The sequence below is a fragment of the Rhizobium gallicum bv. gallicum R602sp genome (assembly GCF_000816845.1).
Taxonomy (GTDB): domain Bacteria; phylum Pseudomonadota; class Alphaproteobacteria; order Rhizobiales; family Rhizobiaceae; genus Rhizobium; species Rhizobium gallicum.
The window spans coordinates 2,226,442-2,283,532 of record NZ_CP006880.1 but is presented as its reverse complement, the minus strand read 5'-3'; the positions used below and the strand labels follow the sequence as shown (position 1 = coordinate 2,283,532).

Annotated in this window: 51 protein-coding genes and 8 pseudogenes (2 of these 59 running past the window's edge); 37 read left to right on the top strand and 22 right to left on the bottom strand. The window is 58.9% G+C overall.

Going from position 1 to position 57,091, the window contains the following annotated elements:
• The 7 genes from RGR602_RS33930 to RGR602_RS33900 all read left to right on the top strand — a co-directional run.
• Positions 1-326 carry the 3' portion of a TRAP transporter small permease gene (locus RGR602_RS33930; RefSeq protein ID WP_040116267.1) on the top strand. Its footprint begins 235 nt before the window's first position, so 326 of the gene's 561 nt are visible here — the last part of the coding sequence; the start codon falls outside the window, past its left edge; its stop codon occupies positions 324-326.
• Between the two features lie 10 nt (positions 327-336).
• Complete coding sequence (locus RGR602_RS33925; RefSeq protein WP_040116266.1) at positions 337-1,617, top strand: TRAP transporter large permease; 1,281 nt, start codon at positions 337-339, stop codon at positions 1,615-1,617.
• Between the two features lie 77 nt (positions 1,618-1,694).
• Positions 1,695-2,711, top strand: coding sequence for a TRAP transporter substrate-binding protein (locus RGR602_RS33920; RefSeq protein WP_040116725.1), 1,017 nt, complete (start codon positions 1,695-1,697; stop codon positions 2,709-2,711).
• Positions 2,712-2,774: 63 nt separating this feature from the next.
• Entirely contained in the window at positions 2,775-3,635 is an 861-nt protein-coding gene (locus tag RGR602_RS33915; RefSeq protein WP_040116265.1) for a shikimate dehydrogenase, read from the top strand.
• A 28-nt stretch (positions 3,636-3,663) separates the two neighbouring features.
• Positions 3,664-5,553, top strand: coding sequence for a bifunctional sugar phosphate isomerase/epimerase/4-hydroxyphenylpyruvate dioxygenase family protein (locus tag RGR602_RS33910; protein WP_040116264.1), 1,890 nt, complete (start codon positions 3,664-3,666; stop codon positions 5,551-5,553).
• Positions 5,554-5,916: 363 nt separating this feature from the next.
• Positions 5,917-6,417, top strand: coding sequence for a GFA family protein (locus RGR602_RS33905; protein ID WP_040116263.1), 501 nt, complete (start codon positions 5,917-5,919; stop codon positions 6,415-6,417).
• 535 nt (positions 6,418-6,952) lie between these two features.
• A complete protein-coding gene (locus RGR602_RS33900; protein ID WP_022712945.1) occupies positions 6,953-7,138 on the top strand; it encodes a hypothetical protein in 186 nt (61 codons plus the stop codon).
• Between the two features lie 79 nt (positions 7,139-7,217).
• Here RGR602_RS33900 and queE read toward each other — a convergent pair whose 3' ends face one another.
• From queE to queC, 3 genes are read right to left on the bottom strand one after another with little or no spacing between them, the layout of a single operon-like run.
• Positions 7,218-7,955: a 7-carboxy-7-deazaguanine synthase QueE gene (gene queE, locus RGR602_RS33895; RefSeq protein WP_040116262.1), complete on the bottom strand. Its 738-nt coding sequence runs from the start codon at positions 7,953-7,955 to the stop codon at positions 7,218-7,220.
• Positions 7,952-8,308, bottom strand: a complete 357-nt coding sequence (gene queD, locus RGR602_RS33890) for a 6-carboxytetrahydropterin synthase QueD (protein ID WP_040116261.1) — start codon at positions 8,306-8,308, stop codon at positions 7,952-7,954. The genes queE and queD overlap by 4 nt, the downstream gene beginning before the upstream one ends.
• The gene (queC, locus tag RGR602_RS33885; RefSeq protein WP_040116260.1) at positions 8,308-9,018 is read right to left on the bottom strand and encodes a 7-cyano-7-deazaguanine synthase QueC; all 711 of its coding nucleotides are present in this window, start codon (positions 9,016-9,018) and stop codon (positions 8,308-8,310) included. The genes queD and queC overlap by 1 nt, the downstream gene beginning before the upstream one ends.
• Positions 9,019-9,205: 187 nt before the next feature.
• Between queC and RGR602_RS33880 the strand changes: the two genes are divergently transcribed.
• Together RGR602_RS33880 and RGR602_RS37915 are read left to right on the top strand one after the other, a co-directional pair.
• Positions 9,206-10,648, top strand: a complete 1,443-nt coding sequence (locus RGR602_RS33880; RefSeq protein ID WP_040116259.1) for an FAD-binding oxidoreductase — start codon at positions 9,206-9,208, stop codon at positions 10,646-10,648.
• Positions 10,649-10,663: 15 nt separating this feature from the next.
• Positions 10,664-10,840, top strand: coding sequence for a hypothetical protein (locus RGR602_RS37915; RefSeq protein WP_170250867.1), 177 nt, complete (start codon positions 10,664-10,666; stop codon positions 10,838-10,840).
• 2 nt (positions 10,841-10,842) lie between these two features.
• Here RGR602_RS37915 and RGR602_RS37910 read toward each other — a convergent pair whose 3' ends face one another.
• Entirely contained in the window at positions 10,843-11,199 is a 357-nt protein-coding gene (locus RGR602_RS37910) for a hypothetical protein (protein WP_203226224.1), read from the bottom strand.
• A 323-nt stretch (positions 11,200-11,522) separates the two neighbouring features.
• On the opposite strand from RGR602_RS37910, the gene RGR602_RS33870 reads away from it, so the two are divergent.
• Entirely contained in the window at positions 11,523-11,927 is a 405-nt protein-coding gene (locus tag RGR602_RS33870) for a hypothetical protein (RefSeq protein WP_223844103.1), read from the top strand.
• Positions 11,928-11,965: 38 nt separating this feature from the next.
• Here the strand turns inward: RGR602_RS33870 and RGR602_RS33865 are convergent, their stop codons facing one another.
• Positions 11,966-12,898, bottom strand: coding sequence for a LysR family transcriptional regulator (locus tag RGR602_RS33865; RefSeq protein ID WP_040116257.1), 933 nt, complete (start codon positions 12,896-12,898; stop codon positions 11,966-11,968).
• Positions 12,899-12,981: 83 nt separating this feature from the next.
• On the opposite strand from RGR602_RS33865, the gene RGR602_RS33860 reads away from it, so the two are divergent.
• On the top strand, positions 12,982-13,875 hold the full coding sequence (locus RGR602_RS33860; protein ID WP_040116256.1) for an NmrA family NAD(P)-binding protein: 894 nt from the start codon (positions 12,982-12,984) through the stop codon (positions 13,873-13,875).
• A gap of 384 nt (positions 13,876-14,259) precedes the next feature.
• Here RGR602_RS33860 and RGR602_RS33855 read toward each other — a convergent pair whose 3' ends face one another.
• Both RGR602_RS33855 and RGR602_RS33850 read right to left on the bottom strand, forming a co-directional pair.
• Positions 14,260-15,294 carry an IS110 family RNA-guided transposase gene (locus RGR602_RS33855; RefSeq protein ID WP_039844522.1) on the bottom strand — a complete coding sequence of 345 codons (1,035 nt, stop codon included), beginning with the start codon at positions 15,292-15,294 and terminating at the stop codon, positions 14,260-14,262.
• Between the two features lie 187 nt (positions 15,295-15,481).
• Complete coding sequence (locus RGR602_RS33850) at positions 15,482-16,174, bottom strand: winged helix-turn-helix transcriptional regulator (protein ID WP_040116255.1); 693 nt, start codon at positions 16,172-16,174, stop codon at positions 15,482-15,484.
• Between the two features lie 165 nt (positions 16,175-16,339).
• Here RGR602_RS33850 and RGR602_RS33845 point away from each other — a divergent pair, with 165 nt between their 5' ends.
• The 3 genes and pseudogenes from RGR602_RS33845 (at position 16,340) to aac(6') (RGR602_RS33840) (ending at position 18,222) form a co-directional block, all read left to right on the top strand.
• Positions 16,340-17,497, top strand: a complete 1,158-nt coding sequence (locus RGR602_RS33845; RefSeq protein WP_040116254.1) for an acyl-CoA dehydrogenase family protein — start codon at positions 16,340-16,342, stop codon at positions 17,495-17,497.
• 3 nt (positions 17,498-17,500) lie between these two features.
• Positions 17,501-17,701 (top strand): annotated as a pseudogene (locus RGR602_RS36775) (DUF3427 domain-containing protein); the annotation flags it as partial.
• Between the two features lie 84 nt (positions 17,702-17,785).
• Positions 17,786-18,222 (top strand): annotated as a pseudogene (aac(6'), locus tag RGR602_RS33840) (aminoglycoside 6'-N-acetyltransferase).
• A 955-nt stretch (positions 18,223-19,177) separates the two neighbouring features.
• Here aac(6') (RGR602_RS33840) and RGR602_RS33835 read toward each other — a convergent pair.
• Positions 19,178-19,957, bottom strand: coding sequence for a thermonuclease family protein (locus tag RGR602_RS33835; RefSeq protein WP_052451889.1), 780 nt, complete (start codon positions 19,955-19,957; stop codon positions 19,178-19,180).
• A gap of 191 nt (positions 19,958-20,148) precedes the next feature.
• On the opposite strand from RGR602_RS33835, the pseudogene RGR602_RS36770 reads away from it, so the two are divergent.
• From RGR602_RS36770 to RGR602_RS33820, 3 genes and pseudogenes are all read left to right on the top strand, one after another.
• A pseudogene (locus tag RGR602_RS36770) lies at positions 20,149-20,292 on the top strand (SOS response-associated peptidase); the annotation flags it as partial.
• A 192-nt stretch (positions 20,293-20,484) separates the two neighbouring features.
• A complete protein-coding gene (locus RGR602_RS33825; RefSeq protein WP_052451887.1) occupies positions 20,485-20,949 on the top strand; it encodes a GNAT family N-acetyltransferase in 465 nt (154 codons plus the stop codon).
• Positions 20,950-21,007: 58 nt separating this feature from the next.
• Positions 21,008-21,627, top strand: a pseudogene (locus RGR602_RS33820) (tyrosine-type recombinase/integrase).
• A 123-nt stretch (positions 21,628-21,750) separates the two neighbouring features.
• On the opposite strand, the gene RGR602_RS33815 reads toward RGR602_RS33820, so the two are convergent.
• The 6 genes and pseudogenes from RGR602_RS33815 to RGR602_RS33790 all read right to left on the bottom strand — a co-directional run.
• A complete protein-coding gene (locus RGR602_RS33815) occupies positions 21,751-22,392 on the bottom strand; it encodes a hypothetical protein (protein ID WP_040116253.1) in 642 nt (213 codons plus the stop codon).
• 1 nt (position 22,393) lies between these two features.
• Positions 22,394-24,550: a xanthine dehydrogenase family protein molybdopterin-binding subunit gene (locus RGR602_RS33810; protein WP_040116252.1), complete on the bottom strand. Its 2,157-nt coding sequence runs from the start codon at positions 24,548-24,550 to the stop codon at positions 22,394-22,396.
• A 4-nt stretch (positions 24,551-24,554) separates the two neighbouring features.
• Positions 24,555-25,013 (bottom strand): (2Fe-2S)-binding protein, encoded by a 459-nt coding sequence (locus RGR602_RS33805; protein WP_040116251.1) that lies wholly within the window; start codon positions 25,011-25,013, stop codon positions 24,555-24,557.
• A gap of 436 nt (positions 25,014-25,449) precedes the next feature.
• Positions 25,450-25,998, bottom strand: a pseudogene (locus tag RGR602_RS33800) (transposase); the annotation flags it as partial.
• Positions 25,999-26,337: 339 nt separating this feature from the next.
• A complete protein-coding gene (locus tag RGR602_RS33795) occupies positions 26,338-27,369 on the bottom strand; it encodes an IS110 family RNA-guided transposase (protein ID WP_040114983.1) in 1,032 nt (343 codons plus the stop codon).
• A gap of 136 nt (positions 27,370-27,505) precedes the next feature.
• Positions 27,506-28,339 (bottom strand): annotated as a pseudogene (locus RGR602_RS33790) (transposase); the annotation flags it as partial.
• 192 nt (positions 28,340-28,531) lie between these two features.
• Here RGR602_RS33790 and aac(6') (RGR602_RS33785) point away from each other — a divergent pair.
• The 3 genes and pseudogenes from aac(6') (RGR602_RS33785) to RGR602_RS33775 form a co-directional block, all read left to right on the top strand.
• A complete protein-coding gene (aac(6'), locus tag RGR602_RS33785; protein ID WP_040116250.1) occupies positions 28,532-28,969 on the top strand; it encodes an aminoglycoside 6'-N-acetyltransferase in 438 nt (145 codons plus the stop codon).
• 130 nt (positions 28,970-29,099) lie between these two features.
• On the top strand, positions 29,100-29,492 hold the full coding sequence (locus RGR602_RS36765) for a GNAT family N-acetyltransferase (RefSeq protein ID WP_082046780.1): 393 nt from the start codon (positions 29,100-29,102) through the stop codon (positions 29,490-29,492).
• A gap of 56 nt (positions 29,493-29,548) precedes the next feature.
• Positions 29,549-30,267 (top strand): annotated as a pseudogene (locus RGR602_RS33775) (transposase); the annotation flags it as partial.
• A 294-nt stretch (positions 30,268-30,561) separates the two neighbouring features.
• On the opposite strand, the gene RGR602_RS33770 reads toward RGR602_RS33775, so the two are convergent.
• On the bottom strand, positions 30,562-31,539 hold the full coding sequence (locus RGR602_RS33770; RefSeq protein ID WP_040116248.1) for a nucleoside recognition domain-containing protein: 978 nt from the start codon (positions 31,537-31,539) through the stop codon (positions 30,562-30,564).
• A gap of 120 nt (positions 31,540-31,659) precedes the next feature.
• Between RGR602_RS33770 and RGR602_RS33765 the strand changes: the two genes are divergently transcribed.
• Together RGR602_RS33765 and RGR602_RS33760 are read left to right on the top strand one after the other, a co-directional pair.
• Positions 31,660-32,112, top strand: a complete 453-nt coding sequence (locus RGR602_RS33765) for an Lrp/AsnC family transcriptional regulator (protein ID WP_040116247.1) — start codon at positions 31,660-31,662, stop codon at positions 32,110-32,112.
• Between the two features lie 347 nt (positions 32,113-32,459).
• A pseudogene (locus tag RGR602_RS33760) lies at positions 32,460-32,995 on the top strand (AAA family ATPase).
• 18 nt (positions 32,996-33,013) lie between these two features.
• On the opposite strand, the gene RGR602_RS33755 reads toward RGR602_RS33760, so the two are convergent.
• Positions 33,014-33,790 carry a phosphodiester glycosidase family protein gene (locus tag RGR602_RS33755; RefSeq protein WP_040116246.1) on the bottom strand — a complete coding sequence of 259 codons (777 nt, stop codon included), beginning with the start codon at positions 33,788-33,790 and terminating at the stop codon, positions 33,014-33,016.
• A 764-nt stretch (positions 33,791-34,554) separates the two neighbouring features.
• Here RGR602_RS33755 and RGR602_RS33750 point away from each other — a divergent pair.
• A complete protein-coding gene (locus tag RGR602_RS33750; protein ID WP_170250788.1) occupies positions 34,555-34,788 on the top strand; it encodes a hypothetical protein in 234 nt (77 codons plus the stop codon).
• 83 nt (positions 34,789-34,871) lie between these two features.
• Here RGR602_RS33750 and RGR602_RS33745 read toward each other — a convergent pair whose 3' ends face one another.
• The 4 genes from RGR602_RS33745 to RGR602_RS33730 all read right to left on the bottom strand — a co-directional run bounded on the left by RGR602_RS33745 (position 34,872) and on the right by RGR602_RS33730 (position 40,148).
• Positions 34,872-35,942, bottom strand: coding sequence for an alcohol dehydrogenase family protein (locus RGR602_RS33745; protein ID WP_040116244.1), 1,071 nt, complete (start codon positions 35,940-35,942; stop codon positions 34,872-34,874).
• Between the two features lie 11 nt (positions 35,943-35,953).
• On the bottom strand, positions 35,954-37,333 hold the full coding sequence (locus RGR602_RS33740; RefSeq protein WP_040116243.1) for an aspartate aminotransferase family protein: 1,380 nt from the start codon (positions 37,331-37,333) through the stop codon (positions 35,954-35,956).
• 31 nt (positions 37,334-37,364) lie between these two features.
• Positions 37,365-38,861, bottom strand: a complete 1,497-nt coding sequence (locus tag RGR602_RS33735) for an NAD-dependent succinate-semialdehyde dehydrogenase (RefSeq protein WP_040116242.1) — start codon at positions 38,859-38,861, stop codon at positions 37,365-37,367.
• Between the two features lie 807 nt (positions 38,862-39,668).
• The gene (locus RGR602_RS33730; protein ID WP_040116718.1) at positions 39,669-40,148 is read right to left on the bottom strand and encodes an Lrp/AsnC family transcriptional regulator; all 480 of its coding nucleotides are present in this window, start codon (positions 40,146-40,148) and stop codon (positions 39,669-39,671) included.
• Positions 40,149-40,248: 100 nt separating this feature from the next.
• Between RGR602_RS33730 and ehuR the strand changes: the two genes are divergently transcribed.
• The 10 genes from ehuR (at position 40,249) to doeB (ending at position 49,816) form a co-directional block, all read left to right on the top strand.
• Positions 40,249-41,634 carry a MocR-like ectoine utilization transcription factor EhuR gene (ehuR, locus tag RGR602_RS33725; protein WP_052451941.1) on the top strand — a complete coding sequence of 462 codons (1,386 nt, stop codon included), beginning with the start codon at positions 40,249-40,251 and terminating at the stop codon, positions 41,632-41,634.
• 120 nt (positions 41,635-41,754) lie between these two features.
• Positions 41,755-42,540: an ectoine/hydroxyectoine ABC transporter ATP-binding protein EhuA gene (gene ehuA, locus RGR602_RS33720; RefSeq protein ID WP_040116240.1), complete on the top strand. Its 786-nt coding sequence runs from the start codon at positions 41,755-41,757 to the stop codon at positions 42,538-42,540.
• 50 nt (positions 42,541-42,590) lie between these two features.
• Entirely contained in the window at positions 42,591-43,430 is an 840-nt protein-coding gene (ehuB, locus tag RGR602_RS33715; RefSeq protein ID WP_040116239.1) for an ectoine/hydroxyectoine ABC transporter substrate-binding protein EhuB, read from the top strand.
• A gap of 69 nt (positions 43,431-43,499) precedes the next feature.
• Positions 43,500-44,159 (top strand): ectoine/hydroxyectoine ABC transporter permease subunit EhuC, encoded by a 660-nt coding sequence (gene ehuC, locus RGR602_RS33710; RefSeq protein ID WP_040116238.1) that lies wholly within the window; start codon positions 43,500-43,502, stop codon positions 44,157-44,159.
• Between the two features lie 4 nt (positions 44,160-44,163).
• Complete coding sequence (gene ehuD, locus RGR602_RS33705; RefSeq protein WP_040116237.1) at positions 44,164-44,823, top strand: ectoine/hydroxyectoine ABC transporter permease subunit EhuD; 660 nt, start codon at positions 44,164-44,166, stop codon at positions 44,821-44,823.
• Between the two features lies 1 nt (position 44,824).
• The gene (eutA, locus tag RGR602_RS33700; RefSeq protein ID WP_040116236.1) at positions 44,825-45,601 is read left to right on the top strand and encodes an ectoine utilization protein EutA; all 777 of its coding nucleotides are present in this window, start codon (positions 44,825-44,827) and stop codon (positions 45,599-45,601) included.
• 4 nt (positions 45,602-45,605) lie between these two features.
• A complete protein-coding gene (gene eutB, locus RGR602_RS33695; protein ID WP_040116235.1) occupies positions 45,606-46,607 on the top strand; it encodes a hydroxyectoine utilization dehydratase EutB in 1,002 nt (333 codons plus the stop codon).
• Positions 46,604-47,596: an ectoine utilization protein EutC gene (gene eutC, locus RGR602_RS33690; protein ID WP_040116234.1), complete on the top strand. Its 993-nt coding sequence runs from the start codon at positions 46,604-46,606 to the stop codon at positions 47,594-47,596. Before eutB ends, eutC begins: the two co-directional genes overlap by 4 nt.
• 32 nt (positions 47,597-47,628) lie before the next feature.
• A complete protein-coding gene (doeA, locus tag RGR602_RS33685) occupies positions 47,629-48,810 on the top strand; it encodes an ectoine hydrolase DoeA (RefSeq protein ID WP_040116233.1) in 1,182 nt (393 codons plus the stop codon).
• A gap of 7 nt (positions 48,811-48,817) precedes the next feature.
• A complete protein-coding gene (gene doeB / locus RGR602_RS33680) occupies positions 48,818-49,816 on the top strand; it encodes a N(2)-acetyl-L-2,4-diaminobutanoate deacetylase DoeB (RefSeq protein WP_040116717.1) in 999 nt (332 codons plus the stop codon).
• A 120-nt stretch (positions 49,817-49,936) separates the two neighbouring features.
• Here doeB and RGR602_RS33675 read toward each other — a convergent pair whose 3' ends face one another.
• Complete coding sequence (locus tag RGR602_RS33675; RefSeq protein WP_040116232.1) at positions 49,937-50,974, bottom strand: class I SAM-dependent methyltransferase; 1,038 nt, start codon at positions 50,972-50,974, stop codon at positions 49,937-49,939.
• Between the two features lie 266 nt (positions 50,975-51,240).
• Here RGR602_RS33675 and RGR602_RS33670 point away from each other — a divergent pair, with 266 nt between their 5' ends.
• Positions 51,241-53,244, top strand: coding sequence for a putative bifunctional diguanylate cyclase/phosphodiesterase (locus RGR602_RS33670; protein WP_063856030.1), 2,004 nt, complete (start codon positions 51,241-51,243; stop codon positions 53,242-53,244).
• Between the two features lie 229 nt (positions 53,245-53,473).
• Here RGR602_RS33670 and RGR602_RS33665 read toward each other — a convergent pair whose 3' ends face one another.
• Positions 53,474-54,337, bottom strand: a complete 864-nt coding sequence (locus RGR602_RS33665) for an alpha/beta fold hydrolase (RefSeq protein ID WP_040116231.1) — start codon at positions 54,335-54,337, stop codon at positions 53,474-53,476.
• Positions 54,338-54,594: 257 nt separating this feature from the next.
• On the opposite strand from RGR602_RS33665, the gene RGR602_RS33660 reads away from it, so the two are divergent.
• The 3 genes in view from RGR602_RS33660 to RGR602_RS33650 are tightly spaced (each overlapping or abutting the next) and all read left to right on the top strand, a layout consistent with a single transcriptional unit that may run on beyond the window.
• Positions 54,595-55,509: a metal ABC transporter substrate-binding protein gene (locus RGR602_RS33660; protein WP_040116230.1), complete on the top strand. Its 915-nt coding sequence runs from the start codon at positions 54,595-54,597 to the stop codon at positions 55,507-55,509.
• The gene (locus RGR602_RS33655; RefSeq protein WP_040116229.1) at positions 55,506-56,408 is read left to right on the top strand and encodes a manganese/iron ABC transporter ATP-binding protein; all 903 of its coding nucleotides are present in this window, start codon (positions 55,506-55,508) and stop codon (positions 56,406-56,408) included. Before RGR602_RS33660 ends, RGR602_RS33655 begins: the two co-directional genes overlap by 4 nt.
• Positions 56,408-57,091: the 5' portion of a metal ABC transporter permease gene (locus tag RGR602_RS33650; RefSeq protein WP_063856029.1), read on the top strand. It continues 174 nt past the right edge of the window; the window shows 684 of its 858 coding nt (coding positions 1-684); the start codon lies at positions 56,408-56,410; the stop codon falls past the right edge of the window. The genes RGR602_RS33655 and RGR602_RS33650 overlap by 1 nt, the downstream gene beginning before the upstream one ends.

Sequence of the window (57,091 nt, the reverse complement as noted above, 5' to 3'; positions counted from 1 at the left end):
TGCCACCCACGGCTGCCAGAATGGCTGCACTCGCCGGGCATGCACTGATGCTGCTGGCGACCTGGCTTATGATCAGCGGTGCCTGGACGCAGACCCTGATCAACGTCCATGTGGCAGCGCCGGCAACCGGGATTTCGATGGCCTTCTTCTACGGCGCCGGTCTGGCGTTCGGGATCCCGGCATTTCTCATTCTCTTGTGGGACGCGTTCGCGATCGCCACGGGCCGCATCGATGTCACGACGGTCGAACTTGTCCGCGACAGTGAGGAACAAGTCGCGCTCGAGGATCACGATCCGGCACTTGCCAAGCTCGTGACAAAGCATTGAGGGGCGGGAAATGACTGTATCCATCTTCCTCGGAGCGCTTCTCGGTCCCATGGCGCTTGGAGTGCCCATCGCCTTTGCCCTGATCATCAGCGGCGTTGCGTTGATGATGTATCTTGACATGTTCGATGCGCAGATCGTGGCGCAGAACGTGCTGAACGGCGCCGACAGCTTTCCGCTGATGGCGGTGCCTTTCTTTCTTCTTGCCGGCGAGGTCATGAATACCGGCGGACTTTCTCGCCGCATTGTCGACCTTGCCATGGCGATGGTGGGCCATGTCCGAGGCGGCCTCGGTTTTGTCGCCATCTTCGCCGCCTGTGTCCTTTCGAGTCTTTCCGGCTCGGCCGTTGCCGATGCCGCGGCCTTGGGCGCGCTTCTTTTTCCGATGATGCAGAAGTCCGGACATGACCCGGCGCGCACCGGCGGCCTCCTCGCCTCAGCTTCCGTTATCGGGCCGATTATTCCTCCGTCGATCGGTTTCATCCTCTTCGGCGTGGTCGGCGGCGTTTCGATCACCAAGCTTTTTCTGGCGGGAATTTTCCCGGGACTTATGATCGCAGCCGCACTCTGTGTGACCTGGCTGATCGTTTCTCGAAAGGAGCAGTTCGCACTTCCCCCGAAGCAGAGTGGCGCGGTGCGTCTTAAAGCCTTCATCGACAGCATCTGGGCCCTGATGCTGCCGGTCATCATCATCGTCGGCTTGAAATTCGGCGTCTTCACGCCAACCGAAGCAGGCGTCGTTGCCGCTGTTTATTCGCTCTTCGTCTCGATGGTCATTTATCGCGAACTGCCCCCCGCGAGACTGTTTCATGTCTTTGTGGCGGCCGCCAAGATCACCTCCGTCGTCATGTTCCTGGTTGCCTGTGCAGCGGTTTCCGCCTGGCTGATCACAGTTGCCGACGTGCCCGGCGAGCTCGCGGCCCTGATCGAACCGCTCATGGACAATCAGACCCTTCTCTTGCTCGCCATCATGGTGCTGATCGTCGTCGTCGGAACCGCCATGGACATGACGCCGACCATCTTGATCATGACGCCGGTCCTGATGCCGATCATCAAGCAGGCAGGCATCGATCCGGTCTATTTCGGCGTGCTTTTCATCATCAACAATGCGATTGGCCTGATCACGCCGCCGGTCGGCACCGTGCTCAATGTTATCTGCGGCGTCTCGAAGCTCTCGATGGAAGAGTTGATGAAGGGCGTCATGCCCTTTCTCATCGCCGAACTGATCGTTCTGTTTCTGCTCGTCCTGTTTCCGCAACTGGTGACCGTTCCGGTCTCCTGGTTCGGACACTGATCGCAGTTTCGCCGGCAACGGCGAACGAATTTCAACGCGGCCGGAGGGAGATGCCGGCCACAACCTGGGAGGAAGACATGCTGAAGATATTGACGAAGCTGGCATGGGGATTGGTGTTGCCGATCGCACTGCTGGCAACTGGCCCGGCCATGGCCGAGATCGGCGAGCACCAGCTGAAATTCGCCTCGGCGAACAACAAGGGCCATCCCCAGGTCATGGGAATGGAGAAGTTCGCCGAGCTCTTGAAGGAAAAGAGCGGCGGCAAGATCGAGGTCAAACTCTTTCCCGGCGGCGTGCTTGGCGGCGACGTTCAGACCGTCTCGGCGCTGCAGGGCGGCGTGATCGAAATGACGGTGCTCAATGCCGGCATCCTTGCAAGCAACGTCAAGCCGTTCGGCGCCGTCGATCTGCCCTTCCTCTTCAATAGCGGCGAGGAAGCAGACAAGGTGATGGACGGACCGTTCGGCTCCGGCCTGATGAAGCTTCTGCCAGATACCGGCCTCGTTGGTCTTGCCTATTGGGAGCTCGGTTTCCGCAACCTGACAAACAATCGCCACGCGGTCACCAAGCTTGAGGACATCAAGGGCCTTAAGATCCGTACGATCCAGTCGCCGATCCCGATCGAGCTCTTCAACAGCCTTGGCGCCAACGCCGTTCCGCTTCCATACACCGAGCTTTATACGGCGCTCGAAACCGGCACTGTCGACGGCCAGGAAAATCCGGCTGCAAACATCATCAATGCCAAGTTCTTCGAAGTGCAGAAGTACATGACGGTGACCCGCCATCAGTACAATCCGCAGATCGTGCTCATCAGCAAGAAGTTTTGGGATGGGCTCAACGATGAAGAAAAAGCTCTCTTCCAATCGGCCGCAACCGAGGCACGCGACTATCAGCGCAAGGTTTCGCGCGAGATGGACGTCAAGGCTATCGAAGAGATCAAGAAGACCGGCATGGAAGTCAGCGAACTGAGCCCGGAAGAGACGCAGAAGCTGCGCGACGCCGTCAAGCCGTTGATCGACAAGTTCAGCCCTCAGATCGGCGCAGAAACGGTCGCCCAGCTCATGAAGGAACTCGACACCGTTCGCGGCAAATAATCAGAGGACCAGGCCCGCTGCTGGGGGCCTGGTCCTTTCTCATCGGAACCACGGAAAAGACGGATGGCCGAAACAATCATAAGACCGCTAAAGGCCGGCCTGATCGGCGCCGGCATCCAGGCGTCGCTGACACCCGCCATGCATATGAAGGAGGGTGCCGCCCAGGGTCTGAACTACGAGTATGAACTGATCGACCTTAACCGGATCGGCGCTTCGCCAGCCGACCTGCCGAAACTTCTGGCTGAGGCCGAAGCTCAGGGCCTTGCCGGCCTCAACATCACCCATCCCTGCAAACAGATCGTCATCTCTTTCCTGGACGATCTGTCATCCGAGGCGCGGGCTCTCGGAGCCGTCAATACCGTCCTTTTCAAGGATGGGCGGCGCTATGGACACAATACCGATTGGTGGGGCTTTGCCGAAAGCTTCCGTCGCGGGCTGCCAAACGCCGATCTTTCTTCGGCCGTCCAGCTCGGTGCTGGCGGCGCAGGCGTTGCGACCGCTTATGCAATGCTCTTTCTTGGCTTGCAGAGGTTGGCCGTCTTCGATCGCGAAGCGCAACGTGCTGCCGCCTTGACGGAAACAATGGCGCGGCTCTTTCCCACCGCTTCCATCATCGCCGGAAGGGATCTGGCATCCGAGATGGGCCAGGCAGCCGGCCTCATACATGCAACGCCGACCGGAATGACGAAGTATCCGGGCACCCCCTTGCCGCCGGAACTGCTTGAGGATCGGCACTGGGTCGCCGAGATCGTCTACTTCCCCTTGGAGACCGAGCTGCTGAGGCAAGCCAGACATCGCGGCTGCCGGACGCTCGATGGCGGAGGCATGGCGGTCTTCCAAGCCGTTGGCGCCTTTCGTCTGTTGACAGGACGAACGCCGGATGCAGCTCGAATGCTCGCGCATTTCAAGGCCATGACCGAATAATGCATTCGACACACAAGGGAGCAGGCCGATGAAGACGTCTATAGCGACCGTATCGTTGGGCGGCGATCTCCGGGACAAGCTCGAAGCGATCGCCAAGGCTGGTTTCGATGGCGTCGAGATATTCGAAAACGACTTCCTCATCTTTGACGAAAGCCCTCGTCAGGTCGGCAAAATGGTGCGTGATCTCGGGATGGAGATCACACTATTTCAGCCGTTCCGTGATTTCGAAGGCATGCCCGAGCCGCTTCGCAGCCGCACATTCGATCGCGCCGAGCGCAAATTCGACGTCATGCAGGAAATGGGCACGGATCTGGTACTCGTCTGCTCCAATGTGTCGCCGGCATCGCTTGGCGGTCTCGAGCGAGCCGCGGCCGACTTTCATGAACTTGGCGAGCGCGCGGCAAAGCGCGGGCTGAGGGTAGGTTACGAGGCGCTGGCCTGGGGGCGGCACATTCACGATCACCGCGACGCCTGGGAGATCGTTCGCCGTGCCGACCATCCCAACATCGGTCTTATCCTCGACAGCTTCCATACGCTGTCGCGCAAGATCGATGTCAACTCGATCCGCTCGATCCCGAAAGAAAAGATCTTCATCATCCAGCTTGCCGACGCGCCCCTGATCGACATGGATCTGCTTTTCTGGAGCAGGCATTTCCGCAATATGCCCGGAGAGGGCGACTTGCCGCTCCTGGACTTCATGAAAGCCGTGGCGGCAACCGGATACGACGGGTATCTGTCGCTGGAGATTTTCAACGATCAGTTCCGCGGCGGCTCGCCCACGGCAATCGCAGTGGATGGCCGGCGATCTCTGATCTATCTCGGCGATCAGGTAAAGCGGCAGGACCCGGAAGGCTCCTTGCCTGTCCCCGCGATGCCGCCGCGCGCCTCCGTCGAAGGTATTGCCTTCGTCGAGTTCACGGTCGACGAGGACGAAGCGCCGCAGCTCGAAAGGTTGATTGCAAGTCTCGGTTTTCGAAAGGTTTCGAGACACAAGACCAAGAGTGTCACAGTCTTTCGCCAAGGCGGTATCAATCTTGTCATCAATACCGAACAGAAGGGCTTTGCCGGCGCGTCATACGCAGTCCACGGCACGACGGCTTATGCTGCCGGCCTGATGGTCGACGATGCGAAGGCGGCAGTCGAACGCGCCGTGGCCCTGGGCGCCGAGCGCTTTCGGCAACCGCTCGATGCTGGCGAGATCGAGATGCCGGCCGTACGCGGTGTCGGTGGCGGCATCCTCTACTTCCTCGATCCCAAGACGGAGCTCGCCCGCATATGGGAGATCGAGTTCGATCCGGTCGAAGACACGGCAGCGCCTGAGCCTGTCGGGCTGCAGTCGATCGATCACATCGCCCAGACCATGAAATATGAGGAATTGCTCACCTGGCTGCTGTTCTACACATCGATCCTCGATGCTCATAAGACGCCGCTGGTCGACATCATCGATCCGTCCGGCATAGTGAGAAGCCAGGCCATAGAAAATGCCGACGGGTCGCTGCGCATCACCATGAACGGTGCCGAAAACCGCAACACACTTGCCGGCCACTTCATCGCCGAAACCTTCGGCTCCGGCATCCAGCATCTGGCCTTCAAAACGCAGGATATCTTTTCCGCTGCCGCTGCCCTTTCCGCAAACGGCTTCGTAACCCTTGCGATCTCGCCGAACTATTATGACGACCTGGAAGCCCGTTTCGGTCTGGACGCGGAATTTGCGGAACGATTGAAGGCGAACAACATCCTCTATGACCGCGACGAGCATGGCGAATATTTCCAGCTCTACAGTCCCACCTACGGTGAAGGTCTGTTCTTCGAGATTGTCGAAAGGCGCGGCTATCGGGGATACGGTGCGGCAAATGCCATTTTCCGCATCGCTGCGCTCAGAAAGCATCTGCGGCCGGCGGGCGTACCGCGGACCTGACGGCAGGCTTACTGATCTTTGCGAAAATACTGGTTAATCTAGCACGCTTTCGTGTGGCGCCCAGTCGCTCGGCGGCCGTGGCAAGGTCCTGAAAGATCCGTCCAAATCAGAGCCATATTCCAGGGTTGTCGGATTCTCTCGTTGTCGAATTACGCCTCTACGCATTGCCGATGATGGTTATTTCCGCGCCAAGCCGTGCGCCGCTCCTTTCGATCGTCGACCGCGTCCCTTTACCACATCGACCGCGCTGTCGTCTTGAGACACGACCTTCCCTTGCCGTTGCTCGTCATAGGGAGACTGGACGATCAAAAGACGAAAACCTAAAAGAGACTAAGCCCAAACCCGCCTCTTGAAGGAGGAGAAATGAAACGCATCGAGATGGAGGTGAGCGGCGGTTGCCAGTGCGGTGCCGTGCGCTATCACGCAACCGCTATGTTTGACAATTCACATCTCTGCCATTGCCGCATGTGCCAGAAAGCCTCGGGCAACATTTTTGCCGCGCTCGTCGCCGCGCCCGATGATGCGCTTACCTGGACACGCGGCAAGCCGAGCGTCTGGAAGAGCTCGGAGCGCGTCGAGCGCGGCTTCTGCGCTAATTGCGGCACGCCATTGTTCTTCCACCACCTCGAAAACGGTCGCACCAACCTGATGATCGGATCGCTTGACGATCCGCACGCCTTCTCGCCGCTTGCCAATACCTGCACCGAGAACATGGTGGCATGGTTCGATGCGATCACGGGCATAGAAAATACCGGTGCGACCGAAAACAACGGCGCCGACTGGGCCGCGGCGATCAAGGAGAGCAACAACCAGCACCCCGATCACGATACCACCTCATGGGCGGTGAGGGGGCGTGATGGGTGAGTCCTATCCCGGCGGTTTCCGGTGAGGCGCTCTCCGTTGCCGCTATTTCGAAAAGCCGTCGTGCCGGAAACCAACGACAGCGACGGATTGCTTTCACGATGATGCACGCAAGGGTGCCTGAAGGGCTGCTCTTTAGCTAATTCGTGCCTCGAAGCAGCCCGTCATCCTCCGCCCCTTAACAGCCGCAGCGCTGACCTTGCCGCCAGCTAGGGCAAGTGGGAAATCTGAGAAACTGTGGGCCCCTCGCCAGCGAACTTCGTCTACCGACCAGCCATTTCCTGACGATCTTTTGCGCACAGGTGGCTCAAGCATAGGGCAGACGTTTATGGCTGCGCAGATTTCAATCGAGCACGAAGCGAGCAGCTCGCTCTTGATGAGCGCGTTCAGACCGCGACGGAAAAGTGAAAGCGCCGTTTTTCGAACGCGTGTAGCGCATGAGTTTGAGCTCGTCGAAAGGCGTTCCTCTTAACTTTAGGGCTGACTAATGAACGATTTGTGATCGTCAGGCGTTATCCTCACAAGGAGGAAGATGACCATGAAGAACATGAACAACAGGCAAGTGCATGTGCCAGGCCCGCACGATCGTGACGTTGCCGATCACTGCAAGAAGCTTGGGGTTGATCCGGCAGAGGAGCGCAAGCTATTGCGGCTGCTTGGCAAAAACGCACCCCTTCATGAGATTCGGGCGAACGTTTCGCCGAAACAGCCGCGATTCCGCTGATCGATGTCCTTTGTGCCTCGGGATCGGCGACGAATGGCTGAGGCTTGCGTTGCCATCGCCGGTGTTACCGAAGGAATCGTCAGACCCCGCGCTTGTTGCCCCACAGAAGCACATGTAGTTGCGGCAGCACGCGCGCCTCGAACCACTGATCTTCCGTTACCTTGTCGATTAGCCAGAGCATCCGGTCCATGATGCCGTCGATATCGACGCGTGCCTCTTCGTCTGTGGGCAGGGGTGGCGTATGATTGCCGGGTTGAAGATAAACCGGAAGCGTCGGGTATCGTGCCGCGGCGGTCCGGGCAAAGAGGTAATCACCATCGTCGAACACAACGAACTTCAGTGCAAGCTGCGGCTTTTCGGTAGCCATTTTCAGGCAGGTCTCGAACGCGCGCCAGTCGGTCTCCATGCCGCTTGACGGCGGCTTCGGGCTAAGGACCAAAACGTCGAGATCGGCAAACCAATTCTTGGCAATGCTGCCTTGGCTTTCCAGCGCGAAACGGAAACCCTGGCTGTGTCCGCGCTCTATCAACGGCCCGAGCGGTTGGATCGCCGGATTACCTCCTGATAGCGACACCGTGAGCGGTTTGTTGCCTGATAGCCGCAAGACCTCCTCCCAGACATCGTCGACCGACATCGGACGCCATTGATCGCGGTACTCGCCGTCGACGGCATGCAGCGTATCACACCATGAGCAACGGTAATCGCAGCCTCCCGTCCTGACAAAAACGGTCGGAAGGCCGATCAAAACACCTTCTCCCTGGATGGTGGGCCCGAAGATTTCGCTGACGCGGATCTGGGCCTCACGGGCGACGGTCATGGCCGGTATTCCGCCCAGGTCTTCGGCGTCTCGCTGACGCGCACTGCCGAGGTTTCCGGCAGGCGATCCTTGCACCAATCGTAGAAATGCTTCGCCAGACACTCAGCCGTCACCTGATCATGACCGAGGACCTCGTTCAGGTGTCGATGGTCGAAGGACTCGTCAATATAGGACTTCAGCGGCGCAAGCTCGTGGTAATCGCGGACAAATCCGTGGCTGTTGAGGGTTGCTGCTGAAAGTTCCACCTCCACGACGTAATTGTGTCCGTGAAGGCGGCCGCATTGATGGTCGGCGGGCAGAGTTGTGAGCCGGTGCGAGGCGGAGAAATGAAATTCCTTGGTGATGCGGAACATTATTTCACCTCTTCGGCAGCAAAGCCCGCGGTTGCGGCCACCCAGAAGTCCGCGTCCTCGTAGTCCGTCGGATCGTCTATGCCGGCCAGATGGAACGCTTCGCGCCGTTCGACGCAGGTGCCGCAGCGGCCGCAGTGGCGCGAACCGCCCTTGTAGCACGACCAGGTCTCTGCGAACCGAGTGCCGTTCCTGGCGCCATCGATTACGATGTCGGCTTTCGAGACGGTGACGTAAGGTGCAAAAAGTGAAACGTTGGCATAGCCGTCGAGCGCCTGGTTCTGCATGTCCTGGAAGGACTGGATGAAACCTGGCCGGCAGTCCGGATAAATGAAGTGGTCCCCGCCATGCACAGCGACTGCGACCGCGTCGGCCTTCTGCGCCGCCGCAAGCCCGAAGGCAATGGCAAGCATGATGGCGTTGCGGTTCGGAACGACGGTCGCCTTCATCGTCTCTTCGGCATAATGTCCATCCGGAACATCGATGTCGTCGGTCAGCGCCGATCCCGTCAGATGGCTGCCTATGTTCGTGATGTCGATGATCTGATGGGGCACACCGAGGCGTTTGGCGCACGCAGCCGCGAAATCGAGTTCCTTGCGGTGCCGCTGTCCGTAATCGAAGGAGAGAAGGCCAATGAGTTGGTGTTCCGCGGCAACCTTGTGCGCAAGCGAAACGGAGTCCAATCCGCCGGAGCAGATGACGATAGTTTTCATGATGGTTGATCCCTTGTTTTGACCGGGTGGGCTGCGACCGGATTACGGCAGCGCTTCTAAAGCAATAAACCCAGCTTGTGAAGGGTCCCGGCTGGAAAGTTTATTAGCATTATCTTGCGTAACGAAGGAACGAAGCGCAAAATGCTGCCACGGCGGAACGGGGCTCCGCCGCCTTGGGGAGGAATTCATGGACAACTTGAACCTTACGACCCTGCAGAAGGGCCAAACGGCCATGACTGACGTTGCGCTTGATGCCTTCGCGGCAGGTCTGCGGGGCAGATTGCTCACGGGAACGGACGCCGATTACGACGAGGCGCGGGCCATATGGAATGGGATGATTGACCGGCGGCCGGGTCTCATCGTGCGCTGCGCTGGTGCTGCCGACGTTATGAGATCCGTCCGGTTCGCGCGCGAAAACAATCTTCTTTTGGCGGTCCGCGGTGGTGGGCACAACATCGCCGGCAATGCTGTCTGTGAAGGCGGCCTGGTCATTGATCTGTCGCCGATGAAATCGGTAAGGGTCGACCCGGGCACACGGCGTTTGCGGGTCGAGCCGGGCGCAACGCTTGCCGATGTCGATAACGAAACACAGGCTTTCGGGCTGGCTCTGCCGACCGGGATCAATTCCACGACCGGCATTGCCGGGCTGACACTTGGTGGCGGTTTCGGCTGGCTTACACGCAAGTTCGGCCTGACCATTGATAATATCATCTCGATGGAGGTCGTAACCGCTGAAGGCAAGCTGGTACGCGTGAGCGAGAACGAAGAGCCGGATCTGTTTTGGGCGCTGCGCGGCGGCGGCGGCAATTTCGGCGTCGTAACTTCGTTTGAGTTCCGGCTCCACGATCTGCCGGGCGAGGTTCTGGCAGGTCTGGTCGTTCATCCCTTTGCCGACGCGGAAATGGTGCTCAGGCAATATCGCCAGGTGCTCGAAACGGCGCCGGACGAGCTCACATGCTGGGCGGTCATGCGCAAGGCACCGCCGCTGCCTTTCCTGCCCGCCGAATGGCACGGCAGGGAAATCCTTGCACTCGCCATGTGCCATTGCGGCGACATCGAAGCGGGCAAAGTCGCTGCCGCGGCGCTGCGTGATATCGGCAATCCGATTGCCGATGTTGTCGGTCCGACACCTTTTGCCGGCTGGCAACAGGCATTCGACCCGCTGCTGACGCCAGGTGCGCGCAACTATTGGAAGAGCCAGGATTTCGCAGAGCTCTCGGATGCGACGATTGCAGTTCTCCTCGATGCCGTCCGCAAGCTGCCGGGGCCGGAATGCGAGATCTTCATTGGCCATGTGGGCGGCGCAGCGGGCCGCATCGCAGTGGAGGATACGGCTTTTCCCCAGCGCAACTCGCATTTCGTCATGAACGTTCATGCGCGCTGGCGCGAGAAATCGATGGACAGCACGTGCATCGGCTGGGCACGCGAGCTATTCGAGGCAACGAAGAAGCACGCCATCGGCACAGCCTACATCAATTTTATGCCGGAGGATGAAAGCGATCGTGTTGAAGCGGCCTATGGCGGCAACTACAAACGTCTGACGGAGATCAAGCGGCGTTACGATCCTCAAAATCTGTTCCGCATGAACCAGAATGTGCAGCCACAGGCGGAAATGCGCGCCGCCGGCTGACCGGTGAGCACCGGAATGGATGAAACGCCAGGTGCCGCTGTAATGCTGATCATCGGCGGCACCAAAATTACCTGGGACCGCGGCGCCGTAAGTGCCGGGGCGAAATCCGGCTTTCGGGCCGGTGCGCGACCGCAACTGCTTCAAAATGACGGTTTCAATTTTAATTTGCAGCCGACCGATATCTCCCTCTAAAGTTATAAAATCTCAGCCGTGCAGCCAATGAAAAAGGCGGCAATGGAAGACGCATCATCAGCCTTCGAGCGGATTCTCGTTGCCCGCCGCCTGCGCGATTTAACCATACGGTCATTCATCTTGATGACATGCACTGGGAGCCCGGCCGCGTCGGCATTGCTCGCGGCAGGGTTCTTAGAGACAAAAGGGCCACGGGGGCGGCCCAAGCCGACAGCTGGATCATGGAAGGTGTCTACGGCCAGCTCGTGAATATGGTCCTTGATCGGGTGACGACACTCATTTGGATCGATCTGCCAGAGGAAGAGTGCGTCGAGAGTTTCAAAGAAAGGGGTATTCAAGGCGGCGAGACGAGAACGCAATTCGATGACCTCCTGAAATGGGTGGCCGAGTACAGGATTCGGACGAACAACTGGAATTCATTTCAGGTGCACGGGCGATTGTTTGCAGAGTTCTCCGGTCCAAAACTCCTGCTATCCAACCGTCAGGCGGTCACAGAATTTGCCGAGACTTTGACCGTGTGCGTCGGCGAGGCCATCGATGAGTGATGCTGTGTGTCTGCGGACGATGAACGAAAAATATGCGGATCGTTTAGATCCTATGAGGAGAGCGGACAGCGATAAGCGCTGTTGCAAAGTGAGGTCGCTTAACCCTATTTTATGGAAGTGAATTAAGGACCTGAGCGTTGACACAACCCGCAGCCCATAAGGTCCGCTTCAAATTTATCACGCAATGTCCAAGGGATGATGGCTGCGGCGTTTTCGTCTTGCAGATGCTGACGGGCAAACCCTACGACCAAATTGCCAGCATGATCGATTGGGGCGATCAGACCAATCATTACACAACGTGGAAGGAACTGCTTGGCGTCCTAACCGAATTGGGCTGGCATACTGGCGGATTATGCAAGGCAGTGAGCTGGGCCGATGTTTGCGGGGTAGCGGTCGTCCATGTCGAAAAAGACCACTTTATCCTCTACGACGCCAATAACCGCATTTTCTATGATCCTGGGCAATCAGATGGCCCCGATCGGTATACCCGCCTCGTTCCTATGAGCTTCCTTCCAGTGCAACCGCCAGCGAATAGTGCATAAATCTAGGAGTTGCGCGACAGATGGCCCGCTTTGCGGACTCAGCGGTCAGATTCAGCGGCCGATGACATATCCGCCGCCGCCGCGACAATGGCGCGCCTCAACCAGATGTGCCTGGGGGTGTCCTGCTGACGCGCGTGCCAGGCGAGACTCATCGTGAAGCTGCCAAGATCGAGGGGCGGCGGCCGCGACACGAAGCGCCTCATGTCGGCGGCGGATCGCGCCAGGCTCGACGGCAGGGTCATGATCAGGTCTGAGCGGGCGGCTATCTCCACCGCTGCAAAGAAGTTCGGCACGCGCAGCTTTACCCTTCGCTTCCGCCCCATGCGCGAAAGCACCTCATCGACGGGTGCAGGCCCGACGCCGGTGATGCTGACCACTATATGCTCAAGCGCCAGAAAGCGGTCGAGGGTGAGTTTTCCGATAGCGGCCGGATGATCCGCGCGCATCAATGTCACAAGTTTTTCGTCATAGAGGCGGCGGCGGTGGATGCCGGCGGGTGCTTCGTCGATGAGCGCGACCATCGCATCCGCGTCATCGTGCTCCAGCGCTTTCATTCCGTTCGCGCCTGGCGCGACGATGTCAAGATCAACGGACGGTGCCTCGCGTGCGAGGCGGGCGAGCAAATGCGGCGCGAGCGCGGCGGCCTGAAGATCGGGCATCAGAAGCCGAACTTGACCCATCGCCGTCGCGGGATCGAACGGATTCGCCTCCAGCATCTCGCCGATGCCGGCCAGGAGTCGGCGCAGAACGGGGCGCACCTCCTCAGCGCGGGCGCTAGGGATGTAACCGCCCGGCCCATCGACCAGGAGTGCATCCGCAAACAGCGCGCGCAATCGCCCCAAAGCACGGCTTGCAGCCGGCTGGCTCATGCCGAGCCGGTGGGCTGCCCGTGTGACGTTCATTTCGGTCAGCAGCGCATCGAGCGCTACTAGCAGGTTGAGATCGATCTGCCGTAAATCCGTTTCACGCATACTGACTATATACCGCATGCATTGGACGCATGGAAATCCCCCGTCTATCGTCTCTCGATCGACCAACCAATGGAGAAGAAGTCATGTATGTTGTGCTTGGAGCAAATGGGCGCGCTGGTGGCGAGACAGCGCGCGCCCTCATCGAACACGGCGAGGCCGTGCGTGTCGTCGTGCGTCACCCGGGACAGGGTGAAAAATGGACGGCTCTCGGCGCTGCGGTCGTCGTCGCGAACATCGAGGATACCGAGGCCTTAGCCGATGCGCTGAAAGGCGCGTCGGGCGCGTTCCTGCTCAATCCGCCGCCGGTGAGAGGTGATCCGTATGCACGCACGGACGAACTCGGTGCTGCGCTCGCCGATGCCGCACGGCGGACGCATCTGCCCAAGGCCGTCGTCCTGTCGTCGATCGGAGCGCAGCATGCTTCGGGCACTGGCGTCATCGCGACCCTCAACAGGTTCGAGGCGCGGCTTGCCGGCGTGGCACCGGCGATCGCCTTCCTGCGATCCGGCTATTTTGTCGAGACGTGGAGCGAGGTGGCAGGAACCGCCGTGTCTGAAGGCCTGCTCCCGACCTTCCTCGAACCCTCTCAGGAGATTCCAATGGTGAGTACGATCGATGTCGGGCGCACTGCGGCAGCCCTGCTCCGCGAGGACTGGACCGGGAAGCGCGTCGTGGAACTGGCCGGACCGGAAGACTGGAGCGCCGGTAATGTGGCGTCGGCCTTCGCGGAAGTTCTCGACCGCCCAGTGGTGCCGATGCTGGTCCCGCCGGAGGGTCGCGCCGTGCTTCTTGCCGAGGAAGGCGTGCCCGAGGAGGTGGCGGGTGCGCTTCTCGGTATGTATGAGGGCATCGCCAACGGCCTGTTCACGCGCCAGGACGGCAGCGAGCACCGGCGCGGCACGATCTCCCTGGCAGCGGCGATAGAGCGCATTGTCGCAACGGTTGAACCAGCCGATCGGTGCTCTGCGCCCCAGTAGTTGACCTTAGGATGTGCGCACCACTCTCCGGCCCGGCCTTTCCAACAGCTTGGAGCGTGCAAGAGCCAGGTGCAGTCAATGGTGGCTTTGGGCCGAGCGTGGTCATGGCGCAAATGCGCCATGTGTGGACGGCTCCGGTTTGGCAAGAGTTTTGTAGACTTTTTTGCACATTGCTGGTCGGAGCTGCCATGTGTCCGGCCTTTGGATGCGGCACAGAAACAGGCCGCTGGCCATAATGCTCTCCGCGGATTGGGTCCCGGTCAAAAGCCCGCGCTCGAAGCGCCTGGCGCATAGTGGGTTGTCCCTCTCCTTGGGCCGACTGGCGTAGGTGCGTTATAAGTCTCCTGCTCTTACCAAAGACGTTCACGACGCTTGCGCCGTGTTTCACCTTTCGGCGGTGACCGGGATTGCTCGATAGGGTTCGTTGCGGCTCATCATCGCCCAGGCAATCCGCGCTATCTTGTTGGCGAGTGCTACCGCCGCGACCTTTGCCGAACGGCGCTCCATCAGTGAGACCAGCCAAGGATGGCGGGCGTAGCCCAATAGCTTCGCTCTCTTGATCACCGCCAACGCGCCGACCACCAATAGCTGCCTCAGATATCGATTCCCGGCCTTGCTGATCCCACCGAGTTTCTCCTTGCCTCCACTAGAGTTTTGTTTCGGGACTAAGCCAATCCAGGCACTCAGATCACGACCGGAACGAAAGACGCTGGGATCGGGAATACTGGCAGCCAGTGCTGTTGCCACCAATGGACCAACACCTGGAATTCCTTCGAGCTTACGACTGAGTTCGTGAGCGCGGTGCCACCTCATGATTTGCCGATCCATTTCCAGTATACGCTGCTTCAAGAGGTCGACTTGGTCCGCTAAAGCGGCAAGACATAAACATGCCTCCGCCGGTATCTCAGGTTTCTCGCCCTTCCGAATGAGATGGAGAAGCTCAAGCAGTCCATTACGACCGATCCCCGCAACAATGCCGAACTCGGCGAGATGGGCGCGAACAGCATTGATGGTCATAGTCCGCTGGCGAATGAACAGCATGCGGGTCCGATGAAGCATCAGGATCGATTGTTGATCGGCTGTCTTGATCGGCACAAACCGCATGTTCGGCCGTGTCACCGCCTCGCATATTGCCTCTGCATCCGCCGCATCGTTCTTGTTGCGTTTGACGTAAGGCTTCACATAGCGCGGCGGCATCAGCCGGACCTCGTGCCCGAGATTTGCCAGCTCTCGACCCCAATGATGCGCGGTTGCGCAGGCTTCTATGCCCACGAGGCAGGGTTTGAGGCTCGCGAAGAACTGAAGAACAAAGCGGCGCTTCAACTGTCGGCGGATGACGACCGTGCCGGTCGCGGAAATGGCGTGCACCTGGAACACCGACTTAGCAATGTCGAGTCCAATCGTGGTAATCTCTTCCATGGATGGCTCCTCCCATGCGGTTCCTGAACAACACCGCAAATATGGCACATCGCGATGCCGGCGGAGGAGCCATCCACAGCATCAAGAGCGGGCATCGGCTTCTGCAGGAGTGCGTGCCCATTTTCCGGCTGGGTGACGGGTCTTCGTTGCTCGGTTGTATCCGTCAGAACCTCTCGCCTTCGATAGTTTAAGCCCTCATCCGGGGAGTTTTGGCGAACACACTAAGACCGAGCCATTCCTGCATGTCGCGCGCGAGCGCCCTGTCCCCTTCAAGTTTCAGCGTTTCTGCATCGGTTTCCTGACGTATGGTCGTGAGGCCCATCCAAATTGCGGTCATCGAACGGAGCGACCCTTCAACGAGAAGGTCTACATCATAGCCCGGATCGAAGTTACAGAGATCGACTTTTCCGTTTTCGACCACAAGCCACCAGCTCTTTTGCGCGGCCGAAAGCTCCGGGTACAGAAACTGTATCGTACAACGGCGGGGCGGAAGTCTTCTTGTGTCGAGGCTCCGCCGCATGTCCCACATGAGCAGAGAAGGGTCGAGATTCTTCAAGGAAAGTCGCGATTCCATCCACCGTTGAGCCCAATTTCCAAGACCTATGATCAGAGGTCTCAATTCTTCGCCCGCTGCCGTGAGCTCGTATTCGGACATACCGTTCGCACTCCTTGTCACCGTGATGACGCCCGATAGTTCCAGTTCTTTCAGTCGTTTTGACAAGAGTGCCGGGGACATTTTTGGTAACCCGCGGCGCAACTCATTAAAGCGCGTCGATCCGCAAAGGAACTCGCGAACGACCAAGGTCGTCCAACGCGAGCAGAGGATTTCCGAGGCCATTGATACTGGACAGAATTGCCCATAGCCGTCACGCTCTACCATAAGGACCTCCACCGCGCTGGATCAGGCACGATATTGCAAAACAACCGGTCCGCCAAATGCTCCTTGCCTGGCCATGCGGAGGCGGCGTTCAGTACAGTTCGTGTACTAGCCGCAATTGTGAAACGAGCGCAGAGTCTCAATCCTCACGAGATAGGAGACATTGATATGCTCGGGCTTACAGAACCAAAACGGAACCTTGACGGCGGTCGGACCATTGTCGAACTAACCAATTCGGTCCTGCCCACCATTGCGCAACGTGCCGCATCGATCGACGAGAGCGATACTTTCGTCGGCGAGAATTACGCGCTGCTAAAGGAATCTGGCCTCGTTCGGGCAGGCGTTCCAATCGAGTTGGGCGGACTGGGCGCGGAAGTGCCCGAACTTTCTGAGATGCTCAAATCCATTGCTCGTGCATGTGGGTCGACCGCGCTTGCCTTTTCTATGCATACCCATCAGGTCGCCATTCCCGCCTGGCGCTGGCGGCATCAAAAGGTGGCGGCGGTGGAGCCGCTCCTGAGACGTGTTGCATCGGAGCAAATCATATTGCTCTCGAGCGGTGGATCGGACTGGATCGGCGGATCGGGCAACGCCATGAAAGTTGATGGCGGATACCGGATCACCGCGCGTAAACGCTTCACTTCCGGCGCTGCGGCAGGAAACATCCTGATGACCGGTGCTGTTTATGAAGAACAGGACGGCGCGCGCTCCGTCATTCATTTCGGCGTTCCGATGGCATCGCCAGAGGTTTCGATAGAGGATACGTGGCGAACACTTGGAATGAGGGGAACCGGGTCAAACGATATCATCATCGAAAACCTCTTCGTGCCGGATGCGAGTGTCGCATTTTCCAGAAGTGCGGGACAATGGCATCCCGTATTTCAAGTCATCGGCATGATTGCGTTTCCTCTGATCTACGCGGTCTATCTTGGCGTCGCCGAGAGCGCCCGCGACATCGCAGTCAAGATGGTCCGAAGCAAGGCCAATAGCGACCATCTGATCGAGTTGGTCGGGCGCATGGAAACCTCTCTGAGGGCCGCACAGATCGCGCATCGCTGGATGTTGGAGGTGGTTGCTCGAAACGAACCGTCCGCGGAAACCGTCAACGAGGTTATGATCGGCCGTTCCTTGGTCGCCCGGCACGCTATCGAAGTCACGGAGCTTGCAATGGAGGTCGCAGGTGGCGCGGCATTCTATCGAGAGAACGGGCTGGAGCGCTGCTTCCGTGACATACAGGGCGCGCGCTATCATCCGATGCAGCCCGGAGCCCAGGCGCATTACGCGGGTTCATTCGCACTCGGACTTCCCACGGAGAACATTTTCTAGCTCCTGGCGCAACGACGAACTCCGCGGAATCATAGGATAGGTGGGCTCTTATGTTCGGCCACAGAATTCTCCTGGCAAAGCCAGAACAGGACCAAGCAAAAATCCAAGCATGGCGAGATGATTAGGGACAATCAAGCGCTGGGTCTTCACATCCACTTGCTCGTCCGCAAGACGAAGAAGATCGGACCCAAGCCGGCACCGTTCATCTATTGTGGCGTGGACGTTGCAAAAGTCAGGAAAACAAGTGTCGCTTTAATCGGGAATTTCTCGACAAAAGAGAACCACAATATGGAATCGATTATCGAGATTGGGGAGTCGTGGGCGGAGCTTCGCGTTGCGCTGTGGCCGCATCACTCGCTCGAAGATCATCGAGCTGAGTTGTGCCGGGCGTTTCTTTCAGAAAGTGGAGAAGCCGTCGCGTTCATCGCTCGAAATGCTGCGAATGAAGCTGTCGGGTTTGCTGAGGCCACTTTGCGACATGATTATGTGAATGGATGCAGCAGCTCGCCGTTCTATTCCTCGAAGGAATTTATGTCCGGCCCGTTGACAGGCGAAAAGGTATCGCGCGATTGCTTCGCAATGCCGGTGCCGATTGGGGGAAGTCGCTTGGGTGTGTTGAGTTTGGCTCTGACGCGCTGCTTGAGAATTCAGCCAGCCATGCGCTCCATACCGCTTTAGGATTTGAGGAGACAAAGCGCGTCGTGTTCTTCCGAAAGCCACTGTAGGCCGGTGTTGCCCCTTCCACGAGGATGGTTCGCCGCACAAATCCTGCAGACCGTCTGAAAACCCCGTCGGGGATTCCTCACGTTAGACTGCCGTGGTAGCTTTTGCCATGGCGCATCTTTCAGGAACAGACCGCTCCCAATTGCTGCTTCTGCGGCGGCTGGGAAACGTCCGCGGGGAGTTCAGCCTGACGGCGCTCGCCTACAACTCAGGAGAGCCATCTCCATCGTCGGTGTGCCGGGCCTGATGGCCGCGTTGCGGACATAAAACGCCCCATTTTGCGTTGTTCTCGACCCAAAATAAGCGCCACTATGCCCATGAACGCCACCATCGCACCCGAAAACGGAAAAGCTGGAAAATTGGACAAAACGCCGCCGTCCACGCCGAAAATCAACTACTTTCCATCACTCGAAGAGTTCTCGGACGGTCTGCCGGGCTTTTGCGACACTCCGGTTTTTCTGAAAGCGTTCGGGGGGCCGCGCCGCAAAACTCTGTCGCAAAAGTTGGAGTTTCGCGGCGGATTTTTGCGACGGCCAAATCCAGACGTCCTCGACTCGGCTATGAAAAGACGCTTGACGCCGACACGCCGATTAGAGAAGCGCCGTTGGCCCGCCTCCTTCGTCGTTACCAGGCGGTACGGGCAGTACCCAGCGCGAACGTAAGCATGGAAGATACATGAGCGACGTGGGTTTTCACCGATACGGCACAGTTCCCTGGACAGCTAAGTTTGTGCTGTGCCAGGTGTTTTAGCAGTTCCTCGACATTGCGCTTCTCGGTAAGCGGGAATGTAAAGGTCATCCAAGGCCCTCCAAACAGCAGACTTCGCCAGCCATTTAAGATCGGAATTCATTCGCACTGCAACAAGAATGTTTAAACAAAATCATTAAAATCGATTAGGATTTGAATTCAAGATTTTAAAATCGATTTAAGAACTCATGGACCTGAGAAGCGACCAACTCAGCCGCACCACGGTCGCGGCGTCGGCGGGCATCTGGTTCCGCTGCACACGAACGGCACGGCCAGACCCTCGCCAATCATGATACTGCCGACATCCTGCCCGCCTGCATAAAGAACAGCACAGGAGCGACCATAGTTGCATCTGTCAGTTCCTTCGCTCCCTGGCGTGCACGCGCAAGGAACCCTATTGAGTTTGACCGGCCCGGCTGCCACCAATTCCTTGAGCCGAGCCGTTGCGCGGTCTCCGAGTTCCCTTTCTGGTGTACAGCGCGGACTGAAAACCTCGGGCGCGTTGTAGCCGACGAGCCGGGTGCCGTTCATCTCGCCTTCGACATGGATCGTATCGCCATCGGTGACCGTGAACCTCGATGACGCAAATTCGTTCTCGGCCGATGACGGCACCACGCTTACCGCATCGAACTTGCCGCCGGTGACAAACTGGAAGCACGCAATGACAGCCAGAACCACCAACGCGACCAGGAACCTCTTTTCGCTCCAACTCAGGCGGTACGAATGCCGCCTGGTAAATCTCGGTCGACGGTAGCTGGGCGATCGGCGATGACTAGACGGTGACTTCCGTGGCTGAAATTGGACGACGTTGGAGCGATTTCCGAGGACCTCGAAGACCTTTCTCCACTGCTTGTCGGTGAGAGTGAACCTGTCGCCACTGCGATCAATGCGAGCCAGGATGTCGGTGAGGAACTTTCGCTGCCAGCCATTCAGATCATGGCGATGCAATGCGACCTCGATATCCCTTCTGAGGTTGTTGGCTGTTTCCATTTGAGCACCCGATACCGTTTGCCGGACTTTAGAGCGCAAACAGCTAAGGGATGCTTTCAGCGGCAACTTGGTGCCGGAGGTAGGACGCCATGCGCTGCCATGAATGGAGTCGACGCCTGATCCGATTGGTGCCTTGAATGTTGAACCCGATATCCGAGGCTCGATACCGAAAAGAGGGAGACGACTACCGCATGTGTGATCTCTATCGCATGGACGATCGCGACTGGGTCAACAAATGGGCACAGGATGTCGAGAGCCTGATCAACCTGATGCCCGCATATCAGATCAATCCGGATCAATGGGCACCCGTCATCCGAAATACATCCGCCGGCCGCAATGGTGCTGGCTCTGCCTCGGCTGGGGTTGCACTGGCTTTGATCCGCGAGGATGCCTCGTCCGCTTGGGACCGACTGCGGAAGCTTGGCCTTGGCCGGATTGCGCCAAAAGTGGTCTCCCGAGTATGGCGACAAATTCACGTGTCTGTTACATCGGCCACATAGGCGGAAATGGCTGAATGGAGATACGAAATGCCTGTATTAGAAGTGAAGCTCGACCCTAACGAAGGTGACCGCGAGGCAATCCTAAATCCCCTGCTTGCCTTTAATGATTCGAAGGCTGGACAGGATGGTTACAAGCCGCTTGCAATTTTACTGCGCGATGATGAGGGCGGAATCCAAGGCGGCCTATGGGCGAAATGCTATTATGACTGGCTGTTCGTCGAGCTGCTTTTCGTGCCCGAAGTTATGAGGGGCCAGCAACTGGGGGCGAAGCTTCTGGCTCAGGCGGAGCAATGGGCCGAAGAACAAAGCTGCGTCGGGATTTGGCTTGACACATTTAGCTTTCAGGCTCCGGGCTTCTATCAAAAGCAAGGATACTCTGTGTTCGGAACGCTGGAACGATATCCCCCGATACACACCAGAGAATATTTTTGCGAAAGTTGCTTTAGCCTTGTACGCAAAGTCCGCTTTGGGCCGAGTAGCGACGAACCGTGATATCTTGGGGCCGGCCCATCGCGGGCGACGAGGTGGGAGGTGCGGCGGAGACTTGGTCATGGAAACCGCCGCATTGCGTGCTAGTAACCCATGGAACAAAGGCATTCTGGTCGGTCGGAAGCGCCCGCTTCAGCCGAAGAACGTGTGGTCGATCCGCGTCCGGCTTGAAATGAGCGGGGCGATCCGGGAGCTGGCGCTCTTTAATCTAGCCATCGACAGCAAGCTCCGCGCTTGTGATCTCGTTAAGCTGAGGGTTGAGGACCTCTGGTCAGGCAGTTCGATCCGCGACAGAGCTACCATAATCCAGAAGAAGACGAAGGGGTCCGTCCAATTCGAAGTGACGGAGCAGACGAAAAGCGCGCTCGCGGCGTGGCTCCCGTTCGTTCGAAGGAACGGCGGCAGCTATCTTTTCCCAGGCCGCCGCATAACCTCGCAGCATTTGTCGACAAGGCAGTATGCCCGGATTGTTCATCGATGGGTTGCGTCCATCGGGCTGGAAACCAGCGCCTACGGCACTCACTCGATGAGGCTACCAAGGCCGCGCAGATTTACAAAAAGACGGACAACCTTCGTGCTGTCCAAATTCTGCTCGGTCACACGAAGCTCGAAAGTACCGTCCGATACCTTGGCATTGAGGTAGATGACGCGCTACGGATTGCTGAACAGATTGAATTGTAGATTTTTGGCCATCGGCGGCGGCCGGTGGTCGCCCCCGCGCCAACACCGGTCATTCTGCTTGCCGACTACAGGCGACGCGGAAACGCTCTGACCGCCTGCGCTCATGCTTTAAGGCGTTGAGGGTCAACCTGGACATTCCGCACCTGTTTGTAGCCATGCGGTGATCAAGGCGGCAAAGGTTTCTTGAGAACCCGGCGGGGCGGGGCGGCCGTCCCCCGGATGCCACGCCCACCCTACGAGGTGATCGGTTCCCATGTGCTTGATGAGATCGGCGTGGCTCCGGTTGCCGTTCCGGCTTGTGTCTTTGACCTGCCTGCATATTTCGCCCAGCGTCAGGCCTTGCCACGCCATGCTCGCCGGCGCGAGCTGCCAGTGGGCATTGCCAGGAATGGATTTGAGGCGGCTGCCGATGATCGGCCTGTTTTCGGGACCATGGCATGTGCCGCAAACGAGCCCGGCCGGTCCAAGGGATGAATCCTTGGCGATCATCAGGGGGACATGGCGATGCATGTCTTCGCCCTGGGTCGGGCTGCGGGTCGCGGGATGGCAGTTTATGCAGCGCGGATGAGTGATCACGCGGCTGGCCTCCTCGAATATAGCCTTCGAGCGTTCGCTGGTGCCGGCAATCGCATCGAAATCCGAGACGGCCTTGAGCTGACTGCCGCCGGATGTCTCGGCGTAGCCACGTATCGATCCGAACCCCGCAACGATGCCGAAGGATGCGACGGTTGCGGCAAGCAACATGAGGTAGGATCGCCGAGACATCTTAGACCCTCCGCAGACCCGATTGATCGATCGGCAGTGTTCTCAGTCGCTTTCCGGTCGCCACGAAGATCGCGTTGAACAGTGACGGCGCAACGCCCGGCGTACCGACCTCCCCTATCCCGCCCGGCTTCTCGGAACTGGGGACGATGTGGACCTCAATCTTGGGCGTCTCGTGAATGCGCAGGACAGGCGAGTCGTCGAAGTTGCCTTCCACCACTGCTCCGTCCCTGACCGTAATACGGCCGTAAAGGGCCGCGCTGAGGCCGTAAACGATACCGCTCTGTATCTGTGCCTCGACGGTATCGGGATTGATTACTTGCCCGCAATCGACGGCACAGACGACGCGCTCGGTCTTCAGGCTGCCGTCTTCCCCGATGCTCACCTCGGAAATGGTGGCGGAGAAACTGCCGAAGTCGTCAGACAGGGCGATACCCCTTCCTTTACCTTTGGGAAGTGGCGTCGTCCACGCCACCTTTTCGGCAGCGAGATCGAGAACGGCACGGAGCCTTGGTTTGTCTTTCAGAAGGCGGCGGCGGTATTCCAAGGGATCGATGCCCGCTACGTGTGCGAGTTCGTCAATTCCCCCTTCGATCGCGGGCACGTTCCGGGTAGCGCCCACTCCCCGCCAGTTCCCGGTCAACATGCCATCAGGTGCTTCGTGCCTGGCGAAATCCGTGAATTTGTTCGGGATCGAGTAAGGCGATTCCGCGCCGGCCATGCTGTCCAGGTCGATGCCATCCTTCGTGAAGGCAGGAAACCATCTAGCCATCACCGACGGACCGATCACCCGGTGCCGCCATGACAGCGGCATTCCATCTGGTCCCAGTGTCGCCGTTACCTTGCTGTAGTTGAGATAGCGATAGCAATCGTGGCGAACGTCTTCTTCGCGGCTCCACGTGACCTTGACCGGGCCTTCGACCTGCTTTGCGATCTTCGCGGCAAGGATCACCCCGTCGACATCGAGCCTGCGGCCGAAGCCTCCGCCCAGCAGATGGTTATGGACGACAACCTTCTCTTCGGGAAGCCCCGTAACATCCGCGACGGCTTTCCTCGTCCGGCCCATGACCTGTGTTCCCACCCATACGTCACACCCGTCGGCGCGAACGTGCAGCGTACAGTTCATCGGCTCCATCGCTGTGTGGGCGAGGATCGGAAGGCGGTAGACGAACTCGTGGACCGGACCGTGTTCAGCCTCCACTTTATCGACATCCCCTTCGTTGATATGGGCGAGGGCCTGTCCGTTGACGGCGTCCTCCATCCGCGCCTCAAGATCGTCGATCGTCAGATTGCCGTCAGCTCCCTTCTCCCATTCGATGGCGAGGGCTGCCAGTCCCTTGCGTGCGGCACCCGTGTTGTCGGCTACGACCGCTACCGCATCTTCAATCGTGACGACTTGTCTGACGCCCTTGACGGCCATCGCAGGCCCGTCTTCGACCCTGCCCAACTTGCCGCCGAAGTGGGGACAAATCGCTATTGCCGCGTAAGATACGCCCTCAGGCCTCGCGTCGATCCCGAATTTCGCGGACCCGTTGACCTTCTCTGGGCTGTCGAGCCGGCGGACCGGAGTGCCTATGACTTTGAAACTGGATGCCTCCTTCAACGGTGCGTCCTGAAGAACAGAAATCGCTGCGGCCGACTGTATGAGTTCTCCATACGCAACTCGCCTGCCACTTGCCTCGTGAACGACATGACCGGCGTCCGCCTTGCATGTATCCGCCGGAACATCCCAATCCCTGGCAGCGGCGTTCACGAGCATTGTTCGAGCGCTCGCGCCAGCCTTTCGCATCTGGTCGTAGACCGCGCGGATAGCCAGGGAGCCCCCGGTTATCTGGTCGCCCAGGAGGGGGTTCGAATATAGAGACGGTTCGGCCGGGGCATGTTCAACGGTTACCTGGTCGATGGGGACTTCGAGTTCCTCAGCGAGGAGCATAGCCACCGCGGTATAGATGCCTTGTCCCATTTCCACCGAAGGCATCACGAGGACGATCTTTCCCTCCGCAGGAATGCGGATGAACGCGTTCGGCTCAAAATCGCCGGGCGGCGCGTCGGCTGATCGGGATGGGATCGCGCCGATTACCAGACCTGCTCCTGTCAGGGCAGCTCCGATTAGGAAATGACGGCGGGAAAGGCGAAGATCAATCTGATCGCGGATGGACATCTCATCACCTCGCCTCTGCTGCAAGCTTGATGGCCGCCCGAATGCGGGGATACGTACCGCAACGACAGATATTCCCGGCCATGACGGCATCGATATCCTCGTCCGCAGGCGATGGGTTGGTTGCAAGGAGCGCGGCCGCGGACATGATCTGCCCGGATTGACAGTAGCCGCACTGGACAACGTCGATGTCGAGCCACGCCTTCTGCACCCGCGCGCCCGCCTCGGTTTTGCCGATGGCCTCGATCGTCGTGATCTGTTTCGAGACCGCCTCTGCAACGGGCAAAACGCACGATCTCATCGGCACGCCATCAACGTGTACAGTACACGCACCGCACATCGCGATCCCGCAACCGAATTTCGTGCCCGTAAGACCTATGCTGTCTCGTATGATCCATAAGAGAGGAATGTCACCGTCAACATCGACGGAATGCTTTACGCCGTTCACCAAGAGATCGTATGACATGTGAACTTCGGCTGAAAGCCGCCCCCAACGAACATCCAGTGCGAGCGCAAAATATCAAACGCTCATTGCCGTGGCAACATAATCAAACTGGGCTATAGCCTACCAAGGTCACTCCACGGCGACCACGACCTTATACATTGAGAGGCCGGAGCGTCTGGTATGATGCTCCGGCCTCGTTTGTCATTGGGGTGCGAGCAACACCGCAATGGCTGTGCACAAAGCGGTTGGGCTTGACTCCAGCGCTACGCGTAGCAGGGTTCTTCTTTGATCATGCGTACATTGGACCCTTGTGGCGTCCGCTTTGGGCCGATATTGTTGATATAGTCGCGGATTCAACGTGTCTGCCGTCTCATAGCTGATGGTTCCGTCGGGTAGTGCCTCGTTTATCGAGCTTCGGTGCTGGTGGTAGGTGGCGTGGCCCGCATTTCTATGCTCCCTATGCCGCGATCGGGTTGGTTGGAGCCACGAGAGGTCGCAATTTTGCGAGCTTTCGTAGATTTTGCGCGGTGGCGGCCAGCAGAAACTCGTCACGCGCACCGCGTGGACCTCGCAGTCTCAGCCGCCCGAGCCTCAATATCCGTTTGAGGTGAGCGAACAGCATCTCGACCTTCTTGCGGAGATGTCGTGCGCGCTCGTATTCCGGCGTTCCAACCAACGCACGGGCCACATCGCGGGCATCCTCATTGACGTCGCGCGGAACCTTTCGAGCGACCATGTTCGGGCAGCATTTTGGCTTCAGATCGCAGACCGCACAGTCCTTCTTGCTGGCCCTGTAAAGCTTGGTTCCGGCCTTCGTGATGCCGGTCCGCGGCTTGTCGTAGGTACGCCGGAATTGCACCAGCAGCTTGTCCGCCGGGCAGATGTAGTGGTTTGCATCCGCATCAAATGTGAAGTCGGCCCGTGAGAACGTGCCATCGGTGCGGTTCGACTTGTCGAAGACCGGGATGTGCGGCGTGATCTTCTTGTCCTTCACCAACCAGGCAAGGTTGTCTAATCGCGTTCCGTTCGTCAAGGTGGTCTGGGCATTCGGCATCTGCGCCGTGTTGCGAGACAGGCCACGCGGCGGGAGTTGAGTGGTTTGGGTCAGGCCTCAGCGGCCATGTTTCCTTCAGAGCTGTCCGGTGCTGGGAGCAGGGTTGTCTCCGCGGTCGATATAGGGTCGCCGCACGATGGGTCTTCGCAGGTAAGATCTTCCTATGTTTGGGACGCAGTCTCAGTGAGCTGCAGCCGCGCTAACGGAATGATCCAACCCACGTCCGCAGCAGGGACACTCAGTGCTTCAAATCGGGTTTGACGCGCTGAGGTGAGAAGGCTGGCACCTCGCTTATGCTGTTGCGCCAGCCAATCCGTTGAAGACTTCTCCTGTTTTGAGCATGCTGTGCATGATGACCGCGAGCTTTCGCGCGACCGCCACTGCTGCGCGCTTGAAGCCCAACCGCTGACGCAGCTTGAGCCCCCAGTTTTTGAGAGTGCTCTCGTTCCTGGCACCGGTTCTCGTGAGGATCACGGTCGCCGCTTCATAAAGCAGTCCCCGCAAATGGTTGTCGCCTCTTCGCGAGATGTGGCCGTCATAATCCACCTCGCCTGACTGGTAGCGCCGCGTTGTCAACCCGAGCCAGGCGCCAACCGAGCGCGACGTTTTGAAGTTTTCTGGATCTTCAATGGCCGCGATATACGAGACGGCCGTGACGGCACCAATCCCCGGGATTGTCATCAAAAGCTTCGTCTCTTGGCTTTGCCGCGCCGCTGCGAGCAACTGGTGATCAAGATCGGCTCCGCGCTTGCGTATGTCGCGCCAGGCCTCAAGTAGAGGCAATATGATCCTTGCCAGGCCGTCATTCCCATCTAGGAGTTCCCTCACATTGCCATCAAATACCCGACCTGTCCCTTTGGGGACGATGAGACCGAACGTCTTCATCAGGCCGCGGATCTGGTTGCTAAGCTGGGTTGAGATTCTCAGGAGCTGATTGCGAGCCGCCACAAGCGTGCGCGTCAGCATGCTGTCGAACGCCTTTACCCGGACGGCCTTGTAGAAGCCGGCTTCGGCCAGTTGCGCCAAGCCATCCGCATCATTGGCATCTGTCTTGTTGAGCGTCTCGTCCAATACCTTTTGCGCGTGCCGCGCTTCAATGCAGATCGCCGGAACCCCCTCGGCCGTCAGCGCGTGATAGAACCATGTCGACAACGGCCCCGTCTCGAACACAACGCGCCTGGCGTGCGGCGCATGCTTGCGGATCATCTGCGCCAGAAGCTTTGGATCCGACGGGCACTTTCCCCGCCAGATCCGCTTACCGTCCTGTCGTATCGAGATCGCAGTATCTTTCAATGAAACGTCCAGGCCTATATATTGGTCCACGGTTGCTCTCCGTTCGATGTTTGGGCCCGGTTCCAATCGTGAGCCCGTTTTACCATCTTATCGGGGGCAACCACCCCCGCCAGCCATCATCTTATAAAAATGGCCTGGGGCGATCGCGCCGCGATTACCCCATGTTTGGGAACGATCCATAAGCGGTGTCGGCCACAAGCCATTCTGGCTTGAGCCCAAGGCTTGTCTCTGTCCTCTCGATCATGGTGCGGGAAGCGCCGACCTCGGCCTGGCGGATGGCACGACTAGCCTCGACATCCAGGATGACGGCATTGTCGGTGTCGATCAGATAATTGGTGGCATAGGCGAAGAAGGCATGGCCCTTGTGCGCCCCGGTCCATTGCGCGGCCGGATCGGCAGCAGAGATGAACTTCGGCGTCACCTCCGAGGCCGCTCCAAAGGCGGCATCATCCAGCTTTTCCAGATATTCCCTGACCGCACGCGCGGCATCCTCGTCGTTTGGCGCGGCCCACTCCTCACCGGAAACAGAGCGCTGCTTGTTAGCGTCGGCGGCGATCAGGCTTGCGTCCACGGCAAAGCCCTCGCCACGCACCAGGCCCTCTGACATGCATCGCTTGACGACAGTCTCAAACAGATGACGGAGAAGATCGCTGTCGCGGAAGCGGCCATGGCGGTTGCGTGAGAAGGTCGAGTGGTCAGGCACTTTGCCGTCGAGACCGAGTTTGCAGAACCAGAGATAGGCAAGGTTGAGATGGACCTCGTCGCACAGACGCCGCTTAGAACGAATGCCCATGCAATAGCCAACGAGCAGTATCCGGATCATCAGCTCTGGATCAATCGAAGGCCGGCCAATTGAGCTGTAAAATGGCTTCATCTCTCTGCGGATATCGCCGCAGTCGAGGAAACGATCGATGCCGCGCAGCATATGTTCGTCGGGGAGGTGATCATCCAGGCAGAAATCGTAAAACAATTGCGCCGGTTCCGACTGCATCCCCATCATCGTTGCGCTCTCCTCTCGAAGCAGTAACGAGAGTGAATCACGACCGCACTAACCGATCAACCACCGACTAAATCAACAATATCCGCCAACAGCAGACATTGGCGGCATCGCAAAACCGTCTATTCTGCGACGTTGCAAAAGTCAGGAAAACAAGTGTCGCTTTAATCGGGAATTTCTCGAGAGAACCACAATATGGAATCGATTATCGAGATTGGGGAGTCGTGGGCGGAGCTTCGCGTTGCGCTGTGGCCGCATCACTCGCTCGAAGATCATCGAGTTGAGTTGTGCCGGGCGTTTCTTTCAGAAAGTGGAGAAGCCGTCGCGTTCATCGCTCGAAATGCTGCGAATGAAGCTGTCGGGTTTGCTGAGGCCACTTTGCGACATGATTATGTGAATGGATGCAGCAGCTCGCCCGTTCTATTCCTCGAAGGAATTTATGTCCGGCCCGTTGACAGGCGAAAAGGTATCGCGCGATTGCTTCGCAATGCCGTTGCCGATTGGGGGAAGTCGCTTGGGTGTGTTGAGTTTGGCTCTGACGCGCTGCTTGAGAATTCAGCCAGCCATGCGCTCCATACCGCTTTAGGATTTGAGGAGACACAGCGCGTCGTGTTCTTCCGAAAGCCACTGTAGGCCGGTGCTGCCCTTCCACGAGGATGGTTCGCCGCACAAATCCTGCAGACTGTCTGAAAACTACGCGTATATCTGATGCCGAAAACGGGTATATTGCAAATACCGGAAGTGATATGCAGGGAGTGTGTTGATCTTGGAGTATAAGATAAACCCTCACCCTTCCTCCGCCGATTTGAATCCTCTCTGGTCCGCTGCATGGGGAGCGCCTGCGCCAGCCTCGCTCGCTGATATGCTCTCACGCAGTCTCGGCCATATCGGTGTCTATGATGGCGATATAATTATTGGGTTTGTGAATGTAGCATGGGACGGTGGAACCCACGCATTCATTCTCGATACATGCGTTCATCCCGACTACCGTAGGCTCGGCATCGCAACTCGTCTTGTTGAGAAGGCAATAGCGCTGGCTCGACAAAAAGGCGCTCGTTGGCTTCATGTCGATTTTGAGCCTCACCTTGAGCCGTTTTATCGCAAATGCGGTTTCCGTCCAACGGCAGCGGGGTTAATTGCCCTCCAGTCAAATTAATTCTGGAGACGGATCAAAGCTCCGGTGCGGATTCCAGAGCTGTGGTAATATTTGCCATGGCACATCTTTCAGGAACAGATTGCGCGCAATTGCTGCTTCTCGCATCGAAGCTTTCGTTGATGGGCTCGATCTTGCTGCCGCAGGCTTTGTGCGGGTGGCTGCGAAGGAGACCGGCCGTCCGGGTTATGATCCGGCCGACGTTTTGAAGCTGTAGGTTTACGGATACATCAACCGGGTTCGGTCGAGCCGGCGGATAGAGGCTGAGGCGCATCGCAACATCGAGGTGATCTGGCTGCTGCGGCATCTGAAGCCCGACTTCCGCACCATCGCCGATTTCCGCCGCGTGAACTGGTCGGCCTTCAAGGAGGTGTTCCGGGAGTTCGTCATTCTGTGCCGGCAGCGAGATCTGTTCGGGCGAGAGCTTCTGGCGGTGGATGGCACGCGCATCAAGGCGGTGAACAACAGGGACCGCAACTTCACACGGGCAGCGTTGACGACGTCCATTAAAGAAGCCGATGAGAAACTGGCCGATTACATGAAGCGGCTCGATGAGGGCGATGCGGAAGAGGAGAAAGCCAGCAGCAATGGCGGCGGTTCCGGCCGCGGCGATGGCAAACTCGGGGAGAAGATCGCGGCAATCAAAGGCAAGCGGGATCGCCACAAGGCGCTGCCGGATGAAATGGACAAGACCGGTGAGGACCAGATCTCGCTGACCGATCCGGATGGCCGGGTCATGGCGCGCATGACGAAGGTGGGCGTCGGTTACAACATCGAGCCGAGCTGGGTCTTTGAGGAAGGCGTACCACTCGAATTCCTCCATCAGTTCGAAGACGATGGCGATGCGACGTTCTACGTATTCCGCGGCTATAGAGACGCAAGCATCAGGCGTGGAAAGGAAAGGTCAGGTTCCTGAAGCTAGCTGCCCAGACCAATGAAAGCATTATCCGGCTTGATGGCGATGTGACCGGTTGATGTGCGGGCTCTCCGCTCTTTTGCATCGCCGCTTCAGGCCGACAGGGGACGACGGCTCGGCGGGAAAGAGTCCAGAGCAGTCGCTGCAGGCAATAGCTTAGCCGCCTTTTGACTGGGCGTGTGGCAGCCGAAATATTCGCGCAAAGAATTTCTCATTAGACTGACGGCCAAGCAGAGCGCCAATCGCTGCGGTTGCCGCTACGGCAAAGGCCAGACGACCTCCAAGAACGCCATAGACATCGGCGCCAAGCGAGATCATCAAGATCGTGTCCTCAATCACGCTATGTGCGAAGCCCATGAACACGCATGACAGAAAGATCTGGTGCGGTGATATTCCGCCCGACCGCGCCTCGCGGATCAGAAGACCGGCACCGTAGGAAATCCCTAGGAACAATCCGACAGCGGTGAGCTTCTCTGCTTCGCCGCGGATGCCGGCAAGGCGCAATATGGGCGATAGAGCCTTCACCATCAGTTCCAGCAGCCCGGTCGCGCGCAGGAGCTCAAGGCTCCAGGACAGAACGACAAGGATTGCAAGCATCCAGATCATGGTCTCGCCGAGAGCATGGAAGTACTCGGGCCAACCGACCGTGGCGCTCATCGGGATCCAGGTCGGGTTGGCGGGAGCCGACAACCACCCCGTGGCCAGCAGAACATGATGCAGGAGAAAGGCGTAGAGCAAGCCGCCAAAGATGCGCAGCAGCGTCGTTGCCATCATCCCCGGTCCCGCCTTCTGAATGATCTTCTGCTCGATCGGCAGGCCATGCGCGAAGAGGATGAGCGCCGAAAAAACCGTGATGTCCGCGACACTCAGCGAGGATGTGGGAACCAGCGTAAAAATGAGCGGGATGGCGCCCCATATTCCGACGAGCATTCCCGTCAGCCAGGCCAGCCCAAATTCCGGGGGCAGGCCAACCAGGTCCATGACAGGCGCAAACGCGGGCGCCACGGCCTTGATCACTCCCATCCTCGCCAACAACTCCGTCAGGACCGTGATGGGAACCATGATCCGGACAAGCTCCCAATAAATTTCGAGTGTTTCGCGGGTTTTGCGTAAAATGGGCATCAAGAACGGCATACGAGACCTCCGGTACAATAGCCTCAATGTGCTAGCCCCGGCCGCTTCGAATTTGTGGTCAATGATTGCGGATCTGAGCAATTTTATTGCAAAGGCGTGATTGACGGATAGGCTGCGAGAATGGATCGGATCGACCGGAAGCTTTTGAATCTGATGCAGCGCGACGCCTCGCGCACCAATGTCGACATGGCCGAGGAAGTGGGCCTGTCGCCGTCCAGTTGTCTGCGCCGTGTGCAGCGACTGCGCAAATCAGGCATCATCGACAGAATTGTCGCGATCCTCAATCCCACCAAAGCCGAACGCAGGATCAAGGCCCTGATTACGGTCGAGTTGAAGCTGCACGGCGAGCAGCATATGCGCCGCTTTCTGAAAATCGCAGTTTCCGAAGAGGCCGTTTCACAGGCCTATGCCGTGACGGGCGAAACCGATGTCGTTCTGATGCTGCTCCTGCGCGACATGGAAGAATTCGACGCCCTCTGCGAGAGGCTGTTTCGCGACCAGACCAACGTTGCCCGCTTCTTCACCATGATGATCATCCGAACCGCCAAGGAAGAAACGGCGATTTGGCTATGATCGGATGCCGTTTCCGGGTTACTGACCGCAATTGGCTCGAAAGCACAGTTTGCTACCTCGGCGTAGAAGTTGACGACGCCTTGCGGATTGCCGAGCAGACCGAACTACGATCAGCAAACCACCGGCGGAAGCCGATCGCCCTCGCGCCACAAACGGACCTACGGTCGACGATCCCGCGTATGAGGTATTTGGCGGCAAGTGGCCGTCAGAACTGTAGCGACCGAGCGCCACTCATGCCCGCTGGCGCGCCTGGGTGCTCGTCGGCGTTTCAGAGGGGGCAGGCGTGTTAAGGCAATCGCGCCGTCACACCTGACGGCCGATGAGGGACGGATCAATGAGAGCGAAAAATGGGTGTAAGAAACTATTTAATCGAAGGCGTTTCCGGCACCGGCAAAACCACGGTGGCTGAAGAACTGCGGCGGCGCGGTTACCACGTCATCCACGGGGACCGGGAGTTGTCTTATGTAGGCGATTCCGAGACTTGTGAACCGCTGGATGGGCTTGCTCACGAGACCGTGACGGACAGTGTCACATGGGAGCACGAGCACCACATCTGGGATATAGATAAAGTCACATCCGTGGTCGCTGATTAACGCAACTCGATCTCCTTCTTCTGCGGCGGTTCTCGAAATTTCTCCCGCTTTATTGATCTGTTAGACGGGGTTTTCGTTCTCGACGTCGATCTCGACACGTTGAACCGGCGGCTTGCCGGGAGACCAGGAGGCGAGTTTGGCAGTCGACCTGCCGAACGGTACTGATTGCGCGATTGCATGCAACGAAAGAGGATGTTCCTAAGTATGGTGTCGTAATCGACGCCACTGCGCCGCTCGCCGTCATTGTCGAGATTCTCTCCAAATGTATCGGGGGCACACCGCACGCGTAGACGTAGCTGTTCGTGGCGTTACTGTACAACTCCAAGGATCGGGCCGAACCCGCCATGCCAGGATCTGTCATGGCGACCCATCTTCGGGTTGTAAATTCCCACTCCTCGTCCACCGTCGAGAAACAAGGCATTTGGGCATTTCAGATGATCGCGGAACAGGCGCGCAAAATCATAGAAATTCACCGTGTCGTCGCTTGCGGCAAGGCGAACGGTGCCACCGCCACAGACTCCCACGCCGCTCCGACGGGTTCGGTCGGTCGACCCTAAAATCAGGGCCGGGTGCAGCTTGTTCTGAATGACAAGCATTGGACCAGACTGGGTGGCGAACCGCACCTTGAGGCGATGCTTCAAAAATTGATCTGTCGGGAGAATTCCAGCCCTTGTGTCGCCAAAAAAGAACACGCCGTTCGGTTTCTTATAGAAATTTGGCAGAGGACCGGCTGAGCCTTCACCCCCGGCCGTATTGGCGGGTCGTAGTTCTCGGCCAGCCTCGACATAAAGTCCCATCGGAGAAAAATCGGCGCGGTACATCCCTGCGTTCATCGCGAATGTCAGCGCTCGTCCCTCTTTTCCTACGGCGTCGGCGACGCTCGAGAAGTAACGGTAAGGCTTGCCATCGATATCCTTCCAGAATAATCGCAGCTCTGCTTTCCCCGGTTCCAGGGTGCAAACAATGTATCGCGCCTCCTCGAACGTTTCTTGCTCACAATCTTGGGCAAAAGCCGGCGGCAAGGACGTTATCAATGCAACCAGCATCACGGCTGCGATTAGCACTCCATTTTTCAGATACGTCATCGCTGCCGATGCCCCTTCTTCAGGTCTTAATGGACCGATCTCGTTGTGATTACATGACGCAGCTAAAACCGAATGTGACGCCTGGAGAAACTGCGTGGCCACTATGGGTAATTCCGGCAGTTCGAGGAAGACGATTTCGGGCGATCAACGAGGTCAGGAACCTTCATGCCCCTGAACCGCCCCATGTTCATCAAGGCACCCCATGTTCATCAAGGGAATTGAATCTCAGGATAGATGCAGCCAGTGCCGACGGGCTGTTCAAAGGCTGTAGGCCTGCTTGTCGTCAGATGCCAATTTCCGCAGCCAACGACGTGTACGAACCCGCGCGACATCCTGCAGTCGCCGGAACGTTAGGGCGAGACAGATGCGAAGCGCAAGCCTTGAGGCGATTTTCGCTAAAGAGCTGACGGGATCGAGGGCGCATCGAGCTGAAATGTCTGTGCTGTCGGGACCTAGCGACGGCGTCCTCGACCACGACCTTTTCATCTTGACGGCGGTATGAAGCAGCATGTCCTTGGCGTCGTTCGAAACGCATTCGCATCGGTTTACGCATCAGGAATTCACGCTGGTGCGGTCGCTCGACGATGCTGATGTCACCCGCGGGCGCCCGCCGACGCCGCAATGGTCCCGAGGAGTGTCGAAAGGTGGCCGCCAAAGCCGGTCAGGGTGCTGGTTTCGTTGACATGATGCGGTCTGCGGGATGTAGTGAAAGGCAGCATGGAACCGGTTCATCCGACCGCGGTTAATCCGAAAAGGAGGCTTTGATCATGGTGCCAGATGAAATGGACGTTGTACTCGCCACTCTTCCGCTGCGCGTCGGCACATATGTGCCGGACGATCTGCTTGAGGACTGGTTTGCCCCTGATACAGGGATGAACCCCGTCAGCGACCAATGCCTGCAGGCTGCCAAAGCCTACGGCCGGAAGTTTGAGTGCGAATTCAAGTATTATACGGATCGCCAGGAAGGAGTGTTTTGGAAATTCGTCCCAGCCATGTGACAGCGCTGCGGGCAAATCATAATTGGAGCGGCCGGCGCCGAGAGCGAGAGCTGCGGGCGCCGGGTCCAGACCGCAAATCTCGATTAGTCGGGGACGACGACGAGCTTTCCGATGAAGTTCTTGGCCATGAAGTCCGTCTGAGCCCGATGGAAATCCGATAACGGATAGACGCCGCCGACGAGCGGCCGGATTTTCTTGTCCTCGATATAGCGGACGAGCCGACGGAAGTCGGTGCGCGTACCCTGGCTCGATCCATGCAACTCCAGTTGCTTCAGGTACATTGTCCGCAAGTCGAGCTGAACCACCGGCCCGCCGATCGCACCGGCCGTCGTATAGCGGCCCTCGGGACGCAGGATCTTCAAAAGATCGTTGAACATCGATCCGGCGACGAGATCGGCCACGACGTCGATCGGCCGGCCGGCTGAGGCCCGATCGACGGCTTCGACGAGATCACCATCGCCGCGGGTGACGACTGATTCTGCGCCGATATCCAGCACAGCCTGCTCCTTGCCAGGCCCGGCGATCGCAATCGGGATTGCGCCGCGTGCTCTTGCGAGCTGGATAATCGCCGATCCGACACCGCCCGATGCCCCCGTCACCAGCACGAGTTCGCCCGCAGAAAGCCGCGCCCGCTCAAGCATCCGTTCTCCGGTCAGATAGGCACAGCAGAAGGTCGCAAGCTCGATATCGGTGAGATCGGTATCGACGACATGGGCATTTTCCGCAGGCAGCGCCATGTATTGGGCATAACCGCCATCTCGGCCATGACCCATATAGTCGATGTCGGCAAGGCTATCGTCTTTTCGATTATAGATCGAGAAATCGACCATCACCCGCTCGCCGATCCGTTTTGCGTCGATGCCGGCGCCAACCGCGACGATATGGCCGACAGCATCCGTCCCCTGGATGCGCGGAAACGTCAGAGTATTGCCCTTCCTGCGCCAGGTGGAGACGGCCGACGGGTCGTCTTCGGTGCCGTAGGCGCCCTGGCGGACCCAGACGTCGGTGTTGTTCATGCCGCAGGCCGTGACCTTGATGAGCACTTCGCCTGCGTCCGGGATCGGGACAGGGGTGGACCCGTTATAGACCAGCTTGTCGAGCCCGCCATGACCGACGAGTTGTACGGCTGCCATCGTCTTCGGAACAACGGTCATCTCACACTCCTTCAGACGGATTTGAAGACGCTGTCGATGGCTTCGGCGGCAGCCTTGACCACAGTATCGGCCTCGCCCCGGGTCAAACAAAGCGGCGGCGCAAAACCGAGGATGTCGCCGTGCGGCATGGCGCGGCCTATCACGCCACGCTCCAGCAGCGCAGCGGCCACCTGCGGACCGATTTTTTGCGAGGGATCGAAGAACTTGCGATCGTCCCGATCTGCAACAAACTCAACAGCCGCCATCAACCCGTCTCCACGCACCTCACCAACGTTCTTGTGACCGCCGACGGCCTTTGCCAGTTCCGAGCGAAAATAGGCGCCGGTCTCGCCGGCATTCCTCACGAGATCGAGCTCATCGATCAGTTCCAGGTTGGCAATCCCAGCGGCGGCGCAGATCGGATGTGCGGAGTAGGTCCAGCCATGACCAATCGCCCCCATCTGATCGGAGCCCTGGACGAGCACCTGCCAGACCCTGTCGGAAACGATCGTACCGGAAAGCGGCGCATAGGCCGAGGTGAGGCCCTTGGCGATGGTGATCAGGTCCGGCCTCATGCCGTAGTGGTCCGAGCCGAACATCGTGCCCAAGCGGCCGAAACCGGTCACCACCTCATCTGCAATCAGGAGGATATCATACTTTTCCAGCACGGCCTGGATCTGCTGCCAGTATCCGGCGGGCGGCGGAACGATACCGCCTGTCCCGAGGATTGGTTCGCCGATGAAGGCGGCAATTGTTTCCGGACCTTCGGCAAGGATCATCTCCTCCAGCTTGTCGGCGCAAAATTGCGAAAACCGCTCCTCGTCCATCGATCGGTCGGGGCGGCGGAAATAATAAGGAGCTTCCGTGTGGAGAATGGGCGCGCGCGGCAGGTCGAAAGCCTTGTGGAAAACTTCGAGCCCCGTTAGCGAACCTGTCATGACACCCGATCCGTGATAACCGCGCCAGCGCGAGATGATCTTCTTCTTGTCCGGACGGCCGAGGATGTTGTTGTAATACCAGATGAGCTTGATGTTCGTCTCGTTCGCATCGGACCCTGAAAGGCCGAAGTAGACGCGGCTCATGGCTTCGGGCGCGCGGTTGATGATCATCTTCGACAGCCTGATCGATGCTTCCGTGCCATGGCCGACATAAGCGTGATAGTAGGCAAGGTTCTTTGCCTGTTCGGCGATCGCATCGGCGATTTTCTGCCGGCCGTAGCCGACATTGACGCAGTAAAGTCCGGCAAAGGCATCGAGACTGGAGCGGCCGCTCGTATCGGTGATGTAGACACCTTCACCGTTGCCGATCACCCGCGTCGGCGTCTCGCCACGTGCGTGCATGCCCATATGAGTGGAGGGATGGAAGAAATGATCCCGGTCCCAGGCGTTGAGTTCGTTGCTTCGTTCCAGCATGGCATTGTCCTTGATGTTAAACGGGAGGGCCTCAGGCGGCCGTGTCGATGCAGAGGTATTTAAGCTCGGTGAAAGCTTCGATGCCGTGCCTTGAGCCCTCGCGCCCAAGCCCGGATTGTTTCCAGCCGCCGAAAGGAATGGGACCGCCGGTGATTTTCACCCGGTTGATCGCCACCATGCCGTATTCGAGCGCACGTCCAAGGCGCATCTGCCGGGCGCCATTCTCCGTGACGACATAGGCGACGAGACCGTATTCGGTGGCATTCGCCTTTGCGATCACTTCGTCTTCCGTGTCGAAGACGCTGATGCCTGCCACGGGGCCAAAGGTCTCCTCGCGCATGATGAGAGCATCGGCAGGAACGTCTGTCAGCAGCGTCGGTTCGAAGAACAGTCGGCCGGCGACGTGACGTTTACCGCCGGTGATCAGTTTGGCTCCGCGCTTCAGTGCATCGCAGACCTGTTCCTCGACCTTGACGATGGCACGTTCGTGCATCAGCGGGCCGATATCGGCATTCGCCGAAAGGCCGTCTGCCACTCTCAATGCTTTGATGTGGCGTGCAAATGCCTCAGCGAAGCGATCGGCAATTGAGCGGTGCACGAAGATGCGGTTGGCAGCCAGGCAATCCTGGCCCGACGTGGCGAACTTGGCGTCGATGGCAATTCTGGCCGCACGCTCGATGTCGGCATCGTCGAATATGATAAGTGGTGCATGTCCGCCAAGCTCCATTACCAGCCTTTTCATGCTTGACGCGCATTGAGCGGCAATGAGCTTGCCGATCCCGGTCGAGCCGGTGAAGCTCATCGCCCTGATGCGCTCGTCCTCGCACATGCGGCCGACGATGGTTGCCGCATCACCGGTGACAACATTGAACACGCCCGCCGGAATCCCGGCGCGCTCGCCGAGCTCGGCAAGTGCGAGTGCCGAAAGCGGGGTCTCGGATGAGGGATGGGCAACGACGGTGCAGCCGGCAGCAAGTGCCGCCGCAGCCTTGCGCGTGATCATGGCGGACGGAAAGTTCCACGGCGTGACGATACCGACGACACCGAGCGCCTCGCGGCGGACGATCATCTCAGCGTCCAAAAGGTGGCTGGTGACGTTTTCGGCATTCAGCCGCTTGCCTTCCTCACCGTACCATTCCACGAACGAGGCGGCATAATCGATCTCGCCCAAGGATTCCGAAAGCGGCTTGCCCTGCTCGAGCGTCATGATCAAGGCGAGATCTTCCTTTGATACCAGGATCAGCTCGAACCAGTTGCGCAGGATTTTTGCCCGGTGCTGCGGCAGCATGGCGCGCCAGGCCGGCATTGCCCGCGCTGCCGCGCCGATCGCCGTTGCCGTCTCGTCCGCCCCAAGACTTGCTACCCAGGCGACTGTTGTTCCAGAAGCAGGATCGGTGACTTCGAAACTCTTGCCGGCGTCTCCCGCCGACCAGCGTCCGCCGATATAGGCGAGATTACGCAGGAGATGCCTGTCCTTGAGGCGTGAAAGCGCATTGTGGAAATCGGGGCGGGCAAAAACCGCGGTCATGATTTATCTCCTCATTGCCGACGGGTAAGTCTCCCACAGGCGGAGGCGAGAAATTGTCCATTGCCGATGGCCAGAAGAGAGAGATTGACTAAGGCTGCGGCGTGCCGCGGCTGATCTGTCTACGCACCGGTTTGCGCATGACAATCCGACATGGGGTTGGGTCATCGGGTAATGACGAGCTGAGGACGGTGATACACACCACTTCAAGGGGAGAACCGGGTATCAAGCAGACGACACTTCAAAGGCCGCCAGCAGCGGCTTTGCTCTTTTGAATTGGACCGTCGAGACCTCGCTACCTGGCCGGGCCCAGACGCCGTGGGCTGCCAGAGATTGAACCTTCGCCTATCGTCACCGTTTTAAATGAGCCGGCAGCCACTACGCCGGTGCGCGCGGCAGGCTGCCGCACGCCGGCAATGGCGTGGTTGAACCGCAGCACATCACCGACGGCTGCGATCAGCGAAGGCCGAAGAAACTCAAAATCGCGATTACGATGACAACTGCGCCGACAAGCCAAATGAGATTATTCATGGAAATCCCCTATTGAGTTGAGCAAACACTTGCTTGTCAGCTCATAACACCTGCACAGGCTTACGGTTCCATCCCATCAATGCTCTCGCCCGTGGCGCAACGACAATGCTCGCCCGCGTGGACGCTACCAGGCATGAGGCGCCGACCACTTTGTCGGCCTTCATCGCATCGCAGATGATCGAAACCGCTTCCGTTGCGAGCGGGTCTGGTGGCTGAGGACTGAGCTGCCGATGCTCACTCACATCCAGCCTATACGGGTGGCCGTCGATTTAAGATCGTTCACGGTCGACCAATCAAAGCGCCAACGGGAAGGACCGTCTCGTCCTTCACCGTCTTCGTGACAATATAGGTAAAATAGCGCTCGATGCCGAGTTCCCGGTCAAGCAGGTCATCGATCAGCCGCTGGTAGGCGTCTATGTCGGGTGCTGCAATCTTCAGGAAATAGTCGATCCCCCCGCCGACCGACCAGCAGCCGATGACTTCCGGAATGGTCGCAATCACGCGTTCGAAGCGCTCGAAGTCGCTCTGGCGATGATTGGCGAGCGCCACTTCCACCATGACGCTCGCAACTGGGGCGATCCGGCGAAGCGCGACGCGGGCATGGTAGCCGGTAACGATGCCTGCCTTTTCCAGTTTTCTAAGCCGCATCCAGCAAGGTGTCGGCGACAGGCCGGCCTTTTCGGCAAGCGCCAGCTTGGTGATGCGTCCGTCACGCTGAATGGCGTCGAGGATACGCAGATCGATGGCGTCGAGTTTCATGGCATTCCCGGCTGCGCAAATCATTCCAAAGGTGAGGAAAAGACAATGGGAGCGCATTTTGCCATTGTCAATTGAACTGATTTTCACCAGTGTTTATATCATGACAAATTGGCGCCCCGATCCCTCCCAGCTTCGACGGCCGGCTTATCTTTCGCTTGCCGAGCAGATTGCCCGCGCGATTGCCGACGGAAAGCTTTCGGACGGTGACCGGCTGCCGCCGCATCGAAAGATGGCCGACGACCTGCAGCTTTCCGTGCAGACGGTGAGCCGGGCCTACGACGAATTGATCCGACGCGGGCTGATAGCGGGGGAGATCGGTCGCGGCAGCTTCGTGCAGACGCAGCCGCGCGAGCCCGAACCGCCCTACCTGCCCGAGCGGCTCGGGGAGGTGATCGACCTTTCGATCCTCAAGCCGGTCTGCGAGCAGCTCCATCTTGAAAAAATGCGCCAAGCCTTCGCCTGGCTGTCGGAGAATCTTCCATCAAGTTCGGCCCTGTCTTTCAGACCGAACATGGTCTTTCCGCGTCACCGCGCCATTGCCGCGGACTGGCTGTCGCGCTGCGGTCTGGACGTTTCTCCGCTGAATATCTGCCTGACGAATGGTGCGACCTCCGGCATGACCGTCGCGCTGATGAGCGTTGCCCCGCCTGGCTCCACCGTTGCGACCGAAGCAATCAGCCACCATACACTCGTGCCGCTCTCCACCTATCTCGGCCTTCATCTGGAAGGTTTGGCCATTGACGAGGAGGGCATGATCCCCGAAGCACTCGACGAGGCTTGCCGCAAGGGGCCGATTCGCGCGGTCTTTCTGCAGCCGTCCGTCATCAACCCGATGGCGGCCCTGATGAGCGCCAAGCGCCGGCAGCAGCTTGCCGATGTCGCCGCGCGCCACGACATCGCGATCATCGAAAACGACATCCTGGGTCCGCTGGTGGAGGATCGCGCGCCGCCGATTGCCGCTTTTGCGCCGGAGCGCACGCTCTATGTCACGAGCTTCACGAAGATCACCGTACCGGGCTTGCGCATCGGCTATCTCGCAGCGCCGGACCGCTACGTCGCCGCCGTTGCCAACCGCCATCTCGTTTCGAGCTGGATGGCGACGCCGGCGATTGCCGAAATCGCCACCCGCTGGGTAAGCGACGGCACGGCGCTGGAGCTTGTCAGGTGGCAGCGCGAGGCGCTGAAGAGCCGACACGCGATCGCCGCAGAAACGCTGACGGGCCTTGCCTATCGCGCCCATCCCCAAAGCCTACACGTCTGGCTGCCGCTTTCGGGGGCCCATCAGGAGGAAACCTTCGTGTCGCAGGCCCGCCTGCGCGGCGTCGCGATTGCGCCCGGCACCTCTTTCAGGACCGCCGACCAGGGGTGGACGCCCGCCGTGCGCATCTCACTCGGCTCGACCACGGAAAACGAATTGCGCACCGGCCTTGGGGTCGTCGCATCTCTGGCGCAAGGAAATCCCGAGGCGCTGCTGCTTGCGATTTGACGCTACTGCTCGCGAAATGAGCAGCGTCAGAATAATTGTCATGATATTATTTTGCGAATTGACATGATTTGGATCGGCCGTCATCGTTAGTGCATTGCCTGTCTCAACAGGGAGAGATGAATGACGGCGCCGATCATCCGCATCGACAACATCGTCAAGAAGTACGGTCCACTGACCGTGCTCGACGGCTTGTCGATGAATGTCATGCCGGGCGAGAAGCTGGCTCTGATCGGGCCGTCCGGATCGGGAAAGACGACCATCCTGCGCATCCTGATGACGCTTGAATCGATTAGCGGCGGTCATATCGAGATCGACGGCGAGCAGCTCTATCACATGCCGCGCGGCAAGGAGCTTGTCCCGGCAGACGAGCGCCACTTGCATCGCATGCGTGAGAAGATCGGCATGGTCTTCCAGCACTTCAATCTGTTTCCCCACAAATGTGTCCTCGACAACGTGACGCTTGCGCCGATGCTGACGAAAGGCATCAAGCGCGCGGATGCGCAAAAGCGGGCGATGGAACTCCTGGACATGGTCGGCATGGCTGACAAGGCCAAGAGCGTTCCTGCCCAATTGTCCGGCGGCCAGAAGCAGCGTGTCGCAATCGCCAGGGCGCTGGCGTTGTCACCGAAGATCATGCTCTTCGACGAGGTGACATCGGCGCTTGATCCCGAACTCGTCGAGGAGGTCTTGAGCGTCATGAAGCACCTCGCGTCGGAAACCGACATGACGATGCTACTCGTCACGCACGAAATGGGCTTCGCCCACGATTTTGCCGATCGCGTGCTCTTTTTCGACCGCGGCAAGATCGTCGAGGAAGGCAGTCCCAACGACATTTTCCGAAATCCGACGCAGGAGCGGACGCAAACCTTCCTGCGCAAGATCATCGCGGCCGGACATCGCATCTGACCGCTATGCAGCCTCAAGCAATAATCCAAGGAAAACCAGGAGCAGGGAACATGAAAAAGACAATTCTTCTAGGTGCAGCCGCATTGTCCGCACTTCTTTCGGCAGCAATTGGGCCAGCACAGGCCGTCGATCTCGAAGAGCTGAAAGAGCAGGGCTTTGCCCGCATCGCCATCGCAAACGAGCCGCCGTTCACCTCGGTCGGCGCGGACGGAAAGGTGTCGGGCGCTGCACCCGACGTTGCACGGGTGATCTTCGAACGCCTCGGCGTCAAGGAAGTCGTCGCCTCGATTTCCGAATATGGCGCGATGATCCCGGGCCTGCAGGCTGGCCGCCACGATGCGATCACCGCCGGCCTCTTCATGAAGCCCGAGCGTTGTGCTGCTGTCGCCTATTCGGAGCCGATGCTCTGCGACGCGGAGGCCTTCGCCGTCAAGAAGGGCAACCCGCTGAAGCTCAAGAGCTATAAGGATATCGCCGACAATGCGGATGCCAAGATCGGCGCACCCGGCGGCGGCACGGAAGAAAAGCTCGCGCTTGAGGCCGGCGTGCCGCGCGATCGCGTCATCGTCGTTCCGGACGGCCAGAGCGGCATCAAGATGCTGCAGGATGGGCGCATCGACGCCTACTCCCTGCCGGTTTTGTCGATCCACGATCTGATGGCCAAGGCCAATGATGCTAACCTTGAGACGGTTGCACCGGTCTTGGGCGCGCCCGTCTATTGCGATGGTGCGGCCTTCCGCAAACAGGACGTTGCCCTTCGCGACGCCTATGACGTCGAGCTCAAGAAGATGAAGGAATCGGGCGAGTTCGCAAAGATCATCGAGCCCTACGGCTTCTCGGCCGCGGCCGCAATGTCGACCAGCCGCGAAAAGCTCTGCGCAGCAAAGTAAGCCTGCGGACGTCCGGCTCCGTCAACGAGCGGAGCCGGTTCCTCAATTTCCTGAAAGGGACCCGTCCAGATGTCGGTATGGTCCGGCTACCTCACATTGATCCTGGAAGGTGCGCTCGTCACCATTAAGCTCACGCTCATGGGATCGGCATTGGCGCTTGTCATGGCATTCGTTGCTGGGCTTGCGCGGCTGTCGCGCTTCTTCGCCGTGCGGGCGCTTGCAACAGTCTATATCGAGTTCTTTCGCGGCACCTCGATCTTCGTGCAGCTTTTCTGGGTCTATTTCGTGCTGCCCTTTGCCGGGCTCACCCTGACACCGCTCCAGGCAGGCGTTCTTGCTCTCGGACTGAATGTCGGCGCCTATGCGGCAGAAGTCGTTCGCGGTGCCGTCAAGGCGATCGGGCGCGAACAGAGCGAAGCCTGCATCGCGCTCAACCTGTCGCGCTACCAGCGCATGCGCTACATCATCCTGCCGCAGGCGCTGCCCTTGATGCTGCCGACCTTCTGCAACAATGCGATCGAACTTCTGAAAGGAACCGCCGTCGTCTCGCTGATCTCGCTGACGGATCTGACGTTCCAGGCGCAGGTCGTGCGGGCACAGACGGGCAATACGCTGATACCGTTTGCGACCATTCTCGTTCTCTACTTCCTGATGGCCTGGGCAATTTCGACTGCGATGCGCTGGCTTGAGCGGCGCATGAGCCGCGGTCTCGACGGAATGAGGATCTAGATCGATGGAATGGGACTGGGATTTCGTCTGGCAGATCATGCCGACGCTCATCGAAGGCTTCAAGATCACCATCCTTGCGACGGTACTCGGTGCGGCGGTTGCGGCCATCCTGGGCCTTGCGATCGCGCTTTTGCGGCGTTCGCCGATCACCGCGGTATCGCGCGGCGTCGGCTTCTTCTCCGAATTCATCCGCGGCACGCCGCTTTTGGTGCAGCTCTACTTCATCTTCTACGTGCTGCCGGATATCGGCATCAGACTTGCGCCCCTCGTCGCCGGCGTCATCGGCCTTGGCCTCCATTATGCGACCTATACCGCCGAAGTCTACCGCGCCGGCATCGAGAATGTGCCGCGTGGGCAGTGGGAAGCGGCAAAGGCTACGAACCTCACGACCCGCCAGGCATGGATCCATATCATCCTGCCGCAGGCGATCCCTCCGATGATCCCGGCACTCGCCAATTATTTCATCGCGATGTTCAAGGAGACGCCGCTGCTTTCGGCAATCACGGTGCTCGAACTGATGAACCAGGCCAAGAGCATCGCCAACAGCAACTACCGCTATATCGAGCCGATGACGCTGGTCGGTATCTTTTTCCTAGCGATCAGCCTGATCTCGGTGATCGGGCTGCGCTGGCTCGAAGAGCGTTACGCTCGGACGGAAGACTGAGATGACAATGATCGATATCCAGATGGCAAGCCGCCGTCCGCGGCTGGACGAGCGCCCCTTGGAAAAGCGCGTGGGCCTTGTGATCCTTGCAACCGACCATACGACGGAAGTTGACTTCCAGCGGATGGTCGCGAGCAATCGCATCGGCGTCTATGTGAGCCGCATCCATTACGCCAATCCGACGACGCCGGAAAACCTCCTGAATATGCAGCCTTCGCTGACGGCAGGAGCAGGTCTCATCCTGCCAGGCGAACCGCTCGATGCGATCATCTATTCATGCACGTCGGCATCGGTCGTCATCGGTGATGCCAGGGTCGAGGCTGCAATCGCTGCTGCAAAGCCCGGCGTGCCGGTCGTCACGCCAACGGCGGCAGCGGTCGACGCCCTGCGCGCCTTCGGCGCAAAAAGAATATCGGTCCTGACGCCCTACACCGTCGAAACAAGCAGGCCGATGGCGGACTATTTTGCAGAGCTCGGCTTCGAAATAGACCGATTCACCTGCCTTGGGTTCACCGACGACCGCGAGATGGCGCGCATTGCGCCGGACGAGATCGCGGCGCTTGCACTTGACGCCACTGCGCCAGCCTCCGATGCCCTGTTCATCTCCTGTACGGCGCTGCGTGCCGCCCAGGTCGCAGGCAGGATCGAACGGAAGATCGGCAAGCCGGTGGTCAGCAGCAATCTGGCGACTGCCTGGGCCTGCCTGAGGCTTTGCGGCGAGGATCAAGCCTGGCCGCAGGTCGCCCGTCTCATGACGATGCCTTATCCGGAATATTGATGACATGACCACGTCTTTGCCAGTCACCCTCCGGGACATCATTCTTGCGTCCGAGCGCATCTCCAACCAGGTCCGAAAAACCCCGATCATAAGGTCGGAGGCGCTCAGCGAACGTGTGGGCACAGCCGTCTACCTGAAGCTCGAACACCAGCAGATTACCGGCAGTTTCAAGCTGCGCGGCGCCACCAATGCCGTGCTCTCACTTAAGGCAGAGGAGAAGGCGCGCGGCGTCGTTGCCGCCTCGACCGGCAATCACGGGCGCGCGCTTGCCTATGCCGCGAGGGCGGCGGGTTCCACGGCGACGATCTGCATGTCGCGGCTGGTTCCCGAAAACAAAGTGGCCGAGATCCGCCGGCTCGGCGCAAATGTCCGAATCATCGGGCGCTCGCAAGACGACGCCCAGTTGGAGGTCGACCGTCTTGTACAAGACGATGGGCTGGTCGCGGTCCCACCCTTTGATGACGCCAGGGTGATTGCGGGGCAGGGGTCACTCGGGCTGGAAGTCTTCAAGGATTGCCCCGAGGCCGCAACGGTCCTCGTGCCGCTGTCGGGCGGCGGTCTCGCGTCTGGTGTCGCAGCCGCGCTTAAAGCGATCAATCCGGACGTTGGCATCATCGGCCTCACCATGGAGCGGGGTGCCGCCATGAAGGCAAGCCTTGAGGCAGGGCGTCCGGTGGAGGTCCAGGAAGAGGAGAGCTTTGCCGATTCCCTAGGTGGCGGCATCGGCCTCGACAACCAACTCACTTTCTCGATGTGCCGCGACCTGCTTGATGACGTCGTTCTTCTGAGCGAGCCGGAGATCGCCGCAGGCATGCGTCACGCCTATTCAATGGAAGGCGAGGTGATCGAGGGAGCGGGTGCTGTCGGGGTTGCGGCGCTGCTTGCCGGCAAGATCGAGATCACCGGGCCGGTGGTTGCGATCCTGTCAGGCCGCAATGTCGACATGGAGCAGCATCGAAGCGTGATCAACGGCGCGACCGCGCCTATCAGAAAGGATGTGGCATGAGCTCCATGGTCATTCTGACGGAATCAGATCTCCGGAAGATCATCGGCCTCGACCTTGACGCGGTCGCCTGCGTCGAAGACGCCTTTAAAGCGCTGGCGACGAAAGCTGTCTCCATGCCCCCGATCCTGAGGCTCGACGTTCCGGAACATCGTGGCGAAGTCGATGTGAAGACGGCCTATGTTCCAGGCATCGAAAGCTTCGCCATCAAGATAAGTCCCGGCTTCTTCGACAATCCCAAAATCGGGCTTGCGAGCACGAACGGGATGATGGTGCTGCTTTCCAGCAGAACCGGCCTTGTTCAAGCGCTGCTCCTCGACAACGGCTACCTCACCGATGTGAGAACCGCGGCTGCAGGAGCGGTCGCAGCAAAGCATCTGTCTCGCGACAATTCGAAGGTCGCGGCGATCTTCGGGGCCGGTATGCAGGCGAAACTGCAGCTCGAGGCGCTGATGCTGGTACGGCCGATCCGCGAGGCGCGGATCTGGGCGCGCGATTTTGCCAAGGCGCAAGGGGTTGCCGTTCAGCTTACGAAGGCGCTTGGGGTAGCCGTCACCGCGGTGGCGGACCCGAAGAATGCGGTCGCTGGCGCCGACGTCATCGTCACGACCACACCTTCTGAAACGCCGATCCTGAAAGCCGAATGGTTGGAGGCCGGCCAGCATGTGACGGCCATGGGTTCTGATGCGGAACACAAGAACGAGATTGACCCCGTCGCAATCGCCAAAGCCTGGCTCTATGTCGCCGACAGCCTGAAGCAGACGCGCCGTCTGGGCGAACTTCACCACGCGATCGCAACAGGCACGGTTGCCGCCGACGCGGCATTTCCGGAGCTCGGACAGATCGTATCCGGTCAACGTCGGGGCCGTTCGGACGCCACGCAAATCACGATCGCAGACCTGACCGGCACCGGCATCCAGGACACCGCCATCGCCACGCTTGCCTTTGCGCGAGCCAACGCCGCCAAGGCCGGAACCATATTCGAAAGCTGACCGGTGCGGCACCGGACAAGGGAGAAAAGACCATGAGTGAGCCTAAACTCAAATTTTCGCGCGAGGAATACAGTGCCCGCCTCGACAAGACCCGAAAGGCGATGGAAGCCAAGGGCATCGAATTGTTGATCGTCAGCGATCCATCGAACATGGCCTGGCTGACCGGCTATGACGGCTGGTCCTTCTATGTGCATCAGGCAGTGATCGTGCCGCCGTCGGGCGAACCGATCTGGTTCGGCCGCGGGCAGGACGCCAATGGCGCGAAGCTCACCGCCTACCTGAAACACGAAAACATCATCGGCTATCCCGATCACTACGTGCAGTCGACCGAGCGGCACCCGATGGATTACCTCTCCGGCACTTTGACGGACCGCGGCCTCAGTAAGATTTCGATCGGCGTCGAGATGGACAATTACTGGTTTTCGGCGGCAGCCTTCGCTTCGCTGCAGAAGCATCTGCCGAATGCCCGTTTCGTCGACGCGACGGCGCTCGTCAACTGGCAGCGCGCCGTCAAGAGCGAGACGGAAGTCAAATATATGCGCAATGCCGCCCGCATTGTCGAAGCCATGCATCAGCGCATCTTCGACAAGATCGAAGTCGGCATGCGCAAATGCGATCTCGTCGCAGAGATCTATGATGCAGGGACAAGGGGCGTCGACGGGATCGGCGGGGATTACCCGGCCATCGTGCCTTTGCTGCCGTCGGGCGTGGAGGCCTCTGCCCCGCATCTCACCTGGGATGACCGGCCGTTGAAACGGGGCGAGGGAACCTTCTTCGAGATCGCCGGCTGCTATAATCGCTACCATCTGCCGCTTTCGCGCACCGTTTTCCTCGGCAAGCCGACGCAGGCTTTTCTCGATGCGGAAAAAGCAACGCTCGAAGGCATGGAAGCCGGCCTTGCAGTCGCAAAGCCCGGCAATACCTGCGAAGACATCGCCAATGCCTTCTTTGCGGTCCTGAAAAAATACGGGATCGTGAAGGACAATCGCACCGGTTATCCGATCGGGCTTTCCTATCCGCCGGATTGGGGCGAGCGGACCATGAGCCTGCGTCCCGGCGACAAGACGGAATTGAAACCCGGCATGACCTTCCATTTCATGACAGGTCTCTGGCTCGAAGACATGGGCTTCGAGACGACCGAAAGCATTCTGATCACGAAGACTGGCGTCGAGTGCCTCGCCAATGTGCCGCGAAAGTTGATGGTCAAGGACTGATAGGATGATGAGCGATACAATAATGCGCCCATCGCCGATCAGTGCGACGGTCGATTTCGAGGCGGACGGCGTTCAACATGGTTTCTTGCGGCTGCCCTACAGCCGCGATGATTCGGCATGGGGATCGGTCATGATCCCGGTCACCGTCATGAAAAACGGCCGCGGTCCGACCGCTCTTTTGACAGGCGGCAATCACGGCGATGAGTATGAAGGGCCGATCGCACTCTTCGATCTTGCCCGCACGCTTCGGGCAGAAGAGGTCAAAGGCCGCGTCATCATCGTGCCCGCCATGAACTACCCGGCGTTCCTGTCGCAGACCAGAACCTCGCCGATCGACAAGGGCAATATGAACCGCAGCTTTCCGGGCAGGCCGGACGGCACGGTCACTCAGAAAATCGCCGATTACTTCCAGCGGATCCTCCTGCCGCTTGCCGATATCGTGCTCGACTTCCATTCGGGCGGCAGGACACTCGATTTTCTGCCCTTCTGCGCTGCCCACATTCTTCCAGACAAGAAACAGGAGGCAAAGGGTTTCGAGTTCGTTCAGGCGTTCGGCGCGCCCTACTCGATGAAGATGCTGGAGATCGACGCCGTCGGCATGTACGACACGGCCGCCGAGGAGATGGGCAAAATCTTCATCACCACCGAGCTCGGCGGCGGCGGGACCGCGACGGCGAAAAGCGCCGCTATTGCCAAACGCGGGGTAATGAACGTTCTAACGCATGCCGGCATCGTTGAGGGTGTTGTCGACGAGCAGCCCACCCAGTGGCTCGACATGCCGGATGGAGACTGCTTCCTCTTCGCAGAGGACGCCGGGCTCGTCGAATTTGCAGTCGACCTCGGCGGGGCCGTGAGAAAGGGTGAGGTTGTCGCTCGCATCCATCCGGTCGGAAGAACCGGTGGTCTTCCGGTCGAGCTCTGCTCAAAAATGACGGGCATCCTCGCTGCACGGCATTTTCCGGGACTGATAAAACCGGGCGATTGCGCCGCGGTCCTTGCGGTTTGAACCTGCAGAGATGGTTCAAGCGCCGCGCAAAGGCGCTGTTGCTGGCTCTTCACGACCGCCGTTCCGGGAGCGGCGGTCGAGGCGATCTATGTCTCAGGCGCCCTGTATCAGCCTCGAACTTCAGGTCTGCAGGATCGCGTAGAGGACGTTTCTGTTTTCGCCGAACTCCACCTTTGCGTCAAACCGATCCTGATTTGGAAGGCCCCCTATAATCGACCACATCTCCGATTCAGAGCGCCATAGAAGAGCCCAATTCATGAACGTTTCCATATATCCCTCGACGTGTATGTCGCGCGCGAAGTTGGCGAACAGAAATTGGCCGCCGGGCTTGAGCATCTGCAGACAACGTTCGGTAAGCTTCACTGCCACATTGTGCGCAAGGTAGTCGTAGAGGCCGGCCGCGTAGATAAAGTCAAAACGGCCCAGTTGCTGAGAACGTGACAAGAGCGTGCGCACGGAGCCATTGATGGCCTCGACCGGACTTCCGGCAAAGTCACGCGCCACTGATCCGACACTGAGCGGGTCTTGGTCGAGCGCCACCCATCGACTGATCGCGCCGTCTTGCAACGCTTTCGACTGGTCCGCTTCCCTCAGATGTCCAGCGGCGATCGTCAGGATCTCGGTGTCGCCCGGCCGGGCAGATGCGATGGCGTCCACCTTTGCGGTCAGAAGGTTCCGCCTTTCGCGCACAGCGACAGATGACGAAGCTTGCTTTGTGTATGCATAAACATCCCGCCCCAGAGCGGAAGCCTGCTCGATTGCCGGGCTCATGCTCGGATGCTCATAAATAAAGTCGAGAAGTTGAGCGTCGCCCGAGTAGCCGCGAGGTTTTTCGAAGGACCAGCGGGTCAGGGGATCTTCAAGAAGATGGGCAGCGACGGGATGTTCGCGAGCAATCGGCGTGAGGCGCTGCCAGACGGAGGAGGGCAGTTTTTGCCTCAGGTCACTTAGCCGCGTCGTCAGATCGCGGACGATTTCTGCCGCCGGCAAGCGGTTTTGGAATTGCTGCTCGCTTAAGGAGAGCAAAACGGCCAGTTCTGCACGCCCTTCAATGAAGCGTTCTTGCAGATACCCGCTGTCTGATAATTTTGAACTTCCCGCGATGAGATCAGGGGTGACGAGGCTAACTCCGTCGAGAGCTGTCTGAAATCGGTTCACTGTGTTGTTTCCGTTAATATTAAGCTAACTATAGAAAAAGAAATTGTCTCGCGCTAGAGTTTAATAAATGGCGCAATAGCGGAAAATCGGTAACCCATTTGTGACCCGGCAACCTTGTGCCGGCATGGGTCTTAACCAAAACTTCATCGGCAATAACTATCGTCGCGACAACCTTGGCCGTGCCATCTGCAATGACAGCAAATTGTTTCGACGTCGCGGAAGCGGACGGAAACCCTTCAATTTCGATGAGTTCGGGTGAACCGTGCATGAGGCACACGCTGGCAGAAGTCGAGACAACGCTCATCGCGCAGGAAAAGACTCATCAGTCCTGCGATCTGCGCGCTCTCTATCTCGAACAGGGCGATCAGCGTCGCAGAACATCGACCCGCGCTGGCCTTTGGTTGGCAGTCACGGTCTATCTGATGTTCTTCGTGACCGACCTGCTGCTTGTTCCCGATGTGGCGATCTTCACCATAATCGCGCGGGTGATCGTCGGGCTCGGAGCCTTGCTCGTGCTTGAAGTTCAACTTCGGCGAGGCGTTCGTACCAACTGCCTCGATCTGACATGCGCGGCCGCCTTGGTCCTGGGCTATGCGGGATGGGTCATTCCGACACTGTTGACGACAAGAGTTGAAAGTCTGTCCTACTATATGGTGTTCGGCGCGATCTTCATGATGGGCGCGAACCTCTTCTTCAGCTTTCGCTTTGCATTATCGGTCATCGCATCCAGCCTGGTGCTGGCGATTTTCCTTGCGTCGCTTGCAGTCTTCAGTCCCGGACCTTCCTACGATCTCGCTTTCGTGACGTTCTACTTGTCGTGCTTCACATTCACCTCCTATGTGAATTGGAAGCTTAACAAGGAACGCTTCAACGTCTTCCTTAACGCGCATGAGGCGGATCTCCAGCACCAGGAAGCCTCGGAGCGGGGAAAAGCACTTCTCAGGCTGTCGAATACCGACCCATTGACCGGACTGGAAAATCGAAGGGCCGTCGACCAGCAGTTGCGTGACTTTTGGGAAAAATGGCAAACGCAGGGGATCGAATTTGCCACGTTTCTGATCGATGTCGATTTCTTCAAAAAGTATAATGACTTCTATGGTCATCAGGAGGGGGACAGATGCCTCATCGCCGTGGCGACGGCTCTTGACGACGCCGTGGCGCCCATAGGGGCAACGATTGGACGTTACGGCGGCGAGGAATTCATCGTCATCGCGGCCCTGCGGAACGACGTGGAGGCTGCGGATCTGGCTGAAAAACTCCGTCGCACCGTCGAAGACCTTAAAATTGCGCACGGGCAGCGTCTTGACGGGGTGCCGGTGGTGACGGTCAGCGTTGGCGCGGCAGTGACAAGACCAGAATCTGGTTCGAAACTTGAGAAGATCATCAACGAAGCGGATCGCGCGCTTTACTCGGCGAAAGCAAACGGCCGCAATTGCGCAGAACTTTTCGATCCGAACGATCCTCAAAGCGGTGACGAAACGGCGCACATAGCTGCGCTTTTGAAGGTTGCCGTAGCTCAGAAGCTCGTCTCCCTTGTCTATCAGCCGATTCAAGAGGTCGAAAGTGGCAACGTGCATGCGGTTGAGGCTCTCATGCGACTGAGCATGCCTGACGGCACTGCAGCGCCGCCAAGCCTCTTCATTCCGGTAGCGGAGCGATCCGGTGCGATAATGGAACTTGGCTATTGGGCGCTACGCACCGTTTGCAGGGAACTGCTGGCTGCAAATCATATCGAGCTCGTGAGCGTGAATGTTTCGCCGATCCAGTTGAGAGCACCTGGTTTTGCCTCCTGCGTCGCCGCCGTCCTTTCCGAGACCGGCGTGATGGGGGCAAGGATCGCGTTCGAGATAACCGAGGGGCTTGAGCTGGAAATGCATTCGGATGTTATCCGTTGCATTAGCGACCTGAAAGCGCTTGGCATCAAGATTTGGCTGGACGACTTTGGGACCGGCTTTGCGGGTCTCTCCTGGCTTCGCCTGATCGACTTCGACACCGTCAAGATTGATCGATCCTTCCTTCACGACAGCGATACTGCGCGTGGAAGAGCCATGCTGCGCGATATAATCCGGCTCATCCGCAATCGTGGGCATCGCATTCTTATCGAAGGCGTCGAAACGGAAGAACAGCTCGAGCTGATGCGGGAATGCCGAATTGACGATGTTCAGGGATTCCACGTGGGACGACCCGTTCCAGCCTCGGAATTTGCGCGCCGACCCTTGGGGGTGACCACGCCCGATGATGATCTGGCCTACAGCGCGCAAGCCTCCTGATCCAGCCCTTTTGCTTTACGGTGATAAGGTCGATTTTCCATGCCGGATGGCACAGCGGCTTGTGATGCGGTTCACTCAGCCTCGTTTCACTAACCGCGAAAAAATCTTGCGGCCGGTGGGCTGGATGCGAAGGCTTGCCATGGTGGGCCTTCGCATCAGCTGACATGCACGTTCACGATTGGCTGCTAATTGCTTCGAGGGGAGCTTGCGACTGGCATCGATGCCTACCCTAGTCGAACATGCCCTTCGGCGTCTCGCCCTTCAAGAAGGGCTCGATGAAGGCGTGCAGCAGCTCCGACTGGTTGATGACAGCCGTGTGTGACGTCGCCGGCATGACGGCGAGGCGCGAGGCCGGCAGCGGCTTGCCCATGTCGCCCATAGTGCCGCCGCCGAGCAGCCGGAACATGGCAACGGAATGTTCGAGGGTTGCAACGTCGGCGTCGCCAGTGACGATCAGCACCGGCGTCTTCACCGCCTTGACGTCAGCTTCCCATGCCATCGGCTCGTGTTCGAGCGCGATCAGCTTCTTGACCAGGGCAGGAAAACCGTCGGGATTGGCGGCAAGCTTGCGATAGTCCGCGGCAAACGGCATGCCGACAAACATTTCCACCGTCATTTGCGGGATGAAGGCCGTGAACTCCGGCTGCCAGCCCTCAGCATCATAGGCGACGGAGGCGGCGATCAGCTTGTTCACCTTTTTCGGATGGCGGATGGCAACTTGCAGCCCGGCGGCCGCACCCATGGAGTAGCCGAATATATCGGCCTTCTTGAGGCCGACGGCGTCCATAAAGGCTGCCACGTCGTCGGCCAGGTTGGGATAGGTGATCGGCCGGTCGATGTCGGTGGTGCGGCCGTGCCCCTGAAGTTCGAGGGCGTAGACCTTGTGGGTTTCGGCAAGCTTCGGGATAATTGCTCCCATGGAAGGGATGTTCATATAGGCGCCGTGCAGTACCACCAGCGGATCGCCAACGCCGGACACTTCGTAATAGATCTGCATGCCGTTGACCTTAACGCGGTTGCCCGCCGGTTGGGCCTCGGCAAGGAGGGAGCTGGTGACAAACAGGGCTGCTGAAATCAGGGCTGCGCGGAACATGGGTCTTTCCTCTCTATCGCGTGCGTTTCGCCAATGCTGATGATAAGACGAAGGTCCCTTGCGCAATCCGACAGGCCAGGGTTCGAAATTTTTCCGGATAATCGGGCGGCAGCGCCGTGGTAGATACCGCCGCCCCCTTCAGGCTCGCAGATTAAATTTCACGAAGCTTTCATAATTGCGAATAAGTCGCACTTGCAAAAATGGACAGCTTTCCATAAGACTGCATATGCAAATCATTCGCAGCAAGGAGCATGGGCATGTTGAAACGGGTAGGACACTTGTTGGCCGGATTGATCGCGGCAGCAATCGTGTCGGTTGCAGCGATGCCGGCAGCGGCTCAGGAGAAGTTCAAGGCGGTGACGACATTTACGGTCATCGCCGACATGGCCAAAAACGTGGCGGGCGATGCCGCCATCGTGGAATCGATCACGAAACCGGGTGCGGAGATCCACAATTATTCGCCGACACCCGGTGACATACAAAGGGCGCAGGGCGCTCAACTTATCCTCTGGAACGGCCTTAATCTCGAGCGCTGGTTCGAAAGGTTTTTCGTCAATCTCCGTGACGTTCCGGGTGTCGTCGTCTCTGAAGGCGTTCAACCGATGAGCATTTCCGAAGGTCCGTATACCGGCAAGCCCAACCCGCATGCCTGGATGTCGCCGAACAATGCCCTGATCTATGTCGACAACATCCGCAACGCCTTCGTCAAGTACGATCCAAAGAACGCCGCAGTCTACGAGGCAAACGCTGCCGCCTACAAAGAGAAGATCGAGGCGACCATTACGCCGATCCGAGAAAAGCTTGCGCAGATTCCCGAGGACAAGCGCTGGCTGGTATCGAGCGAGGGCGCCTTTTCCTATCTCGCCCGTGACTTTGCCCTGAAGGAACTCTATCTCTGGCCGATCAATGCCGATCAGCAGGGAACACCGCAACAGGTCCGCAAGGTGATCGATGCCATCGATGCCAACAAGATCGTTGCGGTTTTCAGCGAGAGCACGGTGTCCGACAAGCCGGCCAGGCAGGTGGCGCGCGAGACCGGCGTTCATTACGGCGGCGTGCTCTATGTGGATTCCCTCAGCGAGGAGGACGGGCCTGTGCCAACCTATATCGATCTGCTTCGCGTAACCTCCGATACTGTCGAAAAGGGCCTTGTCGAGGGCCTGTCGCAATGAATGAGCCGCTCAGCAATCTCGCCCGTCCCGCGTCTTTCGATGCGGGATCGGGCATTGCGGTGAAAAGCGCCACCGTCACCTACCGCAACGGCCATACTGGGCTTTGGGATGCGAGTTTCCAGATCCCGATGGGCACGATCACCGCGCTGGTCGGGGTCAACGGCTCCGGCAAGTCGACGTTGTTCAAGTCGATCATGGGATTCGTGCGTCTGGCCAAGGGCGACATTAGAGTGCTCGGAATGTCAGTCGGTGAGGCGCTGCGCAAGAACCTCGTCGCCTACGTGCCGCAAAGCGAGGAGGTCGATTGGGATTTTCCAGTCTTGGTCGAGGACGTTGTCATGATGGGTCGCTACGGCCACATGGGCATGATGCGCATTCCGAAGGCGGCCGATCACGCTGCGGTGTCATCGGCACTCGCACGCGTCAACATGAGCGACTTCCGCACGCGCCAGATCGGCGAGCTGTCGGGCGGGCAGAAGAAGCGCGTTTTCCTGGCCCGTGCGCTCGCCCAGGACGGCCGTGTCATCCTGCTCGACGAGCCCTTCACCGGCGTCGACGTCAAGACCGAGGACCAGATCATCGCATTGCTTCGCGAGTTGCGCGACGAGGGCCGGGTCATGCTCGTTTCCACACACAATCTCGGCTCGGTGCCTGAATTCTGCGACCGCACCGTGCTCGTCAAAGGCACAGTGCTCGCCCATGGCACGACTGCCGAGACTTTCACGCAGGCAAATCTTGAAAAGGCCTTTGGCGGCGTGCTGCGCCACTTCTTGCTGACCGAGGCTAAGGATGGCCAGTCACATCCGATCGATGTGATGACCGACGACGAACGCCCGCTCGTGCTGCAAGACGGCCGGTTCGTCGCGCACGAGCCACGGGGTAATGGAGGCTCGCGCTGATGGCCTTCCTCATTGAGCCTTTCACCTATGAATACATGCTCAACGCCATGTGGGTGTCGGCTCTGGTCGGCGGTGTCTGCGCGTTTTTGTCCTGCTACCTGATGCTCAAGGGCTGGTCACTGATCGGCGATGCGCTTTCCCATTCCATCGTCCCCGGGGTAGCCGGCGCCTATATGCTGGGCCTGCCCTTTTCGGTCGGCGCATTCTTCTCCGGCGGCCTTGCCGCCGCCGCGATGCTCTTCCTCAACCAGCGCACGAGGCTGAAAGAGGACGCCATTATCGGCCTGATCTTCTCTTCCTTTTTCGGGCTCGGCCTCTTCATGGTGTCCCTGTCGCCGACCTCGGTGAACGTCCAGACCATCGTGCTCGGCAACATTCTCGCCATCACGCCGGAGGACACTCTCCAGCTCGCCGTCATCGGTTTTGTCTCGCTCGCCGTCCTTCTCGTCAAATGGAAGGATCTCATGGTCACCTTCTTCGACGAGACCTATGCACGGTCGATCGGCCTCAATCCCACTGCGCTCAAGATCATGTTCTTCACGCTGCTTTCGGCATCGACGGTCGCCGCCCTCCAGACGGTCGGTGCTTTCCTCGTCATCTGTATGGTGGTGACCCCGGGCGCTACTGCCTATCTGCTGACCGACCGCTTCCCCCGGCTGCTCGCGATCGCCGTCGTCATTGGC

Coding starts and splice junctions, on each gene's coding strand:
- RGR602_RS33925 (WP_040116266.1), top strand. CDS start 337: ATGACTGTATCCATCTTCCTCGGAGCGCTTCTCGGTCCCATGGCGCTT.
- RGR602_RS33920 (WP_040116725.1), top strand. CDS start 1,695: ATGCTGAAGATATTGACGAAGCTGGCATGGGGATTGGTGTTGCCGATC.
- RGR602_RS33915 (WP_040116265.1), top strand. CDS start 2,775: ATGGCCGAAACAATCATAAGACCGCTAAAGGCCGGCCTGATCGGCGCC.
- RGR602_RS33910 (WP_040116264.1), top strand. CDS start 3,664: ATGAAGACGTCTATAGCGACCGTATCGTTGGGCGGCGATCTCCGGGAC.
- RGR602_RS33905 (WP_040116263.1), top strand. CDS start 5,917: ATGAAACGCATCGAGATGGAGGTGAGCGGCGGTTGCCAGTGCGGTGCC.
- RGR602_RS33900 (WP_022712945.1), top strand. CDS start 6,953: ATGAAGAACATGAACAACAGGCAAGTGCATGTGCCAGGCCCGCACGAT.
- queE (WP_040116262.1), bottom strand. CDS start 7,955: ATGACCGTCGCCCGTGAGGCCCAGATCCGCGTCAGCGAAATCTTCGGG.
- queD (WP_040116261.1), bottom strand. CDS start 8,308: ATGTTCCGCATCACCAAGGAATTTCATTTCTCCGCCTCGCACCGGCTC.
- queC (WP_040116260.1), bottom strand. CDS start 9,018: ATGAAAACTATCGTCATCTGCTCCGGCGGATTGGACTCCGTTTCGCTT.
- RGR602_RS33880 (WP_040116259.1), top strand. CDS start 9,206: ATGGACAACTTGAACCTTACGACCCTGCAGAAGGGCCAAACGGCCATG.
- RGR602_RS37915 (WP_170250867.1), top strand. CDS start 10,664: ATGGATGAAACGCCAGGTGCCGCTGTAATGCTGATCATCGGCGGCACC.
- RGR602_RS33865 (WP_040116257.1), bottom strand. CDS start 12,898: ATGCGTGAAACGGATTTACGGCAGATCGATCTCAACCTGCTAGTAGCG.
- RGR602_RS33860 (WP_040116256.1), top strand. CDS start 12,982: ATGTATGTTGTGCTTGGAGCAAATGGGCGCGCTGGTGGCGAGACAGCG.
- RGR602_RS33855 (WP_039844522.1), bottom strand. CDS start 15,294: ATGGAAGAGATTACCACGATTGGACTCGACATTGCTAAGTCGGTGTTC.
- RGR602_RS33850 (WP_040116255.1), bottom strand. CDS start 16,174: ATGGTAGAGCGTGACGGCTATGGGCAATTCTGTCCAGTATCAATGGCC.
- RGR602_RS33845 (WP_040116254.1), top strand. CDS start 16,340: ATGCTCGGGCTTACAGAACCAAAACGGAACCTTGACGGCGGTCGGACC.
- RGR602_RS33835 (WP_052451889.1), bottom strand. CDS start 19,957: ATGGAAACAGCCAACAACCTCAGAAGGGATATCGAGGTCGCATTGCAT.
- RGR602_RS33825 (WP_052451887.1), top strand. CDS start 20,485: ATGCCTGTATTAGAAGTGAAGCTCGACCCTAACGAAGGTGACCGCGAG.
- RGR602_RS33815 (WP_040116253.1), bottom strand. CDS start 22,392: ATGTCTCGGCGATCCTACCTCATGTTGCTTGCCGCAACCGTCGCATCC.
- RGR602_RS33810 (WP_040116252.1), bottom strand. CDS start 24,550: ATGTCCATCCGCGATCAGATTGATCTTCGCCTTTCCCGCCGTCATTTC.
- RGR602_RS33805 (WP_040116251.1), bottom strand. CDS start 25,013: ATGTCATACGATCTCTTGGTGAACGGCGTAAAGCATTCCGTCGATGTT.
- RGR602_RS33770 (WP_040116248.1), bottom strand. CDS start 31,539: ATGCCGTTCTTGATGCCCATTTTACGCAAAACCCGCGAAACACTCGAA.
- RGR602_RS33765 (WP_040116247.1), top strand. CDS start 31,660: ATGGATCGGATCGACCGGAAGCTTTTGAATCTGATGCAGCGCGACGCC.
- RGR602_RS33755 (WP_040116246.1), bottom strand. CDS start 33,790: ATGACGTATCTGAAAAATGGAGTGCTAATCGCAGCCGTGATGCTGGTT.
- RGR602_RS33745 (WP_040116244.1), bottom strand. CDS start 35,942: ATGACCGTTGTTCCGAAGACGATGGCAGCCGTACAACTCGTCGGTCAT.
- RGR602_RS33740 (WP_040116243.1), bottom strand. CDS start 37,333: ATGCTGGAACGAAGCAACGAACTCAACGCCTGGGACCGGGATCATTTC.
- RGR602_RS33735 (WP_040116242.1), bottom strand. CDS start 38,861: ATGACCGCGGTTTTTGCCCGCCCCGATTTCCACAATGCGCTTTCACGC.
- RGR602_RS33730 (WP_040116718.1), bottom strand. CDS start 40,148: ATGAAACTCGACGCCATCGATCTGCGTATCCTCGACGCCATTCAGCGT.
- ehuR (WP_052451941.1), top strand. CDS start 40,249: ATGACAAATTGGCGCCCCGATCCCTCCCAGCTTCGACGGCCGGCTTAT.
- ehuA (WP_040116240.1), top strand. CDS start 41,755: ATGACGGCGCCGATCATCCGCATCGACAACATCGTCAAGAAGTACGGT.
- ehuB (WP_040116239.1), top strand. CDS start 42,591: ATGAAAAAGACAATTCTTCTAGGTGCAGCCGCATTGTCCGCACTTCTT.
- ehuC (WP_040116238.1), top strand. CDS start 43,500: ATGTCGGTATGGTCCGGCTACCTCACATTGATCCTGGAAGGTGCGCTC.
- ehuD (WP_040116237.1), top strand. CDS start 44,164: ATGGAATGGGACTGGGATTTCGTCTGGCAGATCATGCCGACGCTCATC.
- eutA (WP_040116236.1), top strand. CDS start 44,825: ATGACAATGATCGATATCCAGATGGCAAGCCGCCGTCCGCGGCTGGAC.
- eutB (WP_040116235.1), top strand. CDS start 45,606: ATGACCACGTCTTTGCCAGTCACCCTCCGGGACATCATTCTTGCGTCC.
- eutC (WP_040116234.1), top strand. CDS start 46,604: ATGAGCTCCATGGTCATTCTGACGGAATCAGATCTCCGGAAGATCATC.
- doeA (WP_040116233.1), top strand. CDS start 47,629: ATGAGTGAGCCTAAACTCAAATTTTCGCGCGAGGAATACAGTGCCCGC.
- doeB (WP_040116717.1), top strand. CDS start 48,818: ATGAGCGATACAATAATGCGCCCATCGCCGATCAGTGCGACGGTCGAT.
- RGR602_RS33670 (WP_063856030.1), top strand. CDS start 51,241: ATGAGGCACACGCTGGCAGAAGTCGAGACAACGCTCATCGCGCAGGAA.
- RGR602_RS33665 (WP_040116231.1), bottom strand. CDS start 54,337: ATGTTCCGCGCAGCCCTGATTTCAGCAGCCCTGTTTGTCACCAGCTCC.
- RGR602_RS33660 (WP_040116230.1), top strand. CDS start 54,595: ATGTTGAAACGGGTAGGACACTTGTTGGCCGGATTGATCGCGGCAGCA.
- RGR602_RS33655 (WP_040116229.1), top strand. CDS start 55,506: ATGAATGAGCCGCTCAGCAATCTCGCCCGTCCCGCGTCTTTCGATGCG.